The organism is Sporosarcina soli, from assembly GCF_042655805.1.
Taxonomy (GTDB): Bacteria; Bacillota; Bacilli; order Bacillales_A; family Planococcaceae; genus Sporosarcina; species Sporosarcina soli.
Genome location: NZ_JBHSNO010000006.1, coordinates 230,687 through 288,357, shown reverse-complemented (window position 1 = coordinate 288,357; position 57,671 = coordinate 230,687). Strand labels below are relative to the sequence as shown.

Sequence of the window (57,671 nt, the reverse complement as noted above, 5' to 3'; positions counted from 1 at the left end):
ATGCAAAAGTGGCGGAAGGATATGGGGCCAAAACATATCGTGCTAATACAGCGGAAGAATTGAAAGCTGCTTTGGAAGATGCGAAAAAACAGAAAGTATCGACATTGATTGAAATGAAAGTGCTTCCTAAGACGATGACGGACGGTTATAAAAGCTGGTGGCATGTCGGAGTGGCTGAAGTATCTAACAAAGAAAGTATTCAACAAGCATTTGAATTGAAAGAAAAGAAGTTGGAATATGCCAAGCAATATTAAGAGAGAAGGTCCGACAATGAACAATTCGAACATTTCATGGGGAATCGCTCCAATCGGTTGGCGCAATGACGATATACCGGAAATTGGAGCAGAGAACACATTATCGCATCTGTTAAGTGATATTGTCGTTGCTGGTTTCGAAGGGACTGAAGTAGGTGGTTTCTTTCCAGAAGCGGAAAAGTTGAACAAAGAACTCCGACTCCGAAACTTGAAAATTGCGGGTCAATGGTTCAGCAGCTTCATTATTCGTGATGGTGTGGAAAAGGCATCCAAAGCCTTTCACACCCATTGCGAATATTTACAAGAAGTCAACGCGGACGTAGCGGTCGTATCGGAGCAGACCTACAGTATTCAAGGGACGAGCAAAAATGTCTTCACTGAAAAACCGTACTTCACAGATCAAGAATGGCAGGAGTTATGCCAAGGGCTCAACAAACTAGGGAAAATCGCTGACCAGTACAATCTGAAATTGGTCTATCACCATCACTTAGGAACAGGTGTTGAAACGTTGGAGGAAGTGGACCGGTTATTGGAAAACACTGATCCTGAACATGTCCATCTATTATATGATACAGGTCATATTTACGTTTCAGCCGGCGAATGCATGACATTGTTGGACAAGCATATAGAGCGCATCCAACATGTACATTTCAAAGATATTCGACAAGATGTTATGGAACTTTGCAAAGCGGAAGGAAAACCCTTCTTACAATCCTTTTTAACGGGTATGTTTACAGTACCTGGAGACGGCTGCATCGATTTTACGGAACCTTATCAAAGGTTATTGGCTAAAGACTATGAAGGATGGATTGTGATTGAAGCCGAACAAGATCCTTCAATTGCTCATCCACTGGAATATGCTTTAAAAGCAAGAAGGTATATTGATGAAACATTGATAAAAAGGAAGGTCATGAGTTGATGGAGCATTCAAACTAATCAGTAGGTTTATCTTCATTCACCAAATAGTTTTGTACTGAAAGCGAAGTGTCAGCTACGGAAGACTCCTACCTCTATAGGTGGCTAGATGAATGCTAGAGTAGTTTCCTGTTCAGTTGATGTCCAAACGCCCGTTGAATGAAGATAAAGCCTCCGGCGGATGTCCCAGATTTTGAAAGGAGTCAATCGGGGAAACTCGATTCAAAATCTGGACGCAATTATGCCGAGGGGCAATTGATCCTGTGGGGAGGATAAGTTATGGGCAATATAGAGACAAAATCGGAAACAACTGTCGTCGATTCGATAGAATCACAAACAACGGGGGAAAAACATAAGAAGAATTTAAAGAAGATTGCATTAATATCAACATTTGGAGGATTACTCTTCGGATACGATACAGGTGTTATCAATGGTGCCCTGCCATTTATGTCGGGGAAAGATCAACTGAATCTAAGCCCCTTTACAGAAGGGCTTGTAACAAGTTCATTGCTGTTTGGAGCAGCATTTGGAGCGATCCTTGGCGGGCGATTCTCTGACCGTTTTGGTCGACGAAAAATCATCCTTTATCTGGCACTGCTGTTTTTTATTGCAGCGCTGGGCTGTACACTTGCACCGAATGTAACGGCAATGGTTTTATTCCGGACATTGCTAGGACTTGCAGTCGGAGGAGCATCTGTATCCGTACCGACTTTCTTGGCAGAAATGTCTCCCGCGGAACATAGGGGACGTATCGTCACCCAAAATGAACTGATGATAGTCACGGGACAATTATTGGCATTTACGTTCAACGCTGTCATTGGGAACACGATGGGTGATTCTTCGAATGTTTGGAGGTATATGCTGGTCATTGCAACACTTCCAGCAGTTTTCCTTTGGTTTGGTATGTTAGTTGTGCCCGAGAGTCCACGCTGGCTGGCTTCAAAAGGCAAAATCGGGGATGCCTTCCGGGTTCTCCAGCAGGTTCGTGAGGAGAGTCGCGCACAAGCGGAACTGAGGGACATTCAAAAAGCTACTACGAAAGAAGCAGAAACTGAAAAAGCAACGATGAAAGACTTGGCTGTACCATGGGCTCGCCGCATTGTCTTTCTTGGGATAGGTATCGCGGTTGTGCAACAAATTACAGGAGTCAACTCGATTATGTACTATGGAACAATCATTCTGAAAGATGCAGGTTTGGCTACGGAAGCAGCACTTGTAGCGAACATAGCAAATGGGGTCGTCTCAGTCTTGGCGACGTTCATAGGGATTTGGCTACTTGGCAAGGTGGGACGGCGCCCGTTATTGTTGACGGGACAGATCGGAACGACGAGTGCCCTCGTGCTAATTGGTGTATTTTCCCTCACGCTGCAAGGAACTGCAATCCTTCCTTATTCTGTGCTTGGAATGACAGTCATGTTTCTTGTCTTTCAACAAGGCGCTATATCGCCAGTCACATGGTTGATGCTTTCAGAGATTTTCCCGCAGCGAATGCGCGGACTTGGGATGGGGATAAGTGTGTTTTGCTTATGGATTACGAATTTCATCATTGGTTTTACCTTCCCGATTTTGCTAGCAAAAATCGGTCTATCCTCTACGTTCTTCATTTTCGCCGGTTGTGGGCTTGTAGCCATTACATTTGTGAAAAAATTTTTACCGGAAACGAAAGGGCTATCTCTTGAAGAGTTGGAGGAGCAATTCCGAAACTATAAGAAGAAAGAAAAAGTTGTTCAGGCGGAACTCATAAAAGAAGGAAATTGATGTGTACTAACTCGGATCTTTCTTAAACAAGGGTTTACATAAGAGGAATGTAAACGTTTACTATATTCGAAGTTTTGGTGAAAGTGTGAAAAATAATCCATTCTAGACCTAAATGGGAGGAACTACTATGACATTAAAAATCGGCGTAATCGGAACAGGTGCAATCGGCAGAGAACATATTAAGCGAATTACACAAACACTTGCTGGTGGGAAAATCGTTGCCGTAACAGACGTCAATCAGGAATCGGCTAAACAAGCGGTAGAGCAATTTAACTTGGATGCTACCGTCTATCCAGATGATAAATCACTCGTGGCGGCAGACAATGTAGATGCCGTATTTGTGACAAGCTGGGGTCCTGCCCACGAAGCGAGTGTGTTGGAAACGATTGCGGCTGGGAAATACGTCTTCTGCGAAAAGCCATTGGCAACGACAGCAGAAGGTTGCCTGCGAATTGTAGAAGCTGAGAAAAAGCATGGAAAACGTTTAGTACAAGTTGGCTTCATGCGTCGCTATGACTCCAGCTACGTACAGTTAAAAGAAGTCATTGAGAATAAAGAAATCGGTGAACCATTAATGATCCGTGCTGCACACAGAAATCCAACGGTGGATGAGAACTACACAACAGATATGGCAGCCGTGGATACATTGGTCCATGAAATCGATGCGTTACATTGGCTAATCGATGATGATTACAAATCCGTGCAAGTCACTTTTCCGAGAAAGACCAAACATGCATTACCTCATTTGCAAGATCCGCAGATTTTTAATATCGAAACGATGAATGGTGTGGCTATCTCCGTTGAAGTTTTTGTCAACTGCCAATATGGCTATGACATTCAATGTGAAGTAATTGGGGAAGAGGGCATTGCGAAGTTGCCAGAAGTGCCAAGCGTAGTGATGCGTAAGGGCGGCAACTTAAGTGCGGGGATTTTGCAAGATTGGAAAAAGCGTTTTATGGATGCATATGATAAGGAATTGCAGGATTTTATGGACTCGATTAAAGAAACAGGCGAGCCGAATGGACCGACAGCATGGGACGGCTATATTGCTGCTGTTACGACGGATGCCTGTGTGAAAGCACAGCAAAGTGGTGAAAAGGAAGCCATTGAACTACAAGAAAAACCGGCACTTTACAAAAAGTCTATCACTGAATTACAAACACAATAAGAAGAGCGCATGGTTTCCAGAGCTTAGACACTTGTATTGTGGGAAAAAGTGAGACCTCATTTTAAAAAATAGAACGTTAAAAACTAGGAGGGAATTGAAAATGAAATTAGCATTGGATCCAGCGATGTATACAGATTTATCCTTGAAGGAAGTTGTCGATAAGACGGCGGAATTAGGCTATAAATACATTGAGTTATCACCCCGGGAAGATTTCATCCCATTCTATAAATATCCGAAAGTCGATTCTGCAACAATTAAAAACTTGAAGAGATGGTGCCGCGATGCAGGTGTCGAAATATCCTCTACTCTTCCAGTTCAATATTGGGCTGGTCCGGACGAAGACCGTCGTCAGGCAGCAGTGCGAAACTGGAAACGTGCCATCGAAATTACAGTGGATTTAGAAGTAGAATTGATGAATACAGAATTCAATGGGAATAAATTCCACCCGGGTGTTTGTGAAGAGAAGTTTATCAAATCAATGGACGAGCTTCTCCCGATCCTTGAAAAGGAAAATATAAGTATGAACTTGCAGGCTCATCCATTCGACTTCATTGAACGAAATGACGAGGCTTTACGGATGATTCGCGCACTTGACAAACCATGGATTAACCTTGTCTATTCTACTGCTCATACATTTTTCCATGATGATGGCATCGGTGATATTGAAACAATGTTTGACGATGCGGGTGATCGTCTACAGCACGTATTGTTTGCAGATACATTCAACCATAAAGCAGCGAATGGGTTACGTTATATCGTCAATCCACCGGGGGTAGAAGCGACGGTTCACCAACACCTGAATATTGGGGAAGGGGAAGTCGATTTCGATACGATTTTCAGAAAGCTGAAAGAAATGAAGTTTGATGGGATTGCAACAAACTCCGTGTTCGCTTGGGTAGAAAAAGCGGATGAATCTGCAAGATGGATGCTGCAGAAATTACGGGATGAGCTAGAGACAGTGGGGATCAAGTAAGACCGTTACCAAGCACTGCACACACAATGGGATCGCACTTTCGGTTATGAAATTCATCGGTTGAAAGTGTAGATCCTTTCATTTTAAAAACGGGAGATGTGTCATATGAAACTATGCTTTAATGAAGCGACTACATTGGAAAATTCAAACCTCTCGAAAGACCTGGAGTATTGTAATAAGCACGGTTACGATTACATTGAGATCCGCACAATGGATAAATTACCGGAATACTTGCAAAGCCAGACGATTGAAGAGCTTGCCCATTATTTCAACACGCATCATATTAAACCATTGGCGTTAAATGCCCTTGTATTTTTTAATAACCGTACGGAAGAAGAATATCAAACTATTTTAACTGAATTCAAAGATATGTTGGAGGTCGGTCAAAAAATAGGGGTCAAGTATATCGTTGCTGTTCCACTCGTTACGGAACAAAAGATTTTGCAAGATGATATTAAAACAAGCAGTGTGAACGTATTGCGCGAGTTATCAGATCTTGCGGTACCATACGGCATTAAAATTGCAGTCGAATTTGTCGGCCATCCGCAATGCACGGTAAATACATTCGGTCAAGCTTACGATATAGTTCAAACTGTTGAACGCGAAAATGTCGGATTGGTATTGGATTGTTTCCATTTCCATGCGATGGGCTCCCGTTTGGAAGATTTGGAAAAGGCGGATGGCTCTAAGATTTTCATTTTACATATCGATGATACAGAGGATTTCCCAATCGGTTTCTTAACAGATGAGGATCGTCTATGGCCGGGGCAAGGTGTTATCGATTTGGATAGCATTTTATCGACCTTGAAGGAAATCGGTTTTTCTGATGTTGTTTCCGTTGAATTATTCCGTCCGGAGTACTATCAATTGGATGCGGAAAAAGCGATTGTAATAGCGAAAGAAACGACAGTTGAAGTGGTCTCGAAATACTTTGAACTTGAATCTGTCAGCGTGGGGTGATTGGATGCGTGCAGCTGTGAAAAATGAGGAAGTGCGACAAGGGAAGTTGGTCTCCATGAAGCAGATGCTGCGGGAAGCAAAGGACAACAACTACGCTGTGGCACAGTTTAATATTAATAGTTTTCAGTGGGCAGAAGCTATATTACAAGCCGCTGAGGAAGAAAGAGCACCTGTAATTCTGGGTGCTTCTGACAGACTCGTCGATTATTTGGGAGGTTTTAAGTTAATCGCAATCGTTATCCAGACACTAGTGGAAGAGATGCGGATTACAGTTCCAGTTGCATTGCATTTGGATCATGGCAACAGTGTAGCCCGTTGCAAAGAGGCAATAGATGCAGGATTCAGTTCTGTCATGATTGACGGCTCTCATTATCCAATCGAAGAAAATATCGCAATGACAAAAGAAGTCGTTGCGTATGCTCATTCAAAACAAGTTTCCGTAGAGGCCGAGGTCGGTACAGTTGGAGGCAATGAGGACGGGCTAATCGGTGGCATTTCCTATGCTAATCCAGAAGAATGTCTACGAATTGTGGAACAAACAGGAGTCGATGCTCTAGCAGCAGCACTTGGGTCTGTTCATGGTCCTTATCAAGGTGAACCGAAATTGGGCTTTACTGAAATGAAACAAATTTTTGAGTTAACGAGAATTCCGCTTGTCCTGCATGGCGGATCAGGCATCCCTCTCCATCAACTCCATCAGGCCATTGAGCTCGGACATGCTAAAATCAATGTCAATACAGAATGTTTGCAAGCATGGGCGGAAGCCGTTCGTGAAGTGCTGGTGAACGATCGTGAGATTTACGATGTGAGGTCCATCCTAACGCCAGGGAAAGAAGCCATTATTGCAACAGCCAAGCAGAAGATGAAAGAATTCAAATCGAGTCATAAGGCGTAGAAGGTACTGGGCTTTATGGATAATAACCAATCGAGGAGGATCAACATGGAAGTGATAAATTTGAACAATACAGGCATTGGGATATCCAAGTTGGGAAATACGGATATTAAAATATCCAGGATCGGTCTTGGGACAAATGCAGTCGGTGGTCATAATCTCTATGATCATTTAGATGAGGAAAAAGGTAAAGAGTTTGTACGTGCTGCAATTGACAAGGGAATCACGTTTATTGATACGGCAGATATTTACGGTAAAGGACGCTCCGAAGAATTGGTCGGACAAGTTTTAAGTAAAGTGCCAAGAGAAAACATCATCCTTGCTACAAAAGGTGCAAATGAGTGGTTTGCAGATGGATCCGTTGTGTTGAATAATAAACCTGCTTATCTGCGAAAGGCATTTGAAAACAGCTTAAAACGCCTAAAAACGGACTACGTAGATTTATACTATCTTCATTTTCCAGACGGAAAGACACCGATCGGGGAAGCTATTTCCGAATTGGTAAAATTGAAGCAAGAAGGCAAAATCCGTGCAATTGGCGTTTCCAACGTTACACTGGAGCAACTTAAAGAAGCGAACGCGAATGGACAGATTGATGCTTTGCAAATGGAATACAGCATGTTGAACCGATCTGTAGAAAAAGATTTGCTTCCTTATTGCGTGGAGCACCATATTTCCTTTATTCCATTCGGTCCATTGGCATTCGGCCTCCTTGGAGGTAAATATACAAGCGCTTTTAAACTGACAGAGAATGATTGGCGCAACTCCGTCCCGTTGTTTGCAGAAGAACAATTCGAAAAGAACTTGTCCATCGTTGAAAAACTACAAGAATTTGCGTGCAATAAACAAATAACGGTAGGCAATCTAGCACTTGCCTGGCTCCTTGCACAAGAAGGCGTTGACGCTGTTATACCAGGCGGAAAGACATCCGAGCAAATTCTAGAATCTATAAGAGCTGCAGAAGTTACGTTGGAGAAAGAAGACTTAGAAGCAATCGACAAAATTTTATCTTCATTCAGCAGAAAACTCTCGCCGCTATAGGTGGTGAGATGAATGAGGTCTTGTTTTTCTATTCAGTGGATGACCAAACTCCCGCTGATTGAAGATAAAGCCTCAGGCGGATATCACGGATTTTGAAAGGAATCAATTGCGCTTATCTAAGTGCCTTAATTTCTGCAAAAAAACGCAGAAACACGGCAAATCGAACCCTTCGCAGTTCGATTCACAATTCAAAATCCGGACGCAATTACGCCGAGGCGTAATTGATCCTGATAGGACAGTCCCGGAAGTTATGATTGAACTGACGGGACTGTTTTCCATATAAAAGAGAGGAGGCATTGTAAGTGGAGCAATACTTACTTGGAAAAGCATCTTTAAATCGTGAAGCAGCAGACTTAACGCAAAACGGGGCATCCTTTCGAATCCATTATTGGGGAGTTATGCCTAGCCATTATAATACCAGTTTACATCAACATTCTTTCATGGAGATTTGCTATGTACTAGAAGGGAAGGGAATGTATATTAACGACGGTCAAGCATATTCCATACAAAAAGATACACTATTCTTATCAAAACCAAACATTTTACACCAAATTAAAAGTGAAGAAGGTCTTTTTTTATTGTATGTCGGATTTGAACTAGTTGAGTCAGCGTCAAACGAGGAATGGATGAATCTGATACAAAAAGTGAAAGATTGTTCCGATATACATCTGAAATTAGAAGAGAAGAATGCAATCGTTTTATTGTGGCAATCTTTATTGGTGCATTCTACAAACAATGATCAAGTTCTATATAAAGCCATTCTTGAAAATACTGCATTTTCATTGATCGCAACGCTTATTCAGACCTTTTGTCCGCCTATAGAAACTAGTAAGCCGGTCAATGTAAATGAGACACCTTCAGAACTTCTTTCAACTGTAAAGATTTACATAAAGGACAACCTTTCTCAAGCATTGTTATTGGCGGATGTTGCTGGTCATTTTCATATATCAGGTCGGCATTTATCACGCCTTTTTCAGTCGGGAGAAGGGGTCAATTATTCCACTTATATTCAAAATGAAAGGATTCAAAAAGCAGCGACTTTACTTAAGTCAACAGACCAAACCATAAAAGATATTGCCGAACGGACGGGATTTTCAAGTGTTCACTACTTTACCCGTGTTTTTACTGAAAAATTAGGATGTTCGCCTGGTGCTTTTCGAACACTTTATACAGATGTCAAAAAGATGACTTACAGAAATGAAAACGATTTCATGGAGGGGTAATGGCTGAAAAAATATTTCATATATTTACTGTTATTTATGTCTGAAAAGTACAAATTTATGTCTGTATTGTATAAAGACCGTCAATCAAAAGTATTTTATAATTTTGATAGATGAAAACGATTACATTCGGAGGGGATTTTAAAATGACAACTGGATTAGTAACGGATGTTCTTGGCTACATGACAATCGAGGAATTGCTCGATACTTGCGTTTCCTTAGGGATTGAATCATTGGAGTTGGGCTGCGGCAATTGGTCTAAAGCCCCGCATATGGATTTAGATGGTTTGCTGGAAAGTACAGAAAAACGGCGGCAGTTTAGAAATACGCTCAGTAGCAGAGGGATTTCCATTGCGGCTTTAAACTGCTCTGGCAATCAGCTTGAACCGACTGAAGAAGGAGAACTCCATAAGTCGGTTGTTGAAAAGACCTTTCAACTGGCTGAACTATTGGAAGTGGAGACGGTAGTCATGATGTCCGGATGTCCTGCAGGAGGACCGACGGACAAAACGCCAAATTGGATCACACAAGCATTTTTACCGCTTCACGAACAAATTTTAGAATATCAATGGAATGAAATTGCTTTCCCTTATTGGCATAAAGCAGTAGAAAAGGCAAATACGCATGGTATTAAAAAAATTGCCCTTGAAAATCATGGCTATAATTTAGTCTATAATCCCGAAACGCTCTTTAAATTGAGAAAAGAGGTTGGAAAGAAGATTGGTATGAATTTAGATCCAAGTCATTTGTTTTGGATGGGCGGAGATCCAATTGCAGCTGCAAGGGCATTAGGAGATGCCGTTTATCATGTTCACGCAAAGGATGTAAGAATCGAAAGAGGCGTGAATGATGCACAAGGACTGCTAGATGTTAAACCAATAGGAAGTTTTGGGGAACGGTCATGGAATTACGTTGCTTTAGGATATGGACATGACATCGCTTGGTGGAAAGAATTTTTTACTGTATTAAAAATGATTGGCTATGGGGGACCAATTGTACTTGAAATGGAGGACATGTCCATGGATCCACTTACAGGTGTAAAAAAATCAATGGACGTATTGAAAGCATCGATGTTGAGGGATTTTGACAAGGTTGAGGTATTGCAGTATCGATAAAAATTAGAAGGGGGAATGTTCAATGAGCAAGAACGTTCAAGGAAATTCTGACGAACCACTTCCGCAAAGGAAAGATCAACATCAACGTAAATTGCGCGGTATTGCCTTTGTAGCAACTTTTGGAGGACTGTTATTTGGTTTTGACACAGGAGTTATCAATGGTGCATTGCCCTTTATGTCTCGACCGGATCAGCTGAATCTTACGCCATTTACAGAAGGTCTTGTGGCTAGTTCCTTAATTTTCGGGGCTGCATTTGGTGCGTTATGCGGAGGTCAACTTTCGGATCGTTTTGGTCGCCGAAAATTAATACTTTGGCTAGCCGTGTTATTCTTTGTATCGACACTCGGAACATCTTTTGCGCCAGACGTTGCAACGATGGTGATCTCTCGTATAGCGCTCGGTCTTGCTGTAGGGGGAGCTTCTGTCATTGTGCCGAGTTTCCTAGCGGAAATGTCACCAGCTGAACGAAGGGGACGAATGGTTACGCAAAATGAATTTATGATTGTTACAGGGCAATTATTGGCTTATGTGACGAATGCGGTTCTTGGGAATACGTTAGGAACGACAGATGCAGCTGTCTGGCGGTATATGTTGATCATTGCTACATTGCCCGCGATTGTCTTATGGATTGGTATGCTGACTGTACCAGAAAGTCCTCGTTGGCTAGCATCTAAAGGAAAAATAGGCGATGCACTAAAAGTACTACAACAAATTCGCGATATCAATTACGCAAAAACAGAGCTCAATGACATTCAGAAAACATTGTCGGATGAAGATAAACTTGAAAAAGCATCTATAAAAGATTTGATTGTTCCATGGGTTCGGAGAATCGTCTTCCTTGGAATTGGTCTCGCTGTAGTACAGCAAGTAACGGGTGTGAACTCGATCATGTATTATGGCACAGAAATACTGCGTGATGCTGGGTTTGGGACACAGGCGGCGCTTATTGGAAACGTTGCCAATGGTGCAATTTCGGTCATTGCGGTCATTGTGGGAATTTGGCTACTTGGAAAAGTTGGCAGACGCCCAATGTTGTTAACGGGCCAAATTGGTGCAACAACGGCTCTGTTACTAATTGGTATTTTTTCTTTCACTCTGCAAGGAACAGCCGCGTTGCCATACGTTATTCTGGCTTTAACGGTGACATTCCTTGCATTTATGCAAGGTGCAATCGCGCCTGTTACTTGGTTAATGCTTGCTGAAATATTTCCGCTCAAAATTCGGGGGCTTGGTATGGGGTTAAGTGTATTTTTCTTGTGGATCACGAATTTTATCATTAGCTTTTCATTCCCCATTTTACTAGCCTGGATTGGTTTATCTACAACATTCTTTGCATTCGCAATCGTTAACGTCTTTGCCATTTTGTTCGTGGTCAAATTTGTGCCTGAAACAAAAGGAATTTCGCTTGAACAACTCGAGCGTGATTTTCGTTTTTATGATCAAGGAGAAAAAATTCCTAAGTCAGCCAAATTTAGTTAACCACAACCATTACGCTTTTGCATTGTTGATAGCTAGCTACTTTATAAACGAACTTAAAGGTGTCAGAAAAGAGAGGGGTTTTTGAAATGATTAATGGAGAAAAAAGAATTGGAAGACCATTGCGCTGGGCAATGATTGGTGGCGGAAGACATAGCCAGGTTGGATACAAACACCGTACAGGGGCATTAAGAGATAATACGGCCTTTCAATTAGTTGCCGGAGCCTTTGACATTGATCCGGAAAGAGGAAAAGATTTTGGAGTAAACTTGGGTGTCGCTGAAGAGCGTTGTTATCCAAATTACCAAAGCATGTTTAGAAATGAAGCAGAACGAGAAGATGGAATTGAAGTTGTGACGATTGCAACGCCAAATGGGACCCATTATGAAATTACAATGGCTGCGCTTGCTGCTGGATTACATGTCATCTGTGAAAAACCACTCACATTTACCACTGCGGAAGCGGAGGAAATCCAAGCATTTGCGGAAAAACAAGGGAAAATTGTAGGGGTTACCTATGGCTATTCAGGAAATATACTACTGTTACAAATGCGTGCGATGATTGCACAAGGGAAAATTGGCGATATTCGAATGGTAGAACTTCAATATACACATGGATTTGCTGCGACAGATGAAAACGACCGGAAAAGTGAAGGACAAAAATGGCGTGTTGATCCTAAAATTGCTGGTCCAAGTTTTGTCCTTGGGGATCTTGCGACACATACCTACTACATGTCACAGCTCATTATGCCCCAAATGAAAATCAGCAAATTGCTTTGTGACCGTCAAAGTTTCGTAGGCAGTAGAGCACCGCTGGAAGACAACGCATATGTCATGATGCATTATGAAAATGGCGCGGTCGGCAGAATGTGGACGTCTGCAGTCAACGCAGGCTGTATGGATGGACAACGCATTCGAATTGTTGGTTCAAAAGCGAGTCTAGAATGGTGGGACAGTAAACCGAACGAATTGCTCTACGAAGTACAGGGCCAGCCGAGTCAAACCTTGGTACGCGGGATGGATTATTTGGATGAAACAGTGAATGCATATGAACGATTAGCTGCATTGCATCAGGAAGGATTGTCTGATGCCTGGGCCAACCTCTATTTGAATATTGCCATCGCAATCGATGCAAAAGAACGTGGCGACGAAGAGACATTAAATAAGTTGATTTACGCTGACATTAACGCTGGAGTAGAAGGAGTTCGTTGGGTGGAAACCTGTGTCCGATCAGCAGAAAATGGCAGTGTATGGGTGAATTTTGATGCAGGTGTCCCTGTTACATCATAAAAGTATCAGTGATGAATGATTGCAACGATAGCTAATTATTGTGTAAAGGAATTCAGTAGGCTGGAGTTTTGGATTTTAAAAAAATTTATGAAATGATTTTAGCGATTACATTGATTGGACTAGCCTAATATAATGCAACAATCTAAAACACCTTCGATATAGTACACTTGTAAAATGTACTTATATCGGGGGTGTTTTTATCTTCATTCAGCAGAAGACTCCCACCTCCATAGGTGGCGAGATGAATGCGTTTTGACTTCCTGTTCAGCGGGTGTTCAAACGCCTGCTGAACGAATAATGGAGGGCAGTCTAAGTGCGCGACGTCCTGTCGCAACGACTGCATGACCTACATCCTGTAGGCCCGCGGATGTCACAGATTTTGAAAGGAGTCAATTGAGCAGGCGCAATTCAAAATCTGGACGCAATCACGTCGAGGCGCGATTGATATGAAAAGCGTATGTTAAAACAGCTCTATGAAGGAAAGAATGTGGTGTTTGGAAAAAGTATACATTTGTTACTTGTTATAGATTACTTTGAATCGTCGACAAAACCAGAATTGGATTTTTTATTTTTGAGCACCTATGAGAGAATAGTTAGGTGAATATTCAAAGTATCATTTACAAAATCAGTGGACGATGATATGTTGTTATATAACGTTTTGAAAACGTTATAAGGTATCTTTGTTATGTATGGGTGAGTAAAAAGATATCTATAACATTTTAAATACGTTAAAAGTAAAAAGATTTATAGGGGGAGTGAGTGGTCGGAGAATCGGAAGAGAGGCTCAGTTGTTTCAAATTATTAATCAAAAGCTGAAAAATTCTTTAGGCGAAAGGGGAATTGTAATGTCAATAAATGTGAAAGATCACTACGATTCAGCATTGGGACCTGCAAGGAAGACAACAATGGATCCGGCATGGCCTTATGAGGATAGGATGATAACAGAATCGGGACGAACGTATAATGAGCTAACCCGAACGAAAGAATTTACGGACCTAATTAAGAAAAAGAAGGCATTTCTTTTACCGGCAACAATTTTTTTCCTGACCTTTTATTTTCTATTACCGATTCTTGCAGCCTATACAAACGTACTAAAAGGGGATGCGTTTTTCGGTCTAACGTGGGCATGGGTGTATGCACTACTGCAATTCGCAGTGGTTTGGATTGGGGGGCTCGTCTATATGAAGACCGCTGCACAGTATGATGTGACGGTTAAAGAGATATTAACAAAGCATAAAAAGGAGCTGGAGAAATGAGCCTTCTTTCTTTATCGCTTTTTTTAAGCATCGTTTTGTTAACGCTTACAATCACGTATTTTTCAGCGAAGAAAACGAAAAATGCAAGCGATTTTTATACAGCGGGTGGTGGGCTGACAGCTTGGCAAAATGGGTTAGCTGTAGCTGGCGATTTCATGTCTGCAGCTTCATTTTTGGGGATTACGGGTGCAATAGCGCTTATCGGTTTCGATGGATTTTACATGAGTATTGGAAATTTGATGGCGTTTCTGTTTCTGCTTTACTTAGTGGCGGAACCGCTCAGAAATCTTGGTAAATTTACACTTGCGGATATGATCACCTCACGCTTTAATTCGAAAAAAGTAAGGGGAATGGCAGCGATTAGTACGCTTGTTATCTCCATTTTCTACATGATTGCCCAACTTGTCGGTGCTGGTGGTCTTATTAAACTTCTACTTGGCATTGACTATGGACTAGCTGTCTTAATTGTTGGGATTATGATGACGATCTATGTTATCTTCGGGGGGATGACCGCGACAAGCTGGGTTCAGATTACGAAAGCAGTTCTTCTGCTTGGTGGGTCGTCTATTCTGACGTTCATGGTTTTTTCGAAGTTTAATTTTAGCGTTTCAGAAATGTTCCATCATGTGAAAACAGTTACTCCACTTGGGACGGACTATCTGCAACCAGGGAATAAATACAAGGATGGACTTGACATGATTTCGTTAAATATGGCGCTCGTGCTTGGCGCAGCTGGATTGCCTCATTTACTCGTGCGTTTCTTTACGGTAAAAGATGCAGTGACAGCACGGAAATCGGTTGTCTATTCAACGTGGTTTATCGGTGCTTTCTTTGTGATGACAATTTTCTTAGGTTTCGGTGCGGCATCGTTTGTAGGTTTTGATGCGATTGTCGGTGCGGATCCAGCTGGAAATATGGCGGCACCTTTGTTGTCCTTAATCGTAGGTGGGGATTTCTTGTTTGCTTTTATTGCAGCAGTAGCATTCGCGACAATTTTGGCCGTCGTGTCTGGTCTCGTGTTAACATCGGCATCAGCATTTGCGCATGATATTTACAGCGAAATTATTAAAGATGGAAAGATTTCTGCTAAAGAGCAAGTAATGGTGGCACGTATTGCTTCAATTGGCGTAGCGGCTGCTTCTATACTTCTCGCTTTATTTTCCCAAACCTTGAATGTCGCTTTCTTGTCCGTTCTGGCACTTGGGATTGCAGCAAGCGCAAACTTGCCGGTTATTTTGTTTACGATTTACTGGAAGCGCTTTAATGCATCGGGTGCAATTACTGGTATGCTCGTTGGATTATTGAGCTCCGTCATTCTTGTGTTTTTAAGCCCGAACGTTTGGAATTCAGAACCTGGCGCGGCTATTTTTGTAGGGGAAGCATTATTCCCGCTAGGAAATCCAACAATCTTCACCGTTCCGCTCGGCTTCTTAGGAGCTTATCTAGGGACTATTTTGTCCTCTGAAAAAGTGGATGAAGAAAAATATGCGGAAGTTGTTTATAAGTCGAATACTGGTCACGGTGTAAAATCTGTACAAAATCACTGATCTTTGAAATGAAAAGGAGAATTCACGTATATGAGTTCTCCTTTATCTTAAGAGCAATATAGTGATCCTAAGCATATGTTGATAAATTGTATTGATTTTATTTGTTATTATAAGTTTTCTGATTTTAGTGTTGACAATCCTTGAATTAGGTATTACTCTATAATCGTATTACGAAATAAAAACAACCGTAAATATACCGTTATATTGGAATCGAAGTTAAAGGAATGAGGAGGAGTTTACATGTTCAATCCACAAATAGAAACGTTATCACGATCTCAGATGGAAACTCTGCAATTGGAAAGGCTTCAGAAAACCACAGAGAAGGTATACCAGCATGTTGATTTTTACAAGCGAAAGTTTGGAGAAGCAGGGGTTACTCCGGAAGATATCAAAAATCTAGATGATATTACTAAATTACCTTTCACGGTTAAAAAAGATCTTCGTGACAATTATCCATTTGGTTTATTTGCAGTGCCACAAGATGAAATTGTTAGGCTACACGCTTCTTCCGGAACGAGTGGAAAACCGACAGTTGTTGGCTATACAAGAAACGATATCGATAACTGGGCAGAAGTGATTGCACGTGCGGTCGTATCAGCGGGTGGTAAAAAAGGAGATATTTTTCATAATACATATGGCTACGGTTTATTTACGGGGGGGATTGGGGTCCACTACGGAGTCGAGAAACTAGGCGCAGCCGTTGTTCCGGTTTCGGGGGGAAATACGGAAAGACAAATTATGCTCATCAATGATTTCAACCCAAGAGGAATCTCAGGAACACCATCGTATATTATGACGATTGCCGAAAAGATGAAGGAGATGGGCATCGACCCAAGAGAAACGTCCATTGAATACGGTATTTTCGGAGCGGAACCTTGGTCAGAAGAAATGCGCAAGAAGCTCGAAAAAACATTCAATTTGAAAGCGATTGATATTTATGGGCTAAGCGAAATTATGGGACCGGGTGTTTCCATTGAATGTCATGAAGCACAGGATGGCTTGCATATTCAAGAAGACCACTTCTATGTTGAAGTTATTGACCCAAAAACACTTGAACCAGTTGCCGAAGGGGAAGAAGGAGAACTTGTATTTACAAGTTTAACGAAAGAAGCATTCCCGATCATTCGTTACCGAACAGGTGACATCGCTTCCATTACAAGAGAAAAGTGTAAATGTGGTCGAACGACGACCAGAATGTCACGTATTAAAGGACGTACGGATGACATGATTATTCTACGCGGAGTAAACGTTTTTCCATCGGAAATCGAGCGTGTTCTCCTACAAGTAGAAGGACTTGTGCCGAATTACCAAATTCATCGTTTGCAAAAAGGAACAATGGAAAGTGTAGAGCTACATGTTGAACTTACAGATGAATTATTCAAAGAAATTGCTGGTGATCTTCGCCATCATAAAATACAGACCTTATCTAAGGGAATTGTGAAAGCGATCTCATCAAATTGTTTAGTATCGATGGGTGTCATTTTTAATGAACCGAAAACGCTTCCAAGGTCGGAAGGAAAGGCGATTCGAATCATTGATCTACGGGAAAAAAAAGTATTAGTAGAAGTTTGAAATGCTAACTATAAGGAGGAAAGCATATGTCTGAAAATCAGAAAATTTATGATGTAACCATTATCGGCGGAGGACCTGTCGGCTTATTTACCGCTTTTTATGCTGGACTGCGAAACATGACTTGTAATATTATCGAAAGCTTACCGCAACTAGGCGGTCAGTTATCCGCTTTATATCCGGAAAAATTTATTTATGATGTAGCTGGATTTCCAAAAATTACAGCACAAGATTTAATCAATCGCTTAAAAGAACAATTGGAACAGTTTGAACAGACGGTTAGTCTTGGTCAAATGGTTGAGCAAATTGAACGACAAGCAGACGGAACGTTCAAACTTACGACGGACAAAGCTACGCATTATTCGAAAGCAATCATTATCACTGCTGGAAATGGGTCTTTCCAACCGAGAAGACTTGAGCTTGAAGAAGCAACGAAGTTTGAAGACTCGAACTTGCATTATTTAATAACAGATTTAAATAGTTTTACAGGAAAGAAAGTCCAATTATTCGGCGGCGGCGACTCTGCTGTCGACTGGGCACTTATGCTTGAACCGATTGCGGAAAAAGTAACAATCGCTCACCGTCGCGATCGTTTCCGTGCACATGAAGCGACCGTTGAAGAAATGCATAACTCTGCTGTAGAAGTGTTGACGCCATATGTGCCAACGAAATTTATCGGAGATGATAAAATCGAGCAGGTTGTTCTTCAACAGGTAAAAGGAGATAAAGTGAAAGTGATTGATGTAGATGATGTCATCGTCAATTACGGATTCGTCTCTTCACTTGGACCGATTAAAGATTGGGAGCTTGAGCTAGACAAGAACTGTATCGTCGTCAACTCAAAAATGGAAACGAATATCCCAGGTATTTACGCTGCCGGTGATATTTGCACATATGAAGGAAAAGTTAAATTAATCGCCAGCGGTTTTGGGGAAGGTCCAACTGCTATTAGTAACGCAAAAGTATACATCGATCCGACATCGAAAGTGCAGCCAATTCATAGCACGACAGTGATGGCTAAAACGGAAGAAACGAAGGAAAAAGTTACTGTGTAACAATTAAATATACGAAAGAGAGGGAACTTGATATGTCAGCATATACAATCGTGAACCAAGAAACTTGTATTGCATGTGGAGCTTGCGGTGCAAGTGCCCCTGATATTTTTGCGTACAACGATGAGGGTTTTGCTTATGTTCTTTTGGATGATAATGAAGGCACTGCAGTAGTACCGGAAGATTTGCTAGATGATCTTGAAGATGCATGTGATGGTTGCCCAACAGATTCTATTAAGATGAGTGAAGAACCATTGTTAGTGGGGTCATTCGATTGAAACACTTTGTTTTTTTAAAACGGAGTATTCGGAAAAAGGCTTGCCTTTCAATGTAACAATAATGTATGCTATCGTTAGATAACGGTTATATATAGAGTTGGAATAAGAAGGAGGAGTTAGAAAATGGTTTTGGCAGCTGCAAGAACGGAAGAAGAAATGCAGATAGAATTTCTTGCACGTATTGAAGCAGGCGAGAAAATCGAAGCAGATGATTGGATGCCGGAGGAATATCGTGTGGCACTTATTAAATTGATATCCATGCATGGAATTAGTGAGATTATGGGGGCACTTCCCGAAAAGGAATGGGTTCCGAAAGCCCCTTCACTACGCCGAAAGCTTGGCATTATGTCAAAAGTACAAGATGAGATGGGACATGGACAGCTACTCTTGCGTGTTGCGGAAGATTTATTGAAGCCTTATGGCAGGAATCGCGGCGACTTGATGCAAGATTTATTCAATGGAGATTTGAAGTTCCACAACGTGTTCCATATGGAAACAAATACATGGGCGGATGCAGGGCTGATCGGCTGGCTCGTCGATGGAGCAGCGATCATCACGCAAACAAACATGCTAGGTGCTTCATACGGTCCATATGCAAGAGCATTGCAACGAATTTGTGCAGAGGAAGTATTCCACGCACAGCACGGAGAATCAATCATCCTTGCTTTAGCAGAAGGAACGGCTGAGCAAAGAGCAATGATTCAAGAATCACTGGACGGGTGGTGGGAATCTCTACTGATGTTCTTCGGACCGGCAAGTAGTAATACAACTGGCTCTTCAAAACAAGATGTAACGATTAAATATAGAATCCGTACAAAAACAAATGAACAATTACGTCAAGATTTCTTTGATAAATACATTCCACGCATTCAGTCGCTCGGTCTGACAATCCCAGATCCAACTCTTCGTTATGACGATGAGAAAAAACAATGGGAATATGCACAGCCAGACTGGTCTAAATTTAAAAAAATCATTAAAAACGAAGGGCCGCGTTCACAGGCACGCCTGAACTTACGCCGTACTTCTTATGAATATAACGCATGGGTACGTGATGCATTGAGTGCAGTCATTGACTAACAGAAAGGAGACGTTAACAGATGGGAAAAGAAGCAACATTTTATCAAGAGTTTGAAGTTTTCAGCAAACGAACACCGGCAGCATCGTTCCAGCACCAGTTTAGCTTACTTGCTCCAAATAAGGAAATGGCGCTGATCATGGCACAGGAAAACTTCATGCGACGTGAGCCGGTCGTTGATATCTGGATTGTGAACCGGAAAGATATACGTGGCCTGGAAGGTGAAGAGAAATTGATCCTTGGACGTTTGGATAATAAGGATTATCGAGAGACCAAAGGTTACGGCTACTTGAAGAAGAAATGGCGTCATTATGAACAGCAAATGCTGGATGAAAAAGAGATCTTATCTTGGGCAGGTGATAAAAAATGACAACTCATACTGAAGCATTGAAAGAGCTTTTATTCCAATTAGCGGATGATGACTTCTTGATCTCTTACCGCGGATCTGAATGGCTCGGCTTGGCTCCACACATCGAGGAGGACGTCGCTTCCTCGTCAATCACGCAGGATACGATGGGGCATGCGACGATGTACTATAACTTACTTGAGGAACTCGGGGCAGGAAATGCAGACGCGCTTGCACATTTGCGCCCGTCAGCGGAAAGAAGAAATAGTATTTTGGCTGAGCGTGTAAATGGTGAAGGCTACTACATGGAAACCCCGATTTACGACTGGGCTTACGCGGTTGTACGAAACTACTTCTATACACAGGCGAAACGCGTGAAAATCGATTCACTTCGTGAAAGCTCATACGCTCCGCTCGCGGAAGGAGCTGTGAAAGTGAGCATGGAGCTTCACTATCACCTCATGCACTGGAGAACTTGGTTTACACAGTTATTGAGTTCTACGGATGAAGCGAAAGAGCGGATGAACAAGGCAATTCAACTTGTGATGGAAGACTTTGGCGACATCTTCTCATATGGACAATATAAGGAAGCAATTGAAAGTGAAGGCCTCATAGCGAGCGAAGACGAACTGACAAAGAGTTGGCTTGCTGCGTTGACACCTGTTTTTGCATCACTTGGCTTGGAAGTACCCAAAATCCCGGTACCGACGAAAAACGGACGAAACGGCGAACATACGGAGGAACTAGATGCAGCGATTGCGACACTTTCCGAAGTGTACCGATTAGACGTGGAAGCTGTTTGGTAATCGATCATTAAAGGAGGCACCCCGAATGACAGTACTTACACCACTAACGAACGAGAGTATATACGGTGCGTTGATGAATGTAAAAGACCCGGAAATTGATACGGTGAGCATCCTTGATCTTGGAATGGTGGAGAATGTCACGGTGGAAGGGAACGACGTAAAAGTTGTTCTTCTGCCGACGTTCCTCGGCTGTCCAGCACTTGAGATCATTAAGAAAAATACAGTCGAGGCGGTGCAAGAACTTCCGGAAGTATCAGAGGTGGAAGTAGAATTCATATTCAGTCCACCGTGGACATCCGACCGGATCACGGAGCAGGGGCATGTCGGCCTACGGAAGTTTGGTATTGCGCCGCCACCACGCCATTTCGAGGAAGATGGCTCGTGGCACGTTGATTGTGCCTATTGCGGTTCTACCTATGTAACGATGGATAATATATTCGGACCGACCGCTTGCAGAAGCATTCTTTACTGTAAAAGTTGCAAAAACGTTTTTGAGGCAATGAAGCCTGTTTCAACATTAATGTAAAGTGAGGAGATTTATGATGGCAAAACTCGTAGCGTTGTATAAACACCCAGAAGATGAAAAGGCGTTCGATGACCATTACTTTAACGTTCACGGACCGATCACGGCAAAAATTCCGGGCTTGCGTGAAATGAAAGTAACAAAATTCACGAACTCTGTAATGGGCGGAAAACCACCTTATTATTTGATGTGTGAAATGATTTATGATGATGCAGAAGCACTGAAAAACGGTATGCGTTCAGAAGAAGGGAAAGCATCCGGTAAAGACTTGATGAGCTTTGCGGGTGACCTCGTCACATTGATTATCGGCGAGGATGCGTAAAATGGATTGTTTTGAATTCATTGAAACATCCTTGGCGGACGGGATTGCAAGTGTTGTTTTGAATCGTCCACGTCAGCTAAATTCACTGAATCGGAAAATGATCGGTGAAATTCTTATGGCAATGGAAGGATTTGATCGGGATCCAGATGCACGAGTCATCGTGCTTTCGGGAAAAGGTCGTGCCTTTTCAGCTGGCGCAGACATCGACGAAATGTCCGAAGATGATCCAATCCGCTTGGAATTGTTGAATCAGTTCGCGGATTGGGATCGAATTGCCAATATCAAAAAACCAATTATCGGCGCTGTGCAAGGCTTTGTTTTCGGCGGGGGTTTCGAACTTGCTCTTTGCTGTGATTCGTTAGTAGCGGCAAGTGGGACTGAGTTTTCGTTCCCGGAAGTCAATCTTGGTGTAATGCCAGGAGCTGGCGGTACACAACGGTTGACGAAACTCGTCGGACGGACAAAAGCGCTTGAATGGATTTGGACTGGGGAACGGATCACCTCAGAGACAGCTCTTCATCATGGCGTTATTAATCGGATTGTTGCACCTGAGCTCTTACTGGAAGAAACAATGAAGTATGCGGCGAAGATTGTTCAACAGCCACCACTTGCCGTTCGTCTTATCAAAGATTCAGTGAACAAAGCTGTCGATTATACATTATATGAAGGTATGCAATATGAGCGTAAAAACTTCTACCTGCTGTTTGCTTCGGAAGACCAGAAAGAAGGCATGAGTGCTTTCGTTGAAAAAAGGAAGCCGGAGTACAAAGGGAAGTAAAGGAGAACTGCCGTATGTACAATACGATTCGATATGAAATAACAGACGGAGTTGCCTGGCTTCGACTGAACCGTCCGGATAAATTGAATGCGTTTACGGAGCAAATGAACAAGGAAATAACGACTGCGATAAAATCCGCAACAACAGATGAACAAGTGCGCTGTATCGTCATAACCGGTGAAGGAAGAGCGTTTTGTGCCGGCCAAGATTTGGCCAGTGTGGATGAACAGATGGATCATGGTGAAGTGTTACGTAACCAGTACGGTCCAATGTTGAAAGCGATTCGACAACTTGAAAAACCGATTGTTGCAGCTGTCAATGGGGTTTCGGCTGGCGCAGGATTCAGCCTCGCGCTGGCGTGTGATTTCAGACTTGTCTCGGAGCGTGCCAGTTTCTTAAATGCTTTCATTCATGTCGGACTCATCCCGGATTCAGGGAATTTACATGTCCTTACAAAGCTCGTTGGACAGGCGAAGGCGGCGGAACTTTCGATACTTGGCGAGAAGGTTCAAGCGGCCGAGGCTGTACAATTGGGGCTTGCTAATCGATTGATTGCGGCCGATGAGTGGGAAGCTGAAGTGGCGGCGTTTGCGGGACGTCTTGCTACTATGCCAACAAAGGCAATCGGGTTGATTAAACGTTCATTGAACGCGGCTACTGAACTAACTTATGAAGAGTTTCTTGAACAAGAAGCACAAGGGCAGCGCATAGCGGGTTTGACTGCTGACCATCGGGAAGGTGTCACAGCGTTCATGGAAAAAAGAAAGCCTGTTTTTATAGGTAAATAAAAGGAGTGTTCGATATGTCGACGATTATAGAGGAAACGAAATTAGAAGTTAAACGGGATTTTTATTCCCTACTTATCAATGGAGAACAAGTGAAAAGCAGTACAGGTGATACGATTAAAGTTTATAATCCGGCAACAGGAGAACTAGTAGCAGAAGTGGCAAAAGCTTCACAAGAAGATGCGGAACGTGCAGTTCAAGCAGCACGCGATGCATTTGATCATGGAAAGTGGAAAAAAATGCCTGTCGGGTATCGGGCACGCACATTGAATAAAATTGCAGAAATTATGCGTTCACGTTTCAAGGAGCTTGTTGAACTTGAAGTGCTCAACACGGGGAAGACAGTAGATGCAGCACAAGGGCAAATTAACCAAGCTATTGAAGACTTCGAATTTTATGCGGGCGCAATTGTTGGCCACAGAGGTGTTGTAAATAACCTTCCAGGTCAGTTCCAAAACTATACAGAAAAAGAGCCAGTAGGCGTTTGTGCGCAAATCATTCCATGGAACTATCCGCTGATGATGGCGGCATGGAAAATAGCGCCTGCCATCGCAGTTGGTTGTTCAATTGTTGTTAAGCCAGCATCATTGACACCGCTTACGGCAATCGTCCTCGGTGAAATCTGTCTTGAAGCGGGCGTTCCTGCAGGCGTTGTCAATATTGTCCCAGGATCAGGTGCGGATGTTGGGAATTTCCTAGTCGAACACCCAAATGTGGACAAAGTGGCATTTACAGGCTCTACACCAATCGGTAAAGACATTATGGGCAAAGCATCTCAAACATTGAAACGCGTTACACTTGAACTAGGTGGAAAATCTCCGAACCTCGTATTTGAAGATGCAGACATTGATGCAGCTGTTGACGGTTCACTTTATGGTATTTTCTATAACTCTGGTCAATCCTGCGAAGCACGTTCAAGACTGTATATCCATGAAGCCATTTATGATGAGTTTATGGAAAAATTCGTGTCGAAAGCAAAACAAATCGTTTTGGGCAATCCGTTTGATAAAGGAACACATATGGGTGCCATCATCGACCAAGGTCAACTAGATACGATTGATGGATATGTTCAGCGCGCAGTAAAAGAAGGTGCGGAAGTGTTGGCGGGCGGTAAAGTAGTAAAGCCTGAAGGATTTGAAAGCGGATTCTGGTACGAGCCAACTATTATTGGAAATGTAACACAAGACATGGAAATCGTTCAGGAAGAAATTTTTGGACCTGTTGTGACGGTCATGAAATTCAAAGACGAAAAAGAAGCAATCGCTTTAGCAAATGATACAATCTACGGTCTAGGCTCCGCGGTTTGGTCAAAAGACGGTGCACGTGCGACACGTGTAGCGAACCAAATTCAAGCTGGAATTGTGATGGTCAACTGCCCGTTTTCCGCAATGCCGGGAACACCGTTCGGCGGCTACAAGCAATCCGGTTTTGGACGCGAATTGTCCATCGAGACATTGGACCTTTATACGGAAACGAAGAGTATCGTCTCCTACTTCGGTAGCCGCCCATTGAACCCACTCGGCCTCTAAGATACCGATTCATTACGACGCGGACGGGGATGTTTCTCTGTCCGCATTTTTTACCTTTATTCAGCAGGAGTCTGCTACCTCTATAAGTAGTGGGATGAATGTTAAATAGGTATGCATTTCAGTGTGGTTCAAACAGCTGCTGAATAAAGGTAGCCTCCGGCGGATGTCACAGATTTTGAAGGGATATAATTGCGCAAGCGCAATTCAAAATCTGGACGCAAATACGCCGAGGCGTATTTGATTTATTAAGGAGGAATAAACATGATTGAACGTATCGTTGTCGTCGGTTCCGGCGTCATGGGAAGAGGGATCGCCTACGTTGGGGCATTGGGAGGCTATTCTGTTTCCATCGTAGACATTAACCCTGATGCACTGAAAAACGCGGAAAATGAAATTTCTGTAATTTTTGAAAAGGGGATCGAAAGAGGAAAAGTAACAGCAGAAACAGTGGTCACTGCCAAAGAAAAATTATCTTATGTGACAGATTTAGCGCAGGCGGCAGCTAAAGCCGATCTCATTATCGAAGCGGTGCCTGAGATAGCCGCAATTAAAAAGCAAGTATTTGAAACGATTGATGCACATGCTCCAGCAGCATGTTATTTTGCAACGAATACATCGACGATGAGCCCAACAGAAATCGCGTCATATGGGAAGCGACCAGAAAAAACAATTGCCATGCATTTCTTTAACCCTGTACATAAAATGCCACTCGTTGAAATTATTCGCGGATTGGAGACGAATGATGAAACAGCTAAAGTCATCCGAGAAGTTGCTGAAAGAATGGGCAAGGAAACGGTTGTTATTAATGAATTCCCGGGATTTGTAACGAGTCGTATGAGTGCGCTCGTAGGAAATGAAGCATTCCACATGTTACAAGAAGGACTCGGTACGCCAGAAGAAATTGATAAGGCGATCAAGCTTGGACTGGGTTATCCAATGGGACCATTTGAACTCGTCGACCTTGTCGGGTTAGATGCACGGTTAAATAACTTGCGCTATATGCATGAAAAACTTGGAGAAAGATTCCGTCCGGCTCCTCTTTTGGAGCAGTATGTTCAAGCAGGACGTCTTGGAAGAAAGAGCGGTAAAGGTGTTTATGATTATGCACATCATGAAACTAAGAAAGAGTTGGTGAAAAAATGAAAGAAGTAGTAATTGTTGATGCCGTTCGAACACCGATCGGAAGGTACAACGGTGCGTTAAAAGACATTAGACCGGACGATTTAGGCGCTGTTGTTCTAAAAGCGCTTGTTGAGCGGAACCCGGGTGTTCCGGTTAACCAGATTGAAGAAGTTATTTTTGGTAATGCAAACCAGGCAGGAGAAGATAATCGTAACGTTGCAAGAATGTCGACATTACTTGCGGGTTTACCGATCGAAATTGGGGGTACAACACTTAACCGATTATGTGGTTCGGGGCTCGATGCAGTCATTTATGCCGCAAGATCAATCGCGGTCGGCGAAGGAGATATTTATATCGCGGGCGGAACAGAAAGCATGACGCGTGCACCATTCGTCATGGCGAAACCGGAACGGGCAAATCCACGCGGAGATATGAAAATGTATGATACAACAATCGGCTGGCGTTTCACCAATAAAAAACTGGAGGAAATGTACGGCGCCGATACAATGCCAAAGACGGCAGAAAATGTTGCCCAGCGTTTCGATATTAGCCGCGAAGCACAAGATCGTTTTGCACTTGAAAGCCAAGAACGTGCGAAAAAAGCAATGGCAGCAAACCGCTTTGCAGAGGAAATTGTTCCGGTCGTTTATAAAGACCGTAAAGGGAATGAAATTGTGGTCGACACGGATGAACATCCACGTCCCGAATCGACGCTTGAAGGACTCGGTAAACTGCGTCCCATTTTTGAAAATGGTACAGTAACAGCAGGGAATGCTTCCGGTGTCAATGATGGAGCTTCTGCACTTTTATTAATGAGCGCTGAAAAAGCGAAAGAACTCGGTTTGAAGCCATTAGCAAAATATGTAGCGGGAGCAACAGCAGGACTTGAGCCAGCTGTGATGGGGCTTGGTCCGATTTATGCATCCAGAAAGGCACTGGATCGTGCGGGCTTGAACAAGGACGACATCGGCTTGATTGAATTGAACGAGGCATTTGCTTCACAATCACTTGAATGTATAAAACAGCTTGAACTTGATCAGGAAAAAGTAAATGTTAACGGTGGAGCAATTGCATTTGGACATCCACTTGGCGCGAGTGGAGCACGTATTTTGACAACGCTCATTCATGAAATGAAGAAGCGGGATGAGAAATACGGCCTTGCGACAATGTGTATCGGTGTCGGACAAGGCATTGCGGCTATTGTCGAAAATATCCAGGAATGATCGTCAACAAAAAGCTGTCCAGTAAATGTTGGACAGCTTTTTGGACTTTATCCAAATAGAAGTATGCTAAATAAACCAAGATCTAAATTTGATAAAGGGGAGAGAGAGATGACAAATATTTTATTGACAAAAAGGAATGGAATTGCTTATGTGACGATCAATCGAGAAGAGGCGTTGAACTGCTTTAACTATGCTACACTACGAGAATTGCAAGAAGCAACGGATAAAATCGCGCTAGATTCGGATGTAAAAGTAGTCATTTTTACTGGAGCAGGGGACAAAGCATTCAGTGCGGGTGCCGATTTGAAAGAACGAAAAACGTTAACGGAGACGGAGACGAGACGGAATGTGCGGGCAATCCGAGATGTATTCAATAGCATCGCCGATTTACCGCAACCAACTATTGCTGCTGTGAACGGATACGCGCTTGGCGGGGGTTTTGAATTGATGCTTGCGTGTGATTTTTCAATCGCGGTACAAGGAGTTCTCATGGGGCTGACCGAAACAAGTTGGGCGATTATTCCAGGAGCAGGTGGGACGCAACGTCTTCCGCGCCTAGTTGGTGAAATGAAAGCAAAAGAACTGATTTTTACGGCGAAGAGATTTACAGCTGAAGAAGCACTGGAGCTTGGTGTTGTAATAAAGATTGTGGAAAAAGATCAACTGCTGGAAGTATGTGAGCAGTTTGCATCTGATATAACAAAAAATGGACCGGTAGCGATCAAACAAGCCAAGTATGCGATTACACAAGGGATGAATACTGATCTACAAACAGGGCTTGCGATTGAGTCGAAAGCGTATGAGCTTGTAATCCCAACGGAAGACCGTATTGAAGCGCTTAAGGCGTTTAGCGAAAAAAGAAAACCAGAATTTACAGGTAAATAAGTTAACATTTAAACATATAACGATATAATGGAAAGGAAAGTGGTTCTTGAAATGCTGTAAGGGAAGAGTGATAAACTATGTCGAATACGCAATCGATGATTTTTACAATTTATGGGGATTATATCCGCCATTATGGGAACAAAATTTGGATCGGCAGTTTAATTCGGTTGCTAAAAGAGTTCGGTCACAATGAACAGGCCGTTCGTGTAGCCGTCTCAAGAATGATGAAACTTGGCTGGGTTCAATCAGAAAAACAAGGAAATAAAAGTTATTATTTCTTGACAGACCGTGGAGAAAAACGGATAGAAGAAGCTGCTCGCCGTATTTACCAAGTACAACCGCATGAATGGGATGGCAAATGGCGCATGCTGATGTACACGATCCCAGAGGAAAAGCGGCACATCCGTGATGAGCTGCGCAATGAGTTGATGTGGAGTGGATTTGGCAGTTTCTCTAATGGCTGTTGGATATCTCCTAATGACTTGGCAATTGAGGCCAGATTACTTGTACAAAAATATGATATCGATGACTACGTCGATTACTTCTTGGTAGAATACCGGGGACCTCATTCGGATAAAGCACTTGTTGAAAGAAGCTGGCCACTTGAAAAAATCGAGGCAAAATATGAAGAATTTGTTTCCGCGTACAGTAAAAAGTACATCATCCATGAAAGTATGATTGATGAAGGACGCATGACGGATGCGGAATGTTTCGTCGAGCGAACAAATCTTGTCCATGAATACCGGAAATTTCTATTTGATGATCCCGGTCTACCAAAGGAATTGCTACCGGATATGTGGAGCGGAACGCATGCGACTCTTTTATTCGAAAAGTATTATAAATTATTAGCAGAACCAGCGAGCCGGTTTTTCGAAGAAGTATTTGCGAAAGATAATGACTTGGGGCGAAAAGACAAAGGGTATGACGCTAATGAGCATCCGTTTATCATTTCATAATTTAGGAAGTCATGGTATGCCTCAGTTGCTCATATAAACCCTCATTGAGAAAAAGGGGCTGCTTGGCAAGTCGATACAATTTACGACTTTTCAAGTGGCCCCATTTAATTTAACTATTTTACATTGACAATGTCCGGGAAGATTTTACGGTATTCATATCCTTTTTGAACGTAAGTGTCGATGGATAATTGAATCAGTTCTAAGTCTTGGTCGGTCAATTCACGAACGACTTTACCGGGAGAACCGATAACGAGTGAACGAGGAGGAATCTTTTTCCCCTGAGGAATGAGTGTATTGGCACCAATGATGCATTCTTCTCCGATTTCTGCATGGTCTAGTATGGTTGAGCCCATGCCAATAATTGAGCGTCTACCAATTGTACATCCGTGCAAGATGACATTGTGACCAATGGTTACCTCGTCTTCAACGGTGACTGGTGCGCCTTCGAATTGGTGGAGTGTGGAATTGTCTTGGATACTGCATCGTTTACCAATGCTGATGTTGTCTTCATCACCGCGTAATACTGCGCCGAACCAAATCGTCGATTCTGCTCCGATATGAACATTGCCGATTATATTAGCACTTGGCGCAACGAACACGGTTGAATCAAGTACAGGTGTGTGGTTGTTATACGTGATAATCATGTAAATGCCCCCATTAGAAAATAGTTGATTATTTTTGTTTGTTTTAATTATAACATAATTTCGTCAGGAGGTTAAAAAGTGTTACGTGTATGCGAAATACTTCAGATTATTTACCCGATCGTTCAAGGTGGAATGGGAAATATAAGCAACGCCCAATTGACGGCTGCTGTTTCGGAAGCAGGAGGGCTTGGCACGATTGGCTGTGGTACGATGACGTCAAAAGAAGTCGAACATATCATTTTAGAGACGAAAGAGCGAACAAAAAAAAAATTTGCGCTTAATATTGCGATCGGCGTGTCGCCTTATACGAATGAATTAATCGATTTAGCCATTAAGCATAAAATTCTAGTTGTATCACTTTCGGCTGGTAATCCAGCACCCTTCATCCCCAAGTTGCACGAACACGGTATCAAGGTACTGGCACTCGTTGCTTCCGTAAAGCACGCTCTAAAAGCGGAAGCGGCTGGAGCGGATATTTTAGTAGCGGAAGGATTCGAAGCTGCCGGTATCAATTCGCACTTGGAGTTGACAACCTTTACCCTCATTCCGCAAATCGTGGCAAATGTTCAAGTTCCTGTCCTTGCTGCAGGCGGTATCGGGGACGGTAAAGGACTTGCCGCTGCCTTCATGCTCGGTGCGGGCGGCGTCCAAATCGGTACTCGATTAATCGCAACGAAAGAAGCGCCGTTTCATAAGATGTATAAGCAATCTGTTGTCGAAGCGGAAGATACGTCGACTGTTATTCTCGGTCGGAGTATTGGTCGTACAAGAAGGGTGTTAACGAATGCCTATGCGAAAAAGATTAAAGAGCGTGAAAAGGCGGGGATGACACTTGATCAATACATGAACTGGACAACTGAAGACCAACATATCAAAGGCGCCATCGAAGGGGATATGGACAACGGTTTTATCAATAGTGGTCTTATAGCAGGTTTGATCGATGACATACCAAGTGTTAAAGAGTTGCTGCAGTCCATGATAGTAGAGGCCGAAGAAAGGATACAATTAACCGCCGACAGGTTTCGAGAAATTCGCGGTCGCGGTAAGTAATAGAGGGAAAGAATACAGCTTTTCTATTATTTTTCCTTCTCACCCTTTTCCGGCACCGGATCAAACCCGCCTTCATGAAATGGATGACATTTTAAAATTCGGCGTATGGCGAGCCACGAACCTCTCAATGCTCCATGTTTTTCGATTGCTTCCATTCCGTAATGGGAACAAGTCGGGTAGAAACGGCAGGAAGGTGGCGTCAATGGTGAAATGGCTTTTTGATAGATTTTGATAAAAATGATTAAGATTTTTTTCATGATGAGAACTCCCTATTTGCACTAATATGTTTATTGTAGTGACTAATGTGGTAAATGAACAGTGGGACGAATTAGATTAACATAATAGGGAGCGATTTTTATGTCAAAAGAACTTATTCAAGAATTGAACACGCAAGTATCCACATGGTCTGTTATGTATACAAAGCTTCACAATTATCATTGGTATATAAAGGGCCATCATTTTTTCACATTACATGCTAAATTTGAAGAACTATATAATGAAGCAACTGCCCATATGGACGAGATTGCTGAAAGGATTTTGACATTGGGAGGTAATCCAGTTGCGACGTTGAGAGAGCATCTGGAACAATCCGTTGTCAAAGAAGCGTCAGGTGAAGAGAAGGAAGATCAGATGGTGAAGACGGTCGTCGATGATTTCGGGGAAATCATGAAATCGCTGAAAAAAGGGATGGAGCTGGCCGCGAAGGATGGCGATGATATGACAGAAGACTTGCTGAACGCCACTTATCAAAGCATCGAGAAACATCAATGGATGCTGAACGCCTTCCTTGGCGAGGACAATAAATAATCAATACAACTTGAAATCAACCGGAACTTGCCGATAGGAAGGATATGGAGGGAGGAAGCGAAGTGGATATCAATTCCATCATGGCCAGCCAGCTGAGAAGCCTTCAATCGACGGTTCAGTTGAGCGTGTTGAATAATGCCCTTTCAATGAGCAGTACCGCCGCGACGGATATGCTGAAAAGCTTACCGGATCAGCCTGTCGCAGCCCATCCTAATAAAGGGGCTTCGATTGACGTCAAAGCATAATCTTTTTTAAGTTTACGCTGTAAATTAGGGATTCCTTCAGCCTGATTGAAAACGCTTGTCAGCCTAGGCGCGAAGTCGAGCGAAGACGCGAATCGAACTAGGGTTCATGAGCGGACGAGCGAGACGAGCAACAACGGATGCGAGCGTTTGTCAACAGGCTGAAAACATGCACTTCCATTTCTTTGGAAGTGCATGTTTTCATTCGAACGGTCCATCCTAAAATGAAAAAGGATGTGTCCACATGGAAACGTATAAAATGTATGTATCCGTCGCTAATCAGCAAGTGTATCATCGCCCCCATGACTCGCCTTGGGAATATGAAGTCGAAGTGCCGAATGCTTACGTATCGATATTCCATCGGTTATTTGATCAGATGTATGATCTTGAAATCCGTAATTTTTATAGGGCTCATTTACCGTATATCCCTTATCATTACGATAAGGATAACCATGATATCGATTTGCGGACGATGAAAGTGTATGCGCTCATCCATGAATTTACCGATGATGAGTCGAAACGATTCATTGAAAAACTACCGTATTTCCGTTGATTGGTTGGCCGTCCTTCGTTACACTTAGTATAATGAAGGACGTGATAACAATGTACCTATTTGAGGATATAAATGGTGGACGTGTCGAACTGACTTTCGGTGAAAATCGAATGGGCATGCAGGCTAGACACGTCCTTGTCGTATTAAAACATAATGGGAAATGGTTACTCACCCCTCATTCTACCCGTGGTATCGAGTTTCCTGGCGGTAAAGCGGAAGAAGGGGAATCCATCGAAGATGCAGCGATGCGTGAGACATATGAAGAAACAGGAGTAACTATTTCAAAACCTGTCCGATTTGCGCAATATGTTGTACATAATGAACTGACATTTTGTAAGGCGGTCTTTACCGCAAAAGTGGTGGACGTTGAGGAGCAGCCGACATTGCATGAGACGGAAGGTGCTTTATGGCTGACAGATGAAGAACTGGAACGTTGCGAGACGTTAAGCTTTCATATGAAAGGAACTGGAATGGAACAGCTAAGAAAGTGGGTGGAGGACAATGACGCTTAATGGAGTAATCGTTCATCGCAGACCGTATCCTTCCCCAAATCCGCATGTTGTTTTGGAGGAAATTACTTATTGGTCGGACGGGCATAAAGTCAAAGGGATGATGGCGGAACCGATTGCTACAGGAAACTATGAAGGAATCATATACCTGCGTGGTGGGATGCAGCATATCGGCATGGTGCGTCCAGCACGAATTGCGCAGTTTGCCGCTCAAGGGTTTGTCGTCTTTGCGCCGTATTATCGAGGAAATCGCGGGGGCGAAGGCCGGGATGAATTCGCGGGGGCCGATCGGCAAGATGCGGTCTATGCCATTGATGTGCTTAAACAGAATCCGAAGACGAATCGGGACAAAATCCACTTATTCGCATTTTCAAGAGGGGGTATCATGGCGCTTTGGACCGCCATTTTACGGGATGACATCGCCTCTGTCGTCACATGGGCAGGCGTCTCGGATGTCGTATTTACGTATAAGGAACGAAAAGATATGCGACGCATGATGAAGCGTGTCATCGGCGGAACGCCGAATAATATGCCGGAAGGTTATCGGGAACGGACGGCGCTATTTCGGATCGATGAAATTGATGCACCTGTCTTAATCATTCATGGCATGCTCGATACGAATGTTTCATTTCAACAGGCGGTGTTACTGGAGAATGCCTTGCGAGAACAGCAAAAGGATTATGAAACATGGTATTTTCCACAATACACTCATTATTTCCCACCGGTCCAAAATGCACAGCTCGTCCGCGACTTATGTGACTGGATGAGAAAGCAGGGAGATTAGGAGTTTGAAAATTAAAAATCGTGTAGCACATTTGAAATGTGCTACACGATTGAACGTTGATTAAGCGATTGGTCCGCCTTTAAGGACGATATCTTCTGAAACCGTACCAAATTTCTTGAAGTTTTCACGGAACAGGTCTGCCAATTCTTTCGCTTTTTGATCATAAGCCGTACCATCAGCCCATGCATTGCGTGGATTCAGCACTTCCGTTGGAACACCTTCGATAGATGTTGGCATTTGAAGTCCGAATACAGCATTCACTTCTGTTTCAACATCATTTAGTTGTCCTGCAAGTGCTGCACGTACCATAGCGCGCGTGTATTTTAGATCCATACGTTTACCGACGCCGTACTCGCCGCCAGTCCAGCCAGTATTGACAAGGAAGACTTGCGCGTTATGCTCATCGATTTTCTTGCCAAGCATTTCCGCGTATACTGTTGCATGGAGCGGTAAGAATGGTGAACCGAAGCAAGTTGAGAATGTAGCTTCCGGTGATGTGATGCCACGTTCAGTTCCAGCTAGTTTCGACGTGAAGCCGCTTAGGAAATGATACATTGCTTGCTCTTTCGTTAACTTGGAAATTGGAGGTAAGACGCCGAATGCATCTGCTGTCAAGAATACGATCGTTTTCGGATGTCCAGCAACAGATGGGTCAACGATGTTGTCGATCGCTTGGATCGGATACGCAGCGCGCGTATTTTCCGTCAATGTACCATCGTCGTAATCAGGAATGCGTGTTTCTGGATCGATGACGACGTTTTCCAAAACGGAACCGAATCGGATTGCACCGAAGATTTCAGGTTCTTTTTCTTGAGAGAGGTTGATGCATTTTGCATAGCAGCCACCTTCAATATTGAAAACACCATTATCAGACCAGCCATGCTCATCGTCCCCGATCAGTTTGCGGTTCGCATCTGCGGAAAGCGTCGTTTTCCCAGTTCCTGATAGACCGAAGAACAAAGCGACGTCACCATCTTCACCGACGTTTGCTGAGCAGTGCATCGGCATAATGTCTTTTTCAGGAAGCAAGTAGTTCATGATGGAGAAGATGGATTTCTTCATTTCACCTGCATACTCTGTTCCACCAATCAAGACGATCCGCTTTTCCATGGAAACGATGATGAATGTCTCGGAATCCGTTCCATCGATTGCAGGATCCGCTTTAAAGGACGGAGCTGAAACGATGGTGAATTGCGGGACATGCGTTTTCAATTCTTCTTCGTTCGGGCGGATGAATAACTGATGGACAAATAGATTATGCCATGCAAATTCATTGACGACCCGGATGGATAGACGTGAAGCGGGATCTGCACCTGCGAAACCATCGAAGACGAACAGTTCATCTCTCTCTTTTAAGTGGCGGATTACTTTCGTATATAAGGACTCGAAAATGTCGGCAGAGATGGGACGGTTCACTTTACCCCAATCAATTTTGTCTTTCGTGGTCTCTTCCTCGACGATATACTTATCTTTAGGAGAACGACCTGTATATTTACCGGTTTGAGCTGTGATTGCTCCATCCGCAGTTAGTTTTGCTTCACCGCGCGATGTCGCCTTTTCCACAAGCTGTGGTACTGAAAGCTGCATATGCACATTTTTACCAGACAGCAGTTCTTGAAGCTCATCGCCAATTCTCGCAGATATCATAATTTATTACCTTCCTTTACGTATAATCCCAATCTTCTTTGGGTAACATCACATTATGGAATTAGTATAACACATTTAACGGATTAGTCTATACTAATTCAAAGAACAATTACTTTGTACGCGAAAATTGAAAAAAGATTTGACATCAGTGACAATTTTCCGTAGGATGTATAGTTGAACGGATACTCTTATCCCGAGCTGGTGGAGGGGTCAGGCCCTATGAAGCCCGGCAACCTGCAATGACTTTTTTGTCAGCGCAAAGGTGCCAAACCTGTAGCAAGATATTTATCTGGATACAGATAAATATCCTGTATGATAAGAGTGAAAGGTGCATTTACAATCCTGCCTTTCCTCATGTGCTTTTTACGTGAGCGAAAGGCTTTTTATCTTCATTCAGCAGACTTCTACCTCCATAGAGGGTGAGATGGATGCTGTTTTGTTTACTATCTAGCGGGTATTCAAACGCCCGCTGAACGAAGATAAAGCCTCCGGCGGATGTCACAGATTTTGAAAGGAATTAATTGAGCTTTGCTCAATTCAAAATCTGGACGCAATTACGCCGAGGCGTAATTGATATAAAATCGCCCTTAATCCTCGTGTATAGAGCTCGAAATGGCTTGAAGTCCGTTCATCTTGGGGGCTTTACATGGGACATATGAGTACCGTATCAATCTCGTAGGATATAAGGAGGAACTGGAATGACAAACCGCCGACTGTTTACATCAGAATCGGTAACAGAAGGGCATCCGGACAAAATGTGTGACCAGATTTCGGACGCTATTTTGGATGCCATATTAGAAGAAGATCCCAATGCGCGTGTAGCGTGCGAAACGACAATTACAACTGGACTTGTCCTGATTGCAGGGGAAATCACGACGTCCACTTATGTCGATATCCCGAAAGTGGTTCGTGAAACTGTGAAAGGAATCGGCTATACACGTGCAAAATACGGATTTGATTGGGAAACATCTGCAGTGCTGACTGCAATCGATGAACAATCACCTGATATCGCTGCAGGGGTTGACGAGGCATTGGAGTCGCGTGAAGGCTCCATGACTGATGATGAGCTTGAAGCGATCGGAGCGGGTGACCAAGGGCTAATGTTCGGTTATGCTTGCAATGAAACACCTGAACTGATGCCATTACCGATCAGCTTATCCCATAAACTTTCTCGCCGCCTTGCACAAGTGCGGAAGGATGAAACAATTAACTACTTGCGTCCAGATGGAAAAACGCAAGTGACTGTGGAATATGATGAAAACAACGTGCCGGTACGGATCGATACAATTGTCATCTCTACACAACATCATCCGGAAATCACACTTGAACAAATTCAACGCGATATTAAGGAAGTTGTCATTAACCCGGTCGTACCGGCTGAGTTGATCGATGAAAACACGAAATACTTCATCAACCCGACAGGCCGCTTTGTCATCGGTGGACCTCAAGGGGATGCCGGTTTGACAGGTCGTAAGATCATTGTCGACACTTACGGTGGATATGCTCGCCATGGCGGCGGCGCATTCTCGGGGAAAGATCCAACAAAAGTGGACCGTTCCGCTTCATACGCGGCACGCTATGTTGCCAAAAACATCGTCGCTGCAGGACTTGCAGATCGTTGTGAAGTCCAACTTGCTTACGCGATCGGCGTTGCTCAACCGGTATCGATTTCAATTGATACTTTTGGGACAGGCATCGTAGCGGAAAGCAAGCTTGTGGAACTCGTTCGTGAACTGTTCGACCTTCGCCCAGCAGGCATCATCCAAATGCTCGACTTACGTCGTCCAATCTACAAAGCAACAGCAGCTTATGGACATTTCGGTCGCACGGATGTCGTTTTGCCATGGGAACAGACGGACAAAGCGGAAGCATTAAAAAAACTAGCTGGACAATAATATATGAAGCCGGAAGAGCAAATGTGCATCTTCCGGTTTTTTTTCTGTGAAAAAACCTAATAGGGGGGAGCCCCCCTCATTCATATCTCGTTCCTAGCGGGTGAAACAGATTTATGCATAAAAACGGAAGTCACCCCAATCAAAGGATGACTTCCTGTTTTACTTTCATCTAAAAAACAATTACCAACGCGCAGTTAACATTTTCCTTCTTGTATAAAATTCTATTCCATCCGTTCCGTTTGCATGTAAATCTCCGTAAAATGAATTTTTCCATCCAGAGAATGGGAAGAAGGCCATCGGGGCAGGTACCCCTAAATTCACCCCTAACATACCTACTTGGATATGTTCACGGAAGTAACGGACGTTGTGACCGCTTGCCGTAAACAAGCAAGCTCCATTGCCGAAATCGGATTTATTGGTCAACTCGATGGCCTCTTCAAGTGTTTCCACTCGAACGATTGAAAGGACAGGCGCAAAAATCTCTTCCTTCCAAATCCGCATATCTGTTGTGACATGATCAAAGATCGTAGGGCCTATAAAGTAGCCGTCAGCCGTCATGCATTCGTCTTGACGTCCATCCCGAAGGAGAACCGCACCTTCTTCTTGTCCGCTTGCGATATAATCAGCTGTTCGTGCCTTATGTTCTGGCCGAATAACGGGACCGAGGAAAACCCCTTCATCCAAACCATTTCCGATCGCAATTGAATCTGCGGCATCTTGAAGTTTTTCAATCAGTGGTTCCGCAACTTCACCGACCGCAATCACAACGGCACATGCCATACATCTCTCTCCTGCTGAGCCGTAAGCTGCACCAATAATTTCTTTGACGGAAGCATCCAAGTTTGCATCCGGCATGACGATGGAGTGATTTTTGGCACCGGCCAATGCTTGAACACGTTTCCCATACCCAGCCCCTGTTTTATAAACATATTCTGCAACAGGCTGTGATCCTACGAACGAAATAGCAGGTATATCTTCATGGGAGAGAATCCCGTTCACCACATCATGTGCACCATGGACAATGTTGAAAACCCCATCTGGAAGTCCGGCCTCTTTAAAAAGTTCTGCTAAACGGTTCGCAAGCAGGGGTGTTCTTTCCGATGGTTTTAAGATAAATGTATTTCCGCATGCTATTGCGAGAGGGAACATCCAGCAAGGTACCATCATCGGAAAGTTGAAAGGAGTGATTCCACCAATGACACCTACAGGATATCGATACATTCCGGATTCGATGTTTGTTGCAATATCGGGTAATTGTTTTCCCATCATAAGGGAAGGCGCGCCAGCAGCGAATTCTACACATTCAATTCCTCTTAGCACTTCGCCTTGAGCTTCCGTGAGGTTTTTCCCATTTTCGATGGTAATTAACTTTGCAAGTTCCTCACTCTGTTCAATGAGCAATTGTTGAAATTTGAATAGGATTCTAGCGCGTCTTGGAACGGGAGTTTGGCTCCAAGTGGAAAAAGCTTCCTTTGCTACTTTGGTAGCATCATTGACATCCTCGATTGTGGAGATGGGTACTTCAGCTAAAATCTCTCCGGTCGCAGGGTTTGGAACTGGAATATAATTGGTTGTTTTTGCTTCTACCCATTGGCCGGTAATGAAGTTTTTTAATCTATTTTCTGTCATCTATAGTTCCTCCTAGTTGTTCGTGGTTTTTAAGGACTGGTAATCTGAGTTGCAAACTGGTAATTATAAATAAGTTGGTACAGCTCTTCGATTTCTTTCTTAGACGGGACGCGAGGATTATTGGCAGGACTTCCACTACGAATTGCGTCCGTAGCCATTCTTTCAATATTTTTCAGATAGGTTTGTTGTTCAATTCCCAAGTCTTTCATATTCGGGATACCTAGTTCATAGCAAAGGCTTTTAATTTGTTTCACTGCAAGATCAGCCATTTCACTGTCGCTTAACGATTGGGATTTTGTAAATATCCTTCCAATTGTCGCAAGCCTTTCTACGCATGAGTCTTTACTAAATTCCAGAACAGCGGGTAATAGCATGGCATTCGACTCGCCGTGTGCAACATGGAAAAGGGCGCCGATCGGACGGGACATCCCATGCACCAAGCAAACGGATGCATTTGAAAATGCCATTCCTGCGTACATGGATGCGGTGGACATCGCTTCTCGGGCAGCGAGATGAGTAGGCTCTTCATAGACGGTCTTGATATTTGAAACAATTAGCTCAATGGCCGATAATGCTAGCGAATCCGTCATCGGTTGGGCCCGTTTCGATAAATAGGCTTCAATTGCATGACTAAGTGCATCGATCCCTGTGGCAGCCGTCACTTTTTTGGGTGAGGATAAGGTCAGCACCGGATCCACAATAGCGACGGAAGGCATGAATGAGGGCTGTTTAATCATCATTTTTTCTTCATTTTGTGTGTTTGTAATAACAGTGACATCTGTCACTTCAGATCCTGTTCCGGCTGTTGTTGGAATGGCGATATGAGGAACCGGCAATTGTTCCACCTGTTTATCGCCCCCCATATAGTCGCCGATGTAGCCGCTATTTGTAGCGAGAACAGCGACCGCCTTTACAGTATCAATACAACTGCCGCCCCCAAGTGAAATAATCAGATCACATTTGCTTTTTTGGAATAAAGATAAAGATTCCTTAACATATACATCCGTTGGCTCCGATATAACTCCCGTATAAATTTCTGCCTGAATCTGTTCATCTAGAAGATATTCGATACATTGATTGATATTCCCTAGACTTTCCATTATGGGATCGCTAACAATCAATGCTTTTTTTCCTCTTTGAGCAGCTTCGGTTGCAACACGGTGAAATGATCCGCTCCCATATAATACAACTTGCGGAGCTCTGAACACGTTTATGTTTACCAAACGACTCCCCCCTTTAGTTGATACACTACTACGTATATGCAAGAAGCTTGCCATAAAAAAGACCATCCAAAATGTAACGGATGGTCCTGTAGAGAAGAGGCTCATAAGCCATATTTTTTAAGTTTTTGATATAAAGTAGTTCGGTGGATGCCAAGCAGTTCTGCAGCTTTTGATTTATTGCCTTGTGCATTGTTTAAAGCTTGAATGATCAGTACTTTTTCAATGTTATCATTTTTAGTTTTAAATTGATCGATCAAGGAATTCTTGTTTACATGAGCTACTTGTTGCGCATAGGAAGGGCTGTTCCTGATCATAGCAGGTAAATCGTCCAGTTCAATATGGTCTTTGTCAGTCATTGTGACGAGATGTTCAACTGTATTGACGAGTTCACGGATGTTGCCTTTCCAATGGTAGGTCATTAAGGTCGCGACCACTGCTGAGGACAATGTTTTTTCAGGTAACTGATATTTTTTACAAATATCTTTTACGTAATAAGCTAATAAGATCGGGATATCCTCCACTCGTTCACGAAGTGGAGGAAGGTGTAACCGGATAATATTCAATCGGTAATACAGGTCTTCGCGGAATTGACCGTTTTCCACCATTTCCTCTATATTGCGATTTGTAGCGGAAATGATGCGAACGTTGACTTTATACTTATTTACACTACCGACACGCTCGGCTTCCCTTTCTTGCAGGACCCGTAATAATTTTGTTTGCATGATTAGGGAGAGCTCGCATATTTCATCGAGGAAAATGGTACCGCTTTGAGCAAGTTCAAACTTTCCCGGTTTCCCCCCTTTTTTTGCCCCGGTGAATGCCCCCTCTTCGTAGCCGAAAAGCTCTGATTCAAATAATTGTTCCGGGATGGCCCCACAGTTGACACTAATGAACGGACCATTGAAATAAGAGCTTTGTTGGTGAATATTTTTTGCAAATACTTCTTTACCCGTACCACTCTCACCGGTGATCAATACGGTGGCTATCGTTCTTGCGGCTTTCCTCGCAAGTCTTTTGATATCTTCTATATTTTCACTTGAACCGATAATTCGGTCAATCACCGTCGTATTGGCAGGCTGCTGTTTGGAAAGGGAAGGAGTGGAGGTGCCTTTCTCCTTTATTTTCTCGCTTTGCAATCGATCTAATATTTCATAGACTTCCGATACCCCTTCAAATATAAGCATGCCGATCGCGCCTACTACTACACCGTCTTTCCAAATGGGTATACGATGGACAACCATTGGCTGGCCTTGAATGATTTGCAATACCCCTCTATCAGGAGTTGCTGTTTTGACAGTCATATGCAGATTGGTATTTTCAATGACTTCTGTTACATGTCTTCCAATTGCATCTTTTCTTTTCACCCCGGTGAATCGACTATACGCTTCGTTAAATTCCAATAAAATTCCGTTCGAATCAACAACTGCTATTCCCTCGTAAGCCCTTTCCAAAATGGCACTTAAAATCTCCGCATTGCTTTTTTCTTGCTGTAGCTGAGACATGTAATGGCTGATTGCATTCAATACGTCACGCCTCGTTAAAATGCCAATCAGTTTATTGGAAGCATCTACGATTAAAAAATGTTGGTATGGAATGGCTAAGAGATCCAAGATGTTCGTATTTTCCTTTATTATATAGTGATTTTGTGCATGCATGGCAGGATCGATTTTCTGGTGATGCTCTCCATGTAATAAGGCATGCATTAATTCGTTTATCGTAATGGTTCCCACCGGATAGCCTTTATCATCTATAATCGGCAAGCAACTCAGTTCTAATTTTTCCACTAACCTTGCAGCTTCTTCATATGTTTTTCTAGTATCCACGGTATGGGGAGGGGAGGTCATCCAGTTTCCGGCACGGAGTAGATCCATTTTTGTATTGTCCATCGCTTGCGTTAACATAGTTGGTTTTATCATCCTTTCTATGTAATGAACGATCTTAAAGTTGTTAAATTCGGAATCACTTATTTGATTATTATAACATATCACTTTTTTATTCTTTCAATAGGGTAGGAGAGTATCCAATAAGCTACTGAATTGTAGAGAAAAAACTACACTGTAGGGCTACATTGTGTTGTTTTTATGCTACAGAAAGGCAACTATCTCCTTAAACTTCGTTTGAATAGAATTGGCACGGTATTTGCATTTATTTGAAGTACCCATGATGAATCAATCCAATTGATCCTGTAAGCGGTTACGTGGGGTAGATGATCTAAGAGGTTGGATAAGTGATATCAAAAAAGCGGGTACGGTTTCAGTAGACTTGAGTCAACACCAATACATTAAAGGGAGGAAATGTCATGTATGATTTTTTTATGCCGAATGTAAACTTTTTTGGTCGTGGTTGTGTAAGTGTAGTAGGAGAACGGTGTGAGATATTGGGAGGAACAAAAGCACTGATTGTAACGGATCGTTTTCTACGCAGCTTGGAAGACGGGGCAGTTTCAAGAGTGGTTTCTTCATTGGAAGAGGCCGGCATAGCGTATACGTTTTTTGACGGAGTGGAACCAAATCCGAAAGATTACAATATTTACGACGGCCTGAAAATTTTCCGGGATGAGCAGTGCGACTTGATCATCACAGTTGGTGGTGGCAGTGCCCATGACTGTGGGAAGGGAATCGGGATTGCGGCGAGCCATGATGGGGATCTTTACGAAGATTACGCGGGACTTGAGAAGCTGACCAACCCACTCCCACCAATCGTTTGTGTGAATACAACCGCAGGCACGGCAAGTGAAGTGACTCGACATTGTGTCATTACGCATGCGGAGAAAAAGATCAAATATGTGATTGTAAGTTGGAGAAACACACCACTTGTCTCCATCAATGATCCCGAATTAATGGTAGGGAAACCACCTGCATTGACTGCTGCAACCGGTATTGATGCACTTACACATGCTGTCGAATCATATGTATCGTTGGGAGCGAACCCTGTCACGGACGCAGCTGCCATTCAGGCGATTAAATTAATTTCACAAAATTTACGACAAGCCGTTGCGTATGGACAGAATTTGGAGGCGCGCGAAAATATGGCGCATGCTTCATTACTAGCTGGGATGGCCTTTAACAATGCCGGGTTAGGCTATGTGCATGCGATGGCACATCAGCTCGGCGGTTTATATGATATGCCACATGGTGTTGCGAATGCGATTTTGCTTCCACATGTAGAACGCTTCAATATCATCTCTAACCTTCAGAAATTCGCAGACATTGCGGTATTCATGGGAGAAAATATTGAGGGGCTTTCACTTAGAGAAGCAGCAGATAAAGCGATTGAGTCGATTAAAAAGCTTTGTCAAGATGTCAATATTCCGTCTAGTTTAAGTGAGTTGGGCGTAAAAGAAGAGGACTTTGAATACATGGCAAAACTTGCCCTTCAAGATGGTAATGCGTTTAGTAACCCGATTCAAGGAACAGAGGAGGATATTGTTAATATCTTTAAGGCGGCTTATTGAAATGAAACCTGGCAATTACAATTGCTTTAGCTTCGATTAGTTTGTTTGCATAGTCCTAAGTTCCTCTCTATATTCTAGTGTAGCTAATTGGCGTTGCACTAGAATATAAGTGGGCAACTTGATAAATTGAACATTTTAAAACTCTTGGGAAAATAGGTTGTCGAACAAGTAAGTCGGTAAAATAGCGCTTAAAAGATAAACAAAGAAAGTAAATTCTCCTACAAGATTTTTTGCCCCGCGCATTTGTCATCGTTTAGACTCCAGCGCCTAGGGACTTGGGTCATAATTCATAAGTCATTTTGGCTTTGAGGCAAAATCGCCTCGTCGCCAAACTACCTTATACCTGTCGTCCCTGATCAGGCGCTTACGCTTTTGTTTATTCCTGCAAACTTTTATAATACTGCCCTTTTTCCGCATATTCCCGTACAATTCGTTCCATATCGATTCGGTCCTCGTCGTTCAATTCACGTACGACTTTTGCGGGTGATCCCATCGCGAGCGAGTTCGGAGGGATTTTCTTGCCGGGTGGCACGAGGCTGCCGGCTCCGATGAATGCGCCTTCCCCGATTTCCGCGCCATCCAAAATGATCGAGCCCATACCGATCAGAGCCCCTTGTTTCACTGTACAACTATGTAAGGTCACTTGGTGGCCCACTGTCACTTCATCTTCCAAGACGAGAGGGCGATTTGGACTTTGGTGAAGGCAACATAAATCTTGGATGTTCACTTTCCGTCCGATGATTGTAGGTGCTACGTCCCCACGGATGACCGTATTGAACCAAATAGATGACTCGGGACCGATTGTGACATCACCTGTAATCGTTGTATAATCTGCGATAAATACGGATGGATCGATGTTCGGTGTATGTTCATGAAATGGATAAATCATTGTGACCGCTCCTATTCGTTTAGTAGTGTATAATTATCTTAACAAAGTTCAAGTTTTTATTGAACGATTATCGGGAAGTTAGCTAAACCGAGAATAAGGTCGTAGGGGGTAACTCAATGTGGAAATGGGAAGCGGCAGGGCAACCGAAAGCAGTGGTGGCCCTTGTCCATAGTGCGTATGAAGACCATAATCGATATGCATGGCTCATTCAGAAACTTCGAAGTGGGGGTTTCCATGTGGTGACGGGTGATTTACCGGGTCACGGGGCCGACGCTGATCGGAAAATACACAATGAGACATTTGATGAGTACGAAAAATATGTGAAGAAATTGATGACGGTAGGATTGGCGGATAATTTACCGCTATTTGTCATCGGCCATGGACTGGGAGCCACACTTGTCATGCATGCCTTGCAAAGAGGCAAGTTCGAGTGTGCAGGTTATATCTTCAGTTCACCATGGCTATCCCTTCATCAGCATCCGCCTAAATTTTCATCGGTTTTGACAAAATGGACTTCATCCACGAAATTGAATCATGAAATCGGCATTGAAATGCTAACACGGAATGTTGATCTGTATGTGGAAGCGGGTGAGAACCGGACGTATAATCCAATCGTTACTGCTACTTGGTATAAGGAATTGCAAACTTTCATGAAGTCGGTTGTCCATCATGAAGGGGCTATCGACGATGTACCGATACTGGTCCACACGGCAGGCGAAGACAAAATTGCAGATATCGCATCCGTGAAAAAATGGCTTCTGCACCAGAATCTTTCCGAATTTCAATATAAGGAGTGGAAATGGCTTTACCACGATGTTTATCAAGAGCCGGAACGTGAAGAAGTGTACTTGTATACAGAAGACTTCATGCATAACGTATTAAGATCGCTTGGTTATGTCGTGTGAATCGTAGGTTGAAAGTCTTGGTTCGCCGCTAGATCATATGGGAGCGCTGATATCCGGGCGACAAGGGCCGATAAACGATGGAGCTTCGCCGATAAAGTTGGATCGAGCGCTGATATTCATCCTATTATCGCTGATAACTTTCTAGAATAATGAATATCAAAGATTTCTACTGGAACAAGTGAACAATGGGAGGCTGTTTCTATTGACGACATTCGGATTTGTCAGACATGGCGTAACTGCCTGGAATAAAGAAAAAAGAGCGCAAGGGAGCTCGGATATCCCGCTCGATGAAGAAGGAATCGAGATGGCCGCGCGGGTAGCGAAGCGGCTTTCCAGTGAACAATGGGATATCATTTGCACAAGTCCGCAACTGCGTGCAAAGCAAACTGCGGAGATGATCGCGGAGCGACTGCCGAATTTGCCTTTCCACTCGGATTCACGTTTGCGAGAAGTGGGCGGAGGCTTGATCGAAGGGACAACGGAAGCGGAACGCATTGCGAAATGGGGAGAGTCGTGGAGGGAATTGGATTTAGGGACAGAACCGTTTGAGGAGGTCATTGCCCGCGGTGTAGATTTTCTTGAGGAGATGAAAGCGAAGTATCCTGGTAAAAGAATCCTCGTCGTCAGTCATGGCGGATTTATCTGGCGACTGTTAGGCGTGCTCATTCCTGAACGTGAATTTGAGAAGAATTTACAGAATACGTCCGTTACGGTAGTCGAAGTTCAAGAGGATGTAAACCTCTGCCATCTCTATAATTGTACGAAGCATTTATCTTCATTCAGCAGAAGACTCCCACCTCCATAGGTGGCGAGATGAATGCGTTTTGACTTCCTGTTCAGCGGGTGTTCAAGCGCCCGCTGAACGAATAATGGAGGGCAGTCTAAGTGCGCGACGTCCTGTCGCAACGACTGCATGACCTACATCCTGTAGGCCCGCGGATGTCACAGATTTTGAAAGGAGTCAATTGCGAATCGAACGGCGAAGGGTTCGATTTGCCTTAATTTCTGCGTTCTTTGCAGAAATTAAGGCACCAGCCATTAGAAGGCTCAATTCAAAATCTGGACGCAATCACGCAAGGGCGTGATTGATCCTCAAGTTTATAAATCTGTACTCTGAAAGCGCCAGTTTTGGCGTTTTTTTATTTTTGTATAAATCTTTAGTCTATTGAAAATATTCTACCTTTTACTGGTTTTATCGCTTATAATAGGTACTATGATTCTTTTTTCACCGTGAATAGATAGAACTAGGAATGAGGGGAATAAAATGAAGTCGATCAAAGGGAAGTTGATTGTTAGTGTATTTTTGTCGCTTGCGATTGTTCTTTCGGTGGTGTATTTCTTAGTCAGCCATCAAGCACAAAGGCAGATGGAACAAGTGCTGATCAATCAAAGCAAAGTGGCGGTCGAAGAAATGGGCAGGGCCATTGAAAATCATATGCTGCAATATGAACAAGCATTGTATTTGTTGACGGAACACCCGTCAGTTATTGCTTTCATGGAGACGCAATATGGTGAAGAGAACGAAAGTGATTTAGACGAAGGAATTGAACAGGCGTTCAACAATTATATGGGACAATTGACGGATGCAGATTTGATCTATTTTGGATTTGAAAATACGTTTACGAAATTTGTTCCGCATACGGAAATTCCGAATTTCAACCCGACAAGCCGTATATGGTATCAGTCAGCAATCGCTACGCCTAATCAAGTTGTTTGGTCCGACCCCTATATCGATGCAGTGACAGGTGGATCTGTTATCACTGCATCCAAAGCAATGACAAGAGGTCAAACGGTTGTCGGTGTCATCGGGGTTGACATCAGTTTAGGGAAGATTACGGAAAGTGTATCCACCAGCGATTTTGGATTTGACGGCTATCCGTTTTTATTTGACAGCAGGAAAAAATCGATGGTCCATCCCCTTCTACTCCCCGATGAAAAAGAGGTCGTTGATTTATCGTATTTAACGGATGCATTGAAAGAAGGAGAGGGAATCGGTTATTACTACGAAAATGGGGATTCTATGATTGGCGTGTTTACTGAAATTCCACATTATGGATGGACTGTTGGAGCAGCCTTTAAAGAAGCATCCATTGTCGGAGCTTTTGATCAAACAAAGCAGATCATGGTCCTTATTTTCCTTGTTGCAGTGGTACTGATGGTCGTTATTCTATGGTTCCTCATATCGGGAATCGTCAGTCCGATACCTAAAATCCGCGAGGCGATGAACAAAATGGCGGGTGGGGAATTGAATACGACGATAGAAGTAAAAGCACAAGACGAATTCGGTCAACTTGCCCAACACTTCAACGAGATGACGAAAAAAATTCGCAATGCGTTTGCGGTCGTCCACCGTTCTGTTGAAGAAGTCCGTTTTTCAGCAGAAGGATTAAGCGCTTCTGCGGAGGAAACGAATGCTGTCAGTGAACAAATAGCGGGTGCAATCGGCGATATCGCTTCAGGTGCCACCACATCAGCCACTAACTCCGATGACGCCATGAAAACGATTCATTATTTGGACAATCAACTTATTGATATCCAGGAGAAAACAGACATGATGGCCAAAATCGCGGAAGATGCGGAAGAAGCCAATCAAAACGGGATGAGCCAAGTCGAGCAGTTGCAACATTCATTTGATGATTGGAAATCCAATTTGCAGTCGATGGCTGATGTCGTCAGCGATTTGGAATCGAAGTTTGGTGTAATCGGTGTAGTGATGGAAACGATTACGCAAATTTCAGCCCAGACAAACTTGTTGGCGCTGAATGCAAGCATTGAAGCAGCACGTGCGGGGGAACAAGGGAAAGGATTTGCTGTTGTTGCAGATGAAGTTCGTAAATTGGCCGAACAATCCGCCCGTGCAACTGAGGAGGTCAAAGCGACAATCCAAGAATTGCAGAGCGGTTCCCACCAAGTGTCTGTTCAAATGAAAGAAACCGGAGAAACATTCCAAACACAAGGGAAAGTCGTTCAAGCAACGCAGGAAACGTTTAGCAATATTTCGGGCTTAATGCATTCGTTGAAGCAATCCATCAACGCAGTATATGTTGAGGTGAACCACATCGTCGAACATAAGGAATTTGCTTTAGAACCGATTAAAACATTGGCTGCGACCGCCGAAGAAACTGCGGCGTCAAGTGAGGAAATCAGCGCATCGACGAACGAACAGCTCAGTGCGATCCGGCAAGTGGCAGAAGCAGCCGACGCATTGTCCGGTCTTAGCGATGAATTATATACGACCATCAATCATTTTAAGCTATGAACCAAAACGTCTTCCTGAAATTGGAAGGCGTTTTTTCATACGGTAAGAAACTTTTTAGGGTGGGCAAAAGTCCAGTATAAAGAATACAATACAAAACAGTATCCTTTTTAGCTGAGTACCGAATATATGGTAATATAAAAGATATCTAGATTGAACGGGGGATTTTCGATGAATGATACAGGGAAGCGTGAACTCATATCTTGGATCCAATCAATTGCGATTGCCTTCATTATCGCTATTGTGATCCGCCAATTCCTCTTTACACCGGTTATCGTATCCGGTCAATCCATGGAACCGACTTTTGAAAATGAGAATAAGATCGTCATTTCCAAGATTCATAAAGTCGATCGTTTTGACATGATCGTTTTCCATGCACCTAACTCAGAAGACGATTTCATTAAACGGGTGATCGGACTGCCAGGTGATGTCGTTGTCATGAAGGATGACCGACTGTTCATTAACGGGGAAGAATATGAAGAGGATTATATCCAGGCGAACAAAGATAAGCTTGTCGAAGGGCAGAAATTGACGCAAGACTTTGAAGTGGAAGTGCCGGAAGGGTGTTACTTTGTTCTTGGAGATAACCGTCGGCATAGTACGGATAGCAGAATCATCGGTTGCATTGACGGAAAGTCTATCGTTGGTGCAGTGAAATTCAGATTCTATCCTTTTGCGGAAATCGGCATACCGAGATGAATGTCTATAAGGGAAATCCATTTTGACACCTCTACACAGCACTCGTGTGGAGGTTTTTTCCTATTATGATTAGGTTTGTTTCTTCAAATCGGTGTTCGTATGCTAAATTAGAAGGAACGGAAATAAAAGGAGCTCTCTACTGTTATCAAAAATGAGGAAAACTATGTAAAAAGACAGTGAAATATCTATTCACTTAGAAATCCATCTACGATTATCTGTTCGTTAAAACGGGTAAAGATCGTGAATGAAGTTGGAACTACTATTGGAAGCGAAAAAATTAAAGGGGATGCTTGTGTTGAAAAAGGCATATAAGACTGAAGTTCTCCTCACCGCTGCCCAAGAACAAAAAAGCCAATCAAACCATCGGCGTTTGTCGGTATGTTTACAATCTTTATTTGGAGACCGCACAAAAACACTACAAAGAAACGAAAAAGCATTTGTCTGGCTTTGATTTTTCAAAATGGCTGAACAATGTGCATACAAAACAAACCGACCAATGGATCAAAGATGTGTCCAGTAAGGCTGTGAAGCAAGCGATTATGAATGGGGATCGAGCTTTTAAAAACTTCTTTAAAGGGATCGCTAAATTTCCACGCTTCAAAAAGAAGAAAAATGAAGACGTGAAAGCTTATTTTCCGAAAAATAATGCAACAGACCTCACCGTCGAACGCCATCGAATCAAAATTCCAACGTTGAGCTGGGTCCGCTTGAAAGAATTTGGTTATATTCCAACGGATGCAACGGTCATCAATTGCACGCTGTCACAAAAAGCCGGTCGATATTTTATATCCGTTTTATGTGACGTTAAAAAAAGTGGAGAAGTGTATGAAAGTGAAACAGAAGGAATCGGCGTAGACCTTGGACTGAAAGAGTTCGCGGTTTGCAGCAATCAACTTATTTTTGTAAATGTGAACAAACAAGAACGAATCATCAAGCTGGAAAAGCGCTTGAAACGGCAACACCGAATACTAAGCAGAAGTACTGAACAAAATAAAAAACGACAGAGAGGTGAATTCTGCTCTAAAAACAGGCAAAAACAACTGTTGGTTGTTCAAAAATTGCACGCTAGACTCGCTAATATGCGTAAAGAATATATTCGATTTGTCGCAAATGTGCTGGTGAAAACCAAACCAGCGTACATCGCAATCGAAGATTTAAACGTCAGTGGCATGATAAAAAACCGCCATTTATCCCGCACGATTGCAAGTCAAAACTTCAAGCAATTCAGGGAGTTTCTTATCGCGAAATGTTTGAAAATCGGGATTGAGATCCGGCTTGTTGATCGCTGGTTCCCTTCTACTAAAAAATGTTCAAGCTGTGGTGAAAAAAATGCATTCTTATCTCTCATAGTTCGTATTTTCACTTGCGAAAATTGCGGATTGGAAATGGATCGGGATTTCAATGCCAGTTTAAATCTAAAATATACGAAGGTATATACGGTCGTGACAGAATGAAAACCGCGTATCAATAGGGTGGGCTACATCCGAATTTACGCCTGTGGAGTGCTGAACCAACCGTAGTAGCGGGCAAGCGGCGAGGTACGAAGAAGCAGGAACATGTCTAGCGTAGAAGAGCTTACACGTTTTTCTATGTTTTTAGTAGCAGTTACTGTGAATGTTTGATTTTTTTGAACGGAAAAAGCAAGAATTGAATATAGACTTGAACGAAGTCCAAAAGAAAGCGGTGCTGCAGACAGAGGGGCCGCTTCTTTTATTGGCATGTCCGGGTTCGGGGAAAACGACGACGATGATTATGCGAATCGGTTATTTGATAGAAGAGAAAAAGGTCGATCCGAAACGCATTAAAGCCATTACGTTCAGCCGGGCATCAGCGCGCGATATGGCGGAGCGGTTTGCACGGTTTTTCCCGCAAAGCGAGCCGGTTGATTTTTCGACGATCCACAGTTTGGCGTTCTCGATTGCGCGGGTGTTTTTAGAAAGAAGCGGAATGACATTTGAGCTGATCGAAGGGGGAGGAAAAGGGCGCCAGCCGGTAAATAAAGCCTTTTTATTGAAAAATCTTTATAAAGAAATGCTCCACGATGATTGCACGGAAGATCAATTAGCCTCCCTTTCGACTTTCATCAGTTCCATTAAAAACCGGATGATTCCGTTAGATGAGTGGGGGAAACTGGATGGGCCCGTCGAAAAAGCGGGGCGGATTGCCAAGAAATACGAAGAAATGAAAACACGGACGGCCGGACATTTACTATTGGATTTTGACGATATGTTGACGATTGCAGAACAAGCACTACGCGAGGATGAATCGTTGAATGAACGATTCTGCAACCGATATGATTATGTGTTAACAGATGAAAGCCAGGACACGTCTCTTGTCCAACATCGAATTGTTGAGCATCTTGTGGCTTATCATGGCAATCTATGTGTCGTTGCAGATGATGACCAGTCCATTTATACGTGGCGGGGGGCCGAGCCGGATTATTTGCTCGATTTCAAAAAAGTGTATCCGGATGCTCAAGTCTTAATGATGGAACGGAACTATCGATCGTCCAAAGAAATCGTCGAAACAGCTTCAGCATTCATCAAACGGAATACGAAACGCTATCCGAAAGAAATGCAGACGGAAAACGAAGCGAAAGGGCCTATTTTTATTAAACAATGGGATGATCCGAAACGGCAGTTGGAATATGTCACGTACGAATTGCTTAGTGAAAAGGAGTTAAGTGAGGTTGCCATTTTGTTTCGAAACAATTCCTCGTCTACGATGTATGTGAACGAGCTGCACCGCCGTGGCATCCCTTTCTATATGAAAGATGCGGATGATAAGTTTTTCTCCCATTGGATTGTGGAAGATATATTGAATTTCATGCGCCTCAGTTTCAATGCGGAACGCAAAGATGTATTTTCTAAAATCATTATGAAAATGAATCTCTTCATTTCTCGAAATATGCTAACTAAATTCCAACATACAGAAACGACAGGAAATGTATTTGATGCATTCATTCAGACGGTTGATTTAAAAGAGAGCCAAGTAAAAAAACTGAAAGCATATAAGGAAGGATACGCAATCATCCCGGAGTTGCGACCGGATCGAGTCATCAAGGTGATCCGCCATGATTTAGGCTATGAGGCTGCCTTGAAAAGCAGAGCGGAAAAATTCGGCTTTCGCTTTGAAAGTTTGCTGAGCATTCTTGATACGCTCGAAGGAATTGCGGCACAACTACGGACGATGGTGGAGTTTGCCAATCGTTTGAAGGAACTTGAGCAAGCCGTCCAAAATGCGAAGTTCAATCCGCCGGACAATGCGGTGACCTTATCGACATTCCATAGTGCCAAAGGGCTTGAATTCCGTCGTGTCTTCATGATTGATTTGCTGAAAGGGATCATCCCATCGGAAGAAGATGAAGGCGATCGGGTGTTGATGGAAGAAGCGCGAAGGCTGTTTTATGTAGGCATGACGCGGGCGAAAGAAAGACTTGAACTGCTTTCTTACGGGCAAGATGAAGGAAAAGCAAAAGAGGATTCACGTTTTTTGAATGAAGTGAGGGGACTGCTTCTGAAACCTGGAATGCAGGACAAAAGTGATAAGCCAGTGAAAATCACGAAAGCCAAACTCGCAATCAATCCGAACGGTATTCAAGACGGTGGAGAGTTGAAAGCTGGGACGGCCGTCAAGCATCGTGTGTTTGGAAAGGGCGAAATCATCAAGCGAGAAGGTGATGAGATCCATATCCAATTCGGGGCCTCCGTCAAGCGTCTCGACCTGGATACCGTCCTTTCGCTTCGATTGCTTGAAAAGGTAGGGGGATGAAAGGGCTTATGGGTAATCCAAATACACGGCACAGTTACGGAAGAATGGCAGTATGAAAAAGTTGCTATGGATCGGATTGGCAGGTGTAGTAGGTGCGTGCGCAAGGACATTCATTGCACAGCTCGTCCACGTTGAAAGTGGCTTCCCATTTGCTACATTTGGTGTGAATATGATCGGGACGTTTTTATTATGTTTCATCACGGCAGGGGCTTGTCGCAGATTGAATGTCTCCAAAGATTTGAAAGACGTTGTCACGACAGGTTTTCTCGGAGCCTTCACAACATTTTCGGCTTTCGGAATGGAAACGGTTTTGCTCGTTGAAGCTGGTCGCTTATGGTGGGCGATTTTGTATGTGGGGTGCAGTATTCTCGGGGGGCTCGCCATTGGGATGCTCGGTTTTCATCTAGGAGGAAAGCAGGTGAAGGAATGACGTTTTTGGATATGGGAATGGTCGGCATCGGCGGATTCTTCGGTGCAATGATCCGCTATCTCTTTGCGAAGCGATGGAACCGGATCGGCAAACTTCCAGCAGGAACATTGCTTGCAAATCTGATCGGTGCACTCCTGATCGGTATCGTTTTTGGCCTTGACTTACCGATGATATGGACATTCCTGCTGGCATCTGGTTTTGCAGGCGCGCTAACGACGTTTTCCACGTTGACGAAAGAGCTCATTGAAAATTGGCAGAATGGGAAAAAGAAGCAGGCAGTAGACTATTTCTTGTACACTTATGTAGGCGGAATGCTACTTGTTATAATCGGTTATATGATGGGAGGACACTTCCAGTGGTGAAGTGTTTCGGAACTGCATATGAAAACATAGGAAGTCGGCGAATCATTTTTCGTGGGCTTCTTTTTTATTTGCAAATTGGGCTCTGGCGTTTGTCCATTGAAGCACTGTGCGATTTGAAAAGACTTGTCTTGCTTCTGCCAGTCAGAAGTCCTTTTTTAGAAAAAATCCGTTTGAGTGGCCGCTGGTGGGGAAGAGTGTGATAGAACTCTAAAATTCTGAATGGAGGAAACAATATTGAATAACAACCATTCTTTTGATGAAACAAGCAAAGATAAGCAATTGGAAACGTTCCGTTCATATGAAAAAGGAAAAAAACTGACGACCAATCAAGGGTTAAAAGTAGCCGAGGACGAACATTCTCTGAAAGCGGGTTTGCGTGGCCCGACATTGATGGAGGATTTTCATTTCCGTGAAAAGATCACCCATTTTGACCATGAACGGATTCCTGAAAGAGTCGTCCATGCAAGAGGCTATGCGGCTCACGGTGAATTTGAACTGTATAAATCGATGAAAGACTATACAAAAGCGGCATTTCTCCAAGAGCCGGGTTCGAAAGTTCCTGTCTTCACACGTTTTTCCACAGTAGCCGGCAGTAGGGGATCTGCGGAAACCGTACGAGATGTACGAGGATTTGCGGTGAAGTTTTATACGGAAGAGGGGAACTTTGACTTGGTCGGCAATAATATACCGATCTTCTTTATCCAAGATGCCATTAAATTCCCCGATCTAATCCATGCCGTAAAGCCTGAGCCGCATAATGAAATGCCGCAAGCGGCCTCCGCACACGATACCTTTTGGGATTTCGTCGCCAATAACCAAGAAACCGCCCATATGATCATGTGGCATATGTCTGACCGGACAATCCCGCGAAGCTTTAGGATGATGGAGGGCTTTGGTGTCCATACGTTCCGTTTTGTGAACGCCGAAGGGAAAGCGCATTTCGTAAAATTTCACTGGAAACCGAAACTAGGCGTCCACTCTTTAGTATGGGATGAAGCACAGAAAATCAGTGGGAAAGACCCTGACTTCCATCGGAGGGATTTATGGGAATCCATTGAACGAGGTCAATTTCCTGAATTTGAGCTAGGCGTTCAGATCATTGAGGAAAAAGATGAATTCATGTTCGATTTCGATATTTTAGATGCGACGAAAATATGGCCGGAAGAAGTGGTGCCTGTTCAACTGATTGGAAAAATGACGTTGAACCGCAATGTTGATAATGTGTTTGCGGAAACGGAACAGGTCGCCTTTCACCCAGGGCATGTCGTTCCAGGCATCGATTTTTCGAATGACCCGTTGTTACAAGGGAGATTGTTCTCCTATACGGATACACAGCTGATCCGTCTGGGTGGCCCGAACTTCCACGAATTGCCGATCAATCGTCCGGTCTGTCCGTTCCATAACAACCAGCGAGATGGCTATGGCCGGCAGACGATCAATGTCGGGCAAGTCAGTTACCATAAAAATTCGCTTGCGGACAATTCACCTTCCACATCTACAGAGAAAGAAGGCGGCTACGTCCATTATGAAGAAAAAGTAGATGGACGTAAAATCCAGGCACGCAGTGATTCGTTCAAAGACCATTTCTCACAGGCGCGATTGTTCTACAATAGTATGACATTGGCTGAAAAGAAGCATATTGTCGATGCGTTCAGTTTTGAAGTTGGTAAAGTGAAAGATAAAAATGTCAGGCAGCAAGTAGTCGATATGTTTGTCAATGTCGACAAAGGATTGGCAACGGCTGTGGCGCAAGCGATCGGTGTGGATCATCCGGATGGGGAAGAGTCGGCAGTGGCGGAAACCTCGCCGGCACTCAGTCAGGAAACGACTGCCAAACTGCCGGATACACGAAAAGTGGCCGTCCTACTCGGTGAACAATTCGATGGCAACGAACTGGAATCGATTGTGACTGCTTGTCTAGATGCGGGGATGGTCGTCGATATCGTCAGTGATAAATTCGGCATCATTCATGCTGAAAATGGCTTAGCTATCGAAGTGGATGAAACATTTTTGACCGTCCATTCCGTGTTGTATGACGCTGTCTTGGTCGTCGGAGGAGAAGTGGACAATCCAACCAAGTTCAAAAAGGATATTATTAATTTCGTGAACGAAGCGTTCCAGCATTATAAACCGATTGGTGTTGCATCAACTGGCGTTTCCTTTTTCGACGCTTCCGACGCCGAAGTAGGGTCGGGGATTGTAATGGCAGATGAGTCAAACAACTTTAACAATGACTTCATCGCCGCGGTGGCTGCTCATAGGCATTGGGATCGTAACATTTATGGGTAAAATTAAACGGACAATAGCCGTCACAAAGGTGGCGGCTGTTTTCATTTCTCCATGAAACTGTTACTATAGGAAAGTATCAAATACATAGAAGTAGAGGATGTAACGATAGTGAGTACTAGAAAATCAGATGCAAGTTCATGGATGAAAAAGCCGGCAAGCCTAATAAGTGTGGCTGCTGTCTTGCTCGTTTTATTTTTGTATAATACCTTTTTCCCGGAACAGGATCCTGAACCTAGCCGGGCAGGGTTGATCCCTGTTGAATTGGTCAAGGTCATAGACGGGGATACGATCAAGATCAATTATGAAGGCAAGGAGCAGAATGTCCGCTATTTGTTGATCGATACGCCTGAAACGAACCACCCTCGACTCGGAAAACAGCCATTCGGGGAGGAAGCGAAAGAACGTAACCGTGAGTTGATCAACAGTGGTAAATTGGAAATTGAATTTGATATCGGTGAACGAATCGATAAATACGGTAGATTGCTCGCCTATATTTACGTAGATGGGGAAAGTGTGCAAGAAACGCTTCTGGAAGAAGGACTTGCCCGGGTCGCCTATGTCTATCCACCTAATACACGTCATCTCGATGCGTATGAAAAAGCGCAGGACAAGGCGAAAAAAGCTGGCGTCGGTATTTGGTCCATTGAAGATTATGCAACTGACCGCGGCTTTGACAGTGAAACACATTCAGTAGAAAAGTCAGAGACAAAACCGGCAACCGGAGCGACGGAATACTTCAAGAACTGTACGGAATTGCGCAAGAAATACCCAAATGGCGTTAAGAAAGGGCATCCTGCCTATTCGGAAAAGATGGATGGGGATAAAGACGGTTTTGCGTGTGAGCGATGATGCTGTTTTAGAATAGTAATTTAGGTATCACATTAACCGTTTACGACGATACTGAACAATCATCCAATTGAGCGCTTTCTGTTGAGAGCGCTCAATTGGATTTACCATAAAAATTGAAAGCACGGATATGACTTTCACATTATAAAACTTCCGTTGTTCTTGATATTTAAAATTTAGTGAATGATTCAGGATTAAGACTGCATTGCTAAATGACGTTTAAAATGATCTTCTAAAACAATACAAACCATCGCTTCAACAACAGGTACAATTCTTGGACATATACATGGATCATGTCGTCCTTCTGTTATTATTTCTTTTTCATTTTCATTAATATCTATTGTCTTCTGGGCCACAGATATTGATGAAGTCGGCTTAACGGCGATTCTAAAAACGATTTCTTGACCGGTACTTATACCTCCAATTAAACCTCCAGAATTATTACTTAAAAACCCATTTTCATCCATTTCGTCATTATGTTGGCTTCCTAACATACTTGTTGCTGCAAAACCGGCACCAAACTCAATTCCTTTAACTGCACCAATAGATAACATTGCTTTCGCAATATCAGCATCCAATTTATCAAATACCGGTTCTCCTAAACCTGGGATTACCCCTCTCACTCTGCATTCTACAATTCCCCCACAACTATCTCCAACGCTTGCAAGCATCT

General features: G+C 43.3%; 54 protein-coding genes, 1 pseudogene and 1 riboswitch (2 of these 56 running past the window's edge). Of the genes and pseudogenes, 47 read left to right on the top strand and 8 right to left on the bottom strand.

The window, feature by feature from the left end; genetic code table 11:
• From iolD to paaX, 29 genes are all read left to right on the top strand, one after another.
• Positions 1 to 254: the final stretch of a 3D-(3,5/4)-trihydroxycyclohexane-1,2-dione acylhydrolase (decyclizing) gene (gene iolD / locus ACFPRA_RS13620; RefSeq protein ID WP_381435591.1), read on the top strand. 1,657 nt of this gene lie to the left of the window's left edge; 254 of the gene's 1,911 nt are visible here — the last part of the coding sequence; its start codon lies beyond the left edge, outside the window; its stop codon occupies positions 252 to 254.
• A 16-nt stretch (positions 255 to 270) separates the two neighbouring features.
• The gene (gene iolE / locus ACFPRA_RS13615; RefSeq protein ID WP_381435589.1) at positions 271 to 1,173 is read left to right on the top strand and encodes a myo-inosose-2 dehydratase; all 903 of its coding nucleotides are present in this window, start codon (positions 271 to 273) and stop codon (positions 1,171 to 1,173) included.
• Between the two features lie 275 nt (positions 1,174 to 1,448).
• Positions 1,449 to 2,927 (top strand): sugar porter family MFS transporter, encoded by a 1,479-nt coding sequence (locus ACFPRA_RS13610; protein ID WP_381435586.1) that lies wholly within the window; start codon positions 1,449 to 1,451, stop codon positions 2,925 to 2,927.
• A 127-nt stretch (positions 2,928 to 3,054) separates the two neighbouring features.
• The gene (gene iolG / locus ACFPRA_RS13605) at positions 3,055 to 4,095 is read left to right on the top strand and encodes a bifunctional inositol 2-dehydrogenase/D-chiro-inositol 1-dehydrogenase (RefSeq protein ID WP_381435583.1); all 1,041 of its coding nucleotides are present in this window, start codon (positions 3,055 to 3,057) and stop codon (positions 4,093 to 4,095) included.
• A gap of 100 nt (positions 4,096 to 4,195) precedes the next feature.
• Positions 4,196 to 5,068 (top strand): sugar phosphate isomerase/epimerase family protein, encoded by an 873-nt coding sequence (locus tag ACFPRA_RS13600; protein WP_381435580.1) that lies wholly within the window; start codon positions 4,196 to 4,198, stop codon positions 5,066 to 5,068.
• 105 nt (positions 5,069 to 5,173) lie between these two features.
• Positions 5,174 to 6,028, top strand: coding sequence for a 2-keto-myo-inositol isomerase (gene iolI, locus ACFPRA_RS13595; RefSeq protein ID WP_381435577.1), 855 nt, complete (start codon positions 5,174 to 5,176; stop codon positions 6,026 to 6,028).
• Positions 6,029 to 6,032: 4 nt separating this feature from the next.
• Entirely contained in the window at positions 6,033 to 6,923 is an 891-nt protein-coding gene (fba, locus tag ACFPRA_RS13590; RefSeq protein ID WP_381435574.1) for a class II fructose-1,6-bisphosphate aldolase, read from the top strand.
• A gap of 75 nt (positions 6,924 to 6,998) precedes the next feature.
• Positions 6,999 to 7,961 (top strand): aldo/keto reductase, encoded by a 963-nt coding sequence (locus ACFPRA_RS13585; RefSeq protein ID WP_381435653.1) that lies wholly within the window; start codon positions 6,999 to 7,001, stop codon positions 7,959 to 7,961.
• A 302-nt stretch (positions 7,962 to 8,263) separates the two neighbouring features.
• A complete protein-coding gene (locus tag ACFPRA_RS13580) occupies positions 8,264 to 9,184 on the top strand; it encodes an AraC family transcriptional regulator (protein WP_381435571.1) in 921 nt (306 codons plus the stop codon).
• A gap of 143 nt (positions 9,185 to 9,327) precedes the next feature.
• Positions 9,328 to 10,296: a sugar phosphate isomerase/epimerase family protein gene (locus ACFPRA_RS13575; RefSeq protein ID WP_381435568.1), complete on the top strand. Its 969-nt coding sequence runs from the start codon at positions 9,328 to 9,330 to the stop codon at positions 10,294 to 10,296.
• Positions 10,297 to 10,318: 22 nt separating this feature from the next.
• Positions 10,319 to 11,776: a sugar porter family MFS transporter gene (locus ACFPRA_RS13570; protein WP_381435565.1), complete on the top strand. Its 1,458-nt coding sequence runs from the start codon at positions 10,319 to 10,321 to the stop codon at positions 11,774 to 11,776.
• Between the two features lie 86 nt (positions 11,777 to 11,862).
• Complete coding sequence (locus ACFPRA_RS13565) at positions 11,863 to 13,062, top strand: Gfo/Idh/MocA family protein (RefSeq protein WP_381435562.1); 1,200 nt, start codon at positions 11,863 to 11,865, stop codon at positions 13,060 to 13,062.
• Between the two features lie 845 nt (positions 13,063 to 13,907).
• Positions 13,908 to 14,318 (top strand): DUF485 domain-containing protein, encoded by a 411-nt coding sequence (locus ACFPRA_RS13560; protein ID WP_381435559.1) that lies wholly within the window; start codon positions 13,908 to 13,910, stop codon positions 14,316 to 14,318.
• A complete protein-coding gene (locus ACFPRA_RS13555; RefSeq protein WP_381435556.1) occupies positions 14,315 to 15,865 on the top strand; it encodes a solute symporter family protein in 1,551 nt (516 codons plus the stop codon). Before ACFPRA_RS13560 ends, ACFPRA_RS13555 begins: the two co-directional genes overlap by 4 nt.
• Positions 15,866 to 16,105: 240 nt before the next feature.
• Positions 16,106 to 17,437: a phenylacetate--CoA ligase family protein gene (locus ACFPRA_RS13550; protein WP_381435553.1), complete on the top strand. Its 1,332-nt coding sequence runs from the start codon at positions 16,106 to 16,108 to the stop codon at positions 17,435 to 17,437.
• 26 nt (positions 17,438 to 17,463) lie between these two features.
• The gene (locus tag ACFPRA_RS13545) at positions 17,464 to 18,489 is read left to right on the top strand and encodes an NAD(P)/FAD-dependent oxidoreductase (protein ID WP_381435550.1); all 1,026 of its coding nucleotides are present in this window, start codon (positions 17,464 to 17,466) and stop codon (positions 18,487 to 18,489) included.
• Between the two features lie 32 nt (positions 18,490 to 18,521).
• Complete coding sequence (locus ACFPRA_RS13540) at positions 18,522 to 18,764, top strand: ferredoxin (RefSeq protein ID WP_381435548.1); 243 nt, start codon at positions 18,522 to 18,524, stop codon at positions 18,762 to 18,764.
• 123 nt (positions 18,765 to 18,887) lie between these two features.
• Positions 18,888 to 19,841, top strand: a complete 954-nt coding sequence (gene paaA / locus ACFPRA_RS13535; RefSeq protein ID WP_381435546.1) for a 1,2-phenylacetyl-CoA epoxidase subunit PaaA — start codon at positions 18,888 to 18,890, stop codon at positions 19,839 to 19,841.
• Positions 19,842 to 19,861: 20 nt separating this feature from the next.
• Positions 19,862 to 20,209, top strand: coding sequence for a 1,2-phenylacetyl-CoA epoxidase subunit PaaB (gene paaB, locus ACFPRA_RS13530; RefSeq protein WP_381435542.1), 348 nt, complete (start codon positions 19,862 to 19,864; stop codon positions 20,207 to 20,209).
• Positions 20,206 to 20,991: a 1,2-phenylacetyl-CoA epoxidase subunit PaaC gene (gene paaC / locus ACFPRA_RS13525; protein ID WP_381435539.1), complete on the top strand. Its 786-nt coding sequence runs from the start codon at positions 20,206 to 20,208 to the stop codon at positions 20,989 to 20,991. Before paaB ends, paaC begins: the two co-directional genes overlap by 4 nt.
• Positions 20,992 to 21,016: 25 nt before the next feature.
• On the top strand, positions 21,017 to 21,517 hold the full coding sequence (gene paaD, locus ACFPRA_RS13520; protein ID WP_381435536.1) for a 1,2-phenylacetyl-CoA epoxidase subunit PaaD: 501 nt from the start codon (positions 21,017 to 21,019) through the stop codon (positions 21,515 to 21,517).
• A 16-nt stretch (positions 21,518 to 21,533) separates the two neighbouring features.
• The gene (locus tag ACFPRA_RS13515) at positions 21,534 to 21,836 is read left to right on the top strand and encodes an EthD family reductase (RefSeq protein WP_381435533.1); all 303 of its coding nucleotides are present in this window, start codon (positions 21,534 to 21,536) and stop codon (positions 21,834 to 21,836) included.
• A gap of 1 nt (position 21,837) precedes the next feature.
• Positions 21,838 to 22,614, top strand: coding sequence for an enoyl-CoA hydratase/isomerase family protein (locus tag ACFPRA_RS13510; protein ID WP_381435531.1), 777 nt, complete (start codon positions 21,838 to 21,840; stop codon positions 22,612 to 22,614).
• 14 nt (positions 22,615 to 22,628) lie between these two features.
• On the top strand, positions 22,629 to 23,402 hold the full coding sequence (locus tag ACFPRA_RS13505) for an enoyl-CoA hydratase-related protein (RefSeq protein ID WP_381435528.1): 774 nt from the start codon (positions 22,629 to 22,631) through the stop codon (positions 23,400 to 23,402).
• A gap of 14 nt (positions 23,403 to 23,416) precedes the next feature.
• Positions 23,417 to 24,928: an aldehyde dehydrogenase family protein gene (locus tag ACFPRA_RS13500; RefSeq protein ID WP_381435526.1), complete on the top strand. Its 1,512-nt coding sequence runs from the start codon at positions 23,417 to 23,419 to the stop codon at positions 24,926 to 24,928.
• 261 nt (positions 24,929 to 25,189) lie between these two features.
• A complete protein-coding gene (locus ACFPRA_RS13495) occupies positions 25,190 to 26,071 on the top strand; it encodes a 3-hydroxyacyl-CoA dehydrogenase (RefSeq protein WP_381435523.1) in 882 nt (293 codons plus the stop codon).
• Complete coding sequence (locus ACFPRA_RS13490; RefSeq protein ID WP_381435521.1) at positions 26,068 to 27,273, top strand: thiolase family protein; 1,206 nt, start codon at positions 26,068 to 26,070, stop codon at positions 27,271 to 27,273. Before ACFPRA_RS13495 ends, ACFPRA_RS13490 begins: the two co-directional genes overlap by 4 nt.
• A gap of 108 nt (positions 27,274 to 27,381) precedes the next feature.
• Positions 27,382 to 28,158, top strand: coding sequence for an enoyl-CoA hydratase-related protein (locus ACFPRA_RS13485; protein ID WP_381435519.1), 777 nt, complete (start codon positions 27,382 to 27,384; stop codon positions 28,156 to 28,158).
• Between the two features lie 77 nt (positions 28,159 to 28,235).
• Positions 28,236 to 29,114 (top strand): phenylacetic acid degradation operon negative regulatory protein PaaX, encoded by an 879-nt coding sequence (gene paaX, locus ACFPRA_RS13480; protein ID WP_381435515.1) that lies wholly within the window; start codon positions 28,236 to 28,238, stop codon positions 29,112 to 29,114.
• A gap of 113 nt (positions 29,115 to 29,227) precedes the next feature.
• Here paaX and ACFPRA_RS13475 read toward each other — a convergent pair whose 3' ends face one another.
• Positions 29,228 to 29,758 carry a gamma carbonic anhydrase family protein gene (locus tag ACFPRA_RS13475; protein ID WP_381435512.1) on the bottom strand — a complete coding sequence of 177 codons (531 nt, stop codon included), beginning with the start codon at positions 29,756 to 29,758 and terminating at the stop codon, positions 29,228 to 29,230.
• Positions 29,759 to 29,836: 78 nt separating this feature from the next.
• On the opposite strand from ACFPRA_RS13475, the gene ACFPRA_RS13470 reads away from it, so the two are divergent.
• A complete protein-coding gene (locus ACFPRA_RS13470) occupies positions 29,837 to 30,808 on the top strand; it encodes an NAD(P)H-dependent flavin oxidoreductase (RefSeq protein WP_381435510.1) in 972 nt (323 codons plus the stop codon).
• Positions 30,809 to 30,834: 26 nt separating this feature from the next.
• On the opposite strand, the gene yidD is transcribed toward ACFPRA_RS13470, so the two are convergent.
• On the bottom strand, positions 30,835 to 31,065 hold the full coding sequence (gene yidD, locus ACFPRA_RS13465; RefSeq protein ID WP_381435507.1) for a membrane protein insertion efficiency factor YidD: 231 nt from the start codon (positions 31,063 to 31,065) through the stop codon (positions 30,835 to 30,837).
• A 100-nt stretch (positions 31,066 to 31,165) separates the two neighbouring features.
• Here yidD and ACFPRA_RS13460 point away from each other — a divergent pair, with 100 nt between their 5' ends.
• The 5 genes from ACFPRA_RS13460 (at position 31,166) to ACFPRA_RS13440 (ending at position 33,703) form a co-directional block, all read left to right on the top strand.
• Positions 31,166 to 31,615, top strand: coding sequence for a Dps family protein (locus ACFPRA_RS13460; protein WP_381435505.1), 450 nt, complete (start codon positions 31,166 to 31,168; stop codon positions 31,613 to 31,615).
• A gap of 62 nt (positions 31,616 to 31,677) precedes the next feature.
• Positions 31,678 to 31,860, top strand: a complete 183-nt coding sequence (locus ACFPRA_RS13455) for a putative motility protein (RefSeq protein WP_381435502.1) — start codon at positions 31,678 to 31,680, stop codon at positions 31,858 to 31,860.
• 241 nt (positions 31,861 to 32,101) lie between these two features.
• On the top strand, positions 32,102 to 32,410 hold the full coding sequence (locus ACFPRA_RS13450; RefSeq protein ID WP_381435499.1) for a transposase: 309 nt from the start codon (positions 32,102 to 32,104) through the stop codon (positions 32,408 to 32,410).
• Between the two features lie 50 nt (positions 32,411 to 32,460).
• Positions 32,461 to 32,922, top strand: coding sequence for an NUDIX hydrolase (locus ACFPRA_RS13445; protein WP_381435497.1), 462 nt, complete (start codon positions 32,461 to 32,463; stop codon positions 32,920 to 32,922).
• Positions 32,912 to 33,703: an alpha/beta hydrolase family protein gene (locus ACFPRA_RS13440; protein ID WP_381435494.1), complete on the top strand. Its 792-nt coding sequence runs from the start codon at positions 32,912 to 32,914 to the stop codon at positions 33,701 to 33,703. Before ACFPRA_RS13445 ends, ACFPRA_RS13440 begins: the two co-directional genes overlap by 11 nt.
• 60 nt (positions 33,704 to 33,763) lie before the next feature.
• On the opposite strand, the gene pckA is transcribed toward ACFPRA_RS13440, so the two are convergent.
• Positions 33,764 to 35,350: a phosphoenolpyruvate carboxykinase (ATP) gene (gene pckA / locus ACFPRA_RS13435; RefSeq protein ID WP_381435492.1), complete on the bottom strand. Its 1,587-nt coding sequence runs from the start codon at positions 35,348 to 35,350 to the stop codon at positions 33,764 to 33,766.
• A 185-nt stretch (positions 35,351 to 35,535) separates the two neighbouring features.
• Positions 35,536 to 35,672: riboswitch (SAM riboswitch) on the top strand.
• Between the two features lie 376 nt (positions 35,673 to 36,048).
• On the opposite strand from pckA, the gene metK reads away from it, so the two are divergent.
• The gene (gene metK / locus ACFPRA_RS13430) at positions 36,049 to 37,245 is read left to right on the top strand and encodes a methionine adenosyltransferase (RefSeq protein WP_381435489.1); all 1,197 of its coding nucleotides are present in this window, start codon (positions 36,049 to 36,051) and stop codon (positions 37,243 to 37,245) included.
• Between the two features lie 180 nt (positions 37,246 to 37,425).
• Here the strand turns inward: metK and ACFPRA_RS13425 are convergent, their stop codons facing one another.
• From ACFPRA_RS13425 to ACFPRA_RS13415, 3 genes are all read right to left on the bottom strand, one after another.
• The gene (locus ACFPRA_RS13425; protein ID WP_381435486.1) at positions 37,426 to 38,874 is read right to left on the bottom strand and encodes a CoA-acylating methylmalonate-semialdehyde dehydrogenase; all 1,449 of its coding nucleotides are present in this window, start codon (positions 38,872 to 38,874) and stop codon (positions 37,426 to 37,428) included.
• A 29-nt stretch (positions 38,875 to 38,903) separates the two neighbouring features.
• A complete protein-coding gene (locus tag ACFPRA_RS13420) occupies positions 38,904 to 40,097 on the bottom strand; it encodes an iron-containing alcohol dehydrogenase (protein WP_381435482.1) in 1,194 nt (397 codons plus the stop codon).
• A 101-nt stretch (positions 40,098 to 40,198) separates the two neighbouring features.
• Entirely contained in the window at positions 40,199 to 42,013 is a 1,815-nt protein-coding gene (locus ACFPRA_RS13415) for a sigma 54-interacting transcriptional regulator (protein WP_381435480.1), read from the bottom strand.
• Positions 42,014 to 42,396: 383 nt separating this feature from the next.
• Here ACFPRA_RS13415 and ACFPRA_RS13410 point away from each other — a divergent pair, with 383 nt between their 5' ends.
• Entirely contained in the window at positions 42,397 to 43,551 is a 1,155-nt protein-coding gene (locus ACFPRA_RS13410) for an iron-containing alcohol dehydrogenase (protein WP_381435477.1), read from the top strand.
• 376 nt (positions 43,552 to 43,927) lie between these two features.
• Here ACFPRA_RS13410 and ACFPRA_RS13405 read toward each other — a convergent pair whose 3' ends face one another.
• On the bottom strand, positions 43,928 to 44,440 hold the full coding sequence (locus tag ACFPRA_RS13405) for a gamma carbonic anhydrase (protein WP_381435474.1): 513 nt from the start codon (positions 44,438 to 44,440) through the stop codon (positions 43,928 to 43,930).
• A gap of 116 nt (positions 44,441 to 44,556) precedes the next feature.
• Here ACFPRA_RS13405 and ACFPRA_RS13400 point away from each other — a divergent pair, with 116 nt between their 5' ends.
• The 10 genes and pseudogenes from ACFPRA_RS13400 to ACFPRA_RS13355 all read left to right on the top strand — a co-directional run bounded on the left by ACFPRA_RS13400 (position 44,557) and on the right by ACFPRA_RS13355 (position 57,001).
• Positions 44,557 to 45,345 (top strand): alpha/beta hydrolase, encoded by a 789-nt coding sequence (locus ACFPRA_RS13400; RefSeq protein ID WP_381435471.1) that lies wholly within the window; start codon positions 44,557 to 44,559, stop codon positions 45,343 to 45,345.
• 202 nt (positions 45,346 to 45,547) lie between these two features.
• A complete protein-coding gene (locus tag ACFPRA_RS13395; RefSeq protein WP_381435469.1) occupies positions 45,548 to 46,150 on the top strand; it encodes a histidine phosphatase family protein in 603 nt (200 codons plus the stop codon).
• Between the two features lie 459 nt (positions 46,151 to 46,609).
• Positions 46,610 to 48,604: a methyl-accepting chemotaxis protein gene (locus tag ACFPRA_RS13390; protein ID WP_381435467.1), complete on the top strand. Its 1,995-nt coding sequence runs from the start codon at positions 46,610 to 46,612 to the stop codon at positions 48,602 to 48,604.
• Positions 48,605 to 48,772: 168 nt separating this feature from the next.
• Positions 48,773 to 49,300, top strand: coding sequence for a signal peptidase I (gene lepB / locus ACFPRA_RS13385; protein WP_381435465.1), 528 nt, complete (start codon positions 48,773 to 48,775; stop codon positions 49,298 to 49,300).
• 295 nt (positions 49,301 to 49,595) lie between these two features.
• A pseudogene (locus tag ACFPRA_RS13380) lies at positions 49,596 to 50,754 on the top strand (RNA-guided endonuclease InsQ/TnpB family protein).
• Between the two features lie 160 nt (positions 50,755 to 50,914).
• A complete protein-coding gene (locus tag ACFPRA_RS13375; RefSeq protein WP_381435462.1) occupies positions 50,915 to 53,071 on the top strand; it encodes an ATP-dependent helicase in 2,157 nt (718 codons plus the stop codon).
• 52 nt (positions 53,072 to 53,123) lie between these two features.
• A complete protein-coding gene (crcB, locus tag ACFPRA_RS13370) occupies positions 53,124 to 53,501 on the top strand; it encodes a fluoride efflux transporter CrcB (protein WP_381435460.1) in 378 nt (125 codons plus the stop codon).
• Positions 53,498 to 53,863 carry a fluoride efflux transporter FluC gene (locus ACFPRA_RS13365; protein WP_381435457.1) on the top strand — a complete coding sequence of 122 codons (366 nt, stop codon included), beginning with the start codon at positions 53,498 to 53,500 and terminating at the stop codon, positions 53,861 to 53,863. The genes crcB and ACFPRA_RS13365 overlap by 4 nt, the downstream gene beginning before the upstream one ends.
• 234 nt (positions 53,864 to 54,097) lie before the next feature.
• Positions 54,098 to 56,152: a catalase gene (locus ACFPRA_RS13360; RefSeq protein ID WP_381435455.1), complete on the top strand. Its 2,055-nt coding sequence runs from the start codon at positions 54,098 to 54,100 to the stop codon at positions 56,150 to 56,152.
• Between the two features lie 108 nt (positions 56,153 to 56,260).
• Positions 56,261 to 57,001: a thermonuclease family protein gene (locus ACFPRA_RS13355; protein ID WP_381435452.1), complete on the top strand. Its 741-nt coding sequence runs from the start codon at positions 56,261 to 56,263 to the stop codon at positions 56,999 to 57,001.
• Between the two features lie 191 nt (positions 57,002 to 57,192).
• On the opposite strand, the gene aroC is transcribed toward ACFPRA_RS13355, so the two are convergent.
• Positions 57,193 to 57,671 carry the 3' portion of a chorismate synthase gene (aroC, locus tag ACFPRA_RS13350; RefSeq protein WP_381435450.1) on the bottom strand. 577 nt of this gene lie beyond the right edge of the window, so the window shows 479 of its 1,056 coding nt (coding positions 578–1,056); the start codon falls outside the window, past its right edge; the stop codon is at positions 57,193 to 57,195.

Bases quoted from the DNA above. Each gene is read 5' to 3' on its own strand.
- iolE (WP_381435589.1), top strand. From the start codon at position 271: ATGAACAATTCGAACATTTCATGGGGAATCGCTCCAATCGGTTGGCGC.
- ACFPRA_RS13610 (WP_381435586.1), top strand. From the start codon at position 1,449: ATGGGCAATATAGAGACAAAATCGGAAACAACTGTCGTCGATTCGATA.
- iolG (WP_381435583.1), top strand. From the start codon at position 3,055: ATGACATTAAAAATCGGCGTAATCGGAACAGGTGCAATCGGCAGAGAA.
- ACFPRA_RS13600 (WP_381435580.1), top strand. From the start codon at position 4,196: ATGAAATTAGCATTGGATCCAGCGATGTATACAGATTTATCCTTGAAG.
- iolI (WP_381435577.1), top strand. From the start codon at position 5,174: ATGAAACTATGCTTTAATGAAGCGACTACATTGGAAAATTCAAACCTC.
- fba (WP_381435574.1), top strand. From the start codon at position 6,033: ATGCGTGCAGCTGTGAAAAATGAGGAAGTGCGACAAGGGAAGTTGGTC.
- ACFPRA_RS13575 (WP_381435568.1), top strand. From the start codon at position 9,328: ATGACAACTGGATTAGTAACGGATGTTCTTGGCTACATGACAATCGAG.
- ACFPRA_RS13570 (WP_381435565.1), top strand. From the start codon at position 10,319: ATGAGCAAGAACGTTCAAGGAAATTCTGACGAACCACTTCCGCAAAGG.
- ACFPRA_RS13565 (WP_381435562.1), top strand. From the start codon at position 11,863: ATGATTAATGGAGAAAAAAGAATTGGAAGACCATTGCGCTGGGCAATG.
- ACFPRA_RS13560 (WP_381435559.1), top strand. From the start codon at position 13,908: ATGTCAATAAATGTGAAAGATCACTACGATTCAGCATTGGGACCTGCA.
- ACFPRA_RS13555 (WP_381435556.1), top strand. From the start codon at position 14,315: ATGAGCCTTCTTTCTTTATCGCTTTTTTTAAGCATCGTTTTGTTAACG.
- ACFPRA_RS13550 (WP_381435553.1), top strand. From the start codon at position 16,106: ATGTTCAATCCACAAATAGAAACGTTATCACGATCTCAGATGGAAACT.
- ACFPRA_RS13545 (WP_381435550.1), top strand. From the start codon at position 17,464: ATGTCTGAAAATCAGAAAATTTATGATGTAACCATTATCGGCGGAGGA.
- ACFPRA_RS13540 (WP_381435548.1), top strand. From the start codon at position 18,522: ATGTCAGCATATACAATCGTGAACCAAGAAACTTGTATTGCATGTGGA.
- paaA (WP_381435546.1), top strand. From the start codon at position 18,888: ATGGTTTTGGCAGCTGCAAGAACGGAAGAAGAAATGCAGATAGAATTT.
- paaB (WP_381435542.1), top strand. From the start codon at position 19,862: ATGGGAAAAGAAGCAACATTTTATCAAGAGTTTGAAGTTTTCAGCAAA.
- paaC (WP_381435539.1), top strand. From the start codon at position 20,206: ATGACAACTCATACTGAAGCATTGAAAGAGCTTTTATTCCAATTAGCG.
- paaD (WP_381435536.1), top strand. From the start codon at position 21,017: ATGACAGTACTTACACCACTAACGAACGAGAGTATATACGGTGCGTTG.
- ACFPRA_RS13515 (WP_381435533.1), top strand. From the start codon at position 21,534: ATGGCAAAACTCGTAGCGTTGTATAAACACCCAGAAGATGAAAAGGCG.
- ACFPRA_RS13510 (WP_381435531.1), top strand. From the start codon at position 21,838: ATGGATTGTTTTGAATTCATTGAAACATCCTTGGCGGACGGGATTGCA.
- ACFPRA_RS13505 (WP_381435528.1), top strand. From the start codon at position 22,629: ATGTACAATACGATTCGATATGAAATAACAGACGGAGTTGCCTGGCTT.
- ACFPRA_RS13500 (WP_381435526.1), top strand. From the start codon at position 23,417: ATGTCGACGATTATAGAGGAAACGAAATTAGAAGTTAAACGGGATTTT.
- ACFPRA_RS13495 (WP_381435523.1), top strand. From the start codon at position 25,190: ATGATTGAACGTATCGTTGTCGTCGGTTCCGGCGTCATGGGAAGAGGG.
- ACFPRA_RS13490 (WP_381435521.1), top strand. From the start codon at position 26,068: ATGAAAGAAGTAGTAATTGTTGATGCCGTTCGAACACCGATCGGAAGG.
- ACFPRA_RS13485 (WP_381435519.1), top strand. From the start codon at position 27,382: ATGACAAATATTTTATTGACAAAAAGGAATGGAATTGCTTATGTGACG.
- paaX (WP_381435515.1), top strand. From the start codon at position 28,236: ATGTCGAATACGCAATCGATGATTTTTACAATTTATGGGGATTATATC.
- ACFPRA_RS13475 (WP_381435512.1), bottom strand. From the start codon at position 29,758: ATGATTATCACGTATAACAACCACACACCTGTACTTGATTCAACCGTG.
- yidD (WP_381435507.1), bottom strand. From the start codon at position 31,065: ATGAAAAAAATCTTAATCATTTTTATCAAAATCTATCAAAAAGCCATT.
- ACFPRA_RS13460 (WP_381435505.1), top strand. From the start codon at position 31,166: ATGTCAAAAGAACTTATTCAAGAATTGAACACGCAAGTATCCACATGG.
- ACFPRA_RS13450 (WP_381435499.1), top strand. From the start codon at position 32,102: ATGGAAACGTATAAAATGTATGTATCCGTCGCTAATCAGCAAGTGTAT.
- ACFPRA_RS13445 (WP_381435497.1), top strand. From the start codon at position 32,461: ATGTACCTATTTGAGGATATAAATGGTGGACGTGTCGAACTGACTTTC.
- ACFPRA_RS13440 (WP_381435494.1), top strand. From the start codon at position 32,912: ATGACGCTTAATGGAGTAATCGTTCATCGCAGACCGTATCCTTCCCCA.
- pckA (WP_381435492.1), bottom strand. From the start codon at position 35,350: ATGATATCTGCGAGAATTGGCGATGAGCTTCAAGAACTGCTGTCTGGT.
- metK (WP_381435489.1), top strand. From the start codon at position 36,049: ATGACAAACCGCCGACTGTTTACATCAGAATCGGTAACAGAAGGGCAT.
- ACFPRA_RS13425 (WP_381435486.1), bottom strand. From the start codon at position 38,874: ATGACAGAAAATAGATTAAAAAACTTCATTACCGGCCAATGGGTAGAA.
- ACFPRA_RS13415 (WP_381435480.1), bottom strand. From the start codon at position 42,013: ATGATAAAACCAACTATGTTAACGCAAGCGATGGACAATACAAAAATG.
- ACFPRA_RS13410 (WP_381435477.1), top strand. From the start codon at position 42,397: ATGTATGATTTTTTTATGCCGAATGTAAACTTTTTTGGTCGTGGTTGT.
- ACFPRA_RS13405 (WP_381435474.1), bottom strand. From the start codon at position 44,440: ATGATTTATCCATTTCATGAACATACACCGAACATCGATCCATCCGTA.
- ACFPRA_RS13400 (WP_381435471.1), top strand. From the start codon at position 44,557: ATGTGGAAATGGGAAGCGGCAGGGCAACCGAAAGCAGTGGTGGCCCTT.
- ACFPRA_RS13390 (WP_381435467.1), top strand. From the start codon at position 46,610: ATGAAGTCGATCAAAGGGAAGTTGATTGTTAGTGTATTTTTGTCGCTT.
- lepB (WP_381435465.1), top strand. From the start codon at position 48,773: ATGAATGATACAGGGAAGCGTGAACTCATATCTTGGATCCAATCAATT.
- ACFPRA_RS13375 (WP_381435462.1), top strand. From the start codon at position 50,915: ATGTTTGATTTTTTTGAACGGAAAAAGCAAGAATTGAATATAGACTTG.
- crcB (WP_381435460.1), top strand. From the start codon at position 53,124: ATGAAAAAGTTGCTATGGATCGGATTGGCAGGTGTAGTAGGTGCGTGC.
- ACFPRA_RS13365 (WP_381435457.1), top strand. From the start codon at position 53,498: ATGACGTTTTTGGATATGGGAATGGTCGGCATCGGCGGATTCTTCGGT.